57 protein-coding genes, 1 tRNA gene and 4 pseudogenes (1 of these 62 running past the window's edge) are annotated in these 57,671 nt (G+C 42.4%); 58 read left to right on the top strand and 4 right to left on the bottom strand.

Annotated elements, in window-relative coordinates; genetic code table 11:
* From rlmD to DW904_RS07835, 8 genes are all read left to right on the top strand, one after another.
* Positions 1 to 471: the final stretch of a 23S rRNA (uracil(1939)-C(5))-methyltransferase RlmD gene (rlmD, locus tag DW904_RS07870; RefSeq protein ID WP_118579264.1), read on the top strand. 687 nt of this gene lie to the left of the window's left edge; the window shows 471 of its 1,158 coding nt (coding positions 688-1,158); its start codon lies beyond the left edge, outside the window; it ends in the stop codon at positions 469 to 471.
* An 87-nt stretch (positions 472 to 558) separates the two neighbouring features.
* On the top strand, positions 559 to 903 hold the full coding sequence (locus DW904_RS07865) for a DUF1622 domain-containing protein (RefSeq protein ID WP_195409451.1): 345 nt from the start codon (positions 559 to 561) through the stop codon (positions 901 to 903).
* Between the two features lie 80 nt (positions 904 to 983).
* On the top strand, positions 984 to 1,664 hold the full coding sequence (gene tsaA, locus DW904_RS07860) for a tRNA (N6-threonylcarbamoyladenosine(37)-N6)-methyltransferase TrmO (RefSeq protein ID WP_118579258.1): 681 nt from the start codon (positions 984 to 986) through the stop codon (positions 1,662 to 1,664).
* A 73-nt stretch (positions 1,665 to 1,737) separates the two neighbouring features.
* Complete coding sequence (locus DW904_RS07855; RefSeq protein WP_118579127.1) at positions 1,738 to 3,057, top strand: aspartate kinase; 1,320 nt, start codon at positions 1,738 to 1,740, stop codon at positions 3,055 to 3,057.
* Positions 3,058 to 3,403: 346 nt separating this feature from the next.
* Entirely contained in the window at positions 3,404 to 4,753 is a 1,350-nt protein-coding gene (locus DW904_RS07850) for a putative DNA modification/repair radical SAM protein (protein WP_118579124.1), read from the top strand.
* On the top strand, positions 4,750 to 5,529 hold the full coding sequence (locus tag DW904_RS07845; protein WP_118579121.1) for a TIGR03915 family putative DNA repair protein: 780 nt from the start codon (positions 4,750 to 4,752) through the stop codon (positions 5,527 to 5,529). The genes DW904_RS07850 and DW904_RS07845 overlap by 4 nt, the downstream gene beginning before the upstream one ends.
* An 89-nt stretch (positions 5,530 to 5,618) precedes the next feature.
* Entirely contained in the window at positions 5,619 to 7,988 is a 2,370-nt protein-coding gene (locus DW904_RS07840) for an ATP-dependent DNA helicase (protein WP_118579118.1), read from the top strand.
* Between the two features lie 123 nt (positions 7,989 to 8,111).
* Positions 8,112 to 9,614: a serine hydrolase gene (locus DW904_RS07835; RefSeq protein WP_118579115.1), complete on the top strand. Its 1,503-nt coding sequence runs from the start codon at positions 8,112 to 8,114 to the stop codon at positions 9,612 to 9,614.
* A 40-nt stretch (positions 9,615 to 9,654) separates the two neighbouring features.
* Here DW904_RS07835 and DW904_RS25215 read toward each other — a convergent pair.
* Positions 9,655 to 9,705 (bottom strand): annotated as a pseudogene (locus tag DW904_RS25215) (DUF6783 domain-containing protein); the annotation flags it as partial.
* Here DW904_RS25215 and DW904_RS25210 point away from each other — a divergent pair.
* The 17 genes and pseudogenes from DW904_RS25210 to DW904_RS07755 form a co-directional block, all read left to right on the top strand.
* Positions 9,682 to 9,765, top strand: a pseudogene (locus tag DW904_RS25210) (DUF6783 domain-containing protein); the annotation flags it as partial. The pseudogenes DW904_RS25215 and DW904_RS25210 sit on opposite strands and share 24 nt — an antisense overlap.
* Positions 9,766 to 9,929: 164 nt before the next feature.
* Complete coding sequence (locus DW904_RS07825; RefSeq protein WP_118579109.1) at positions 9,930 to 10,301, top strand: RidA family protein; 372 nt, start codon at positions 9,930 to 9,932, stop codon at positions 10,299 to 10,301.
* Positions 10,302 to 10,606: 305 nt separating this feature from the next.
* Positions 10,607 to 11,080 carry a 2-C-methyl-D-erythritol 2,4-cyclodiphosphate synthase gene (ispF, locus tag DW904_RS07820; protein WP_118579255.1) on the top strand — a complete coding sequence of 158 codons (474 nt, stop codon included), beginning with the start codon at positions 10,607 to 10,609 and terminating at the stop codon, positions 11,078 to 11,080.
* Between the two features lie 94 nt (positions 11,081 to 11,174).
* A complete protein-coding gene (cysS, locus tag DW904_RS07815) occupies positions 11,175 to 12,584 on the top strand; it encodes a cysteine--tRNA ligase (protein WP_118579106.1) in 1,410 nt (469 codons plus the stop codon).
* Positions 12,569 to 12,994 carry a ribonuclease III domain-containing protein gene (locus DW904_RS07810; protein ID WP_118579103.1) on the top strand — a complete coding sequence of 142 codons (426 nt, stop codon included), beginning with the start codon at positions 12,569 to 12,571 and terminating at the stop codon, positions 12,992 to 12,994. Before cysS ends, DW904_RS07810 begins: the two co-directional genes overlap by 16 nt.
* A gap of 50 nt (positions 12,995 to 13,044) precedes the next feature.
* Positions 13,045 to 13,776 (top strand): 23S rRNA (guanosine(2251)-2'-O)-methyltransferase RlmB, encoded by a 732-nt coding sequence (rlmB, locus tag DW904_RS07805; RefSeq protein WP_118579100.1) that lies wholly within the window; start codon positions 13,045 to 13,047, stop codon positions 13,774 to 13,776.
* 14 nt (positions 13,777 to 13,790) lie between these two features.
* Positions 13,791 to 14,372, top strand: coding sequence for an RNA polymerase sporulation sigma factor SigH (sigH, locus tag DW904_RS07800; protein ID WP_118579097.1), 582 nt, complete (start codon positions 13,791 to 13,793; stop codon positions 14,370 to 14,372).
* A gap of 464 nt (positions 14,373 to 14,836) precedes the next feature.
* Positions 14,837 to 15,340 (top strand): hypothetical protein, encoded by a 504-nt coding sequence (locus DW904_RS07795; protein WP_118579094.1) that lies wholly within the window; start codon positions 14,837 to 14,839, stop codon positions 15,338 to 15,340.
* A 10-nt stretch (positions 15,341 to 15,350) separates the two neighbouring features.
* Positions 15,351 to 16,037 (top strand): hypothetical protein, encoded by a 687-nt coding sequence (locus tag DW904_RS07790; RefSeq protein WP_118579091.1) that lies wholly within the window; start codon positions 15,351 to 15,353, stop codon positions 16,035 to 16,037.
* 21 nt (positions 16,038 to 16,058) lie between these two features.
* Positions 16,059 to 16,835 (top strand): SipW-dependent-type signal peptide-containing protein, encoded by a 777-nt coding sequence (locus DW904_RS07785; RefSeq protein WP_118579088.1) that lies wholly within the window; start codon positions 16,059 to 16,061, stop codon positions 16,833 to 16,835.
* A gap of 19 nt (positions 16,836 to 16,854) precedes the next feature.
* Entirely contained in the window at positions 16,855 to 18,234 is a 1,380-nt protein-coding gene (locus tag DW904_RS07780; protein WP_147422303.1) for a hypothetical protein, read from the top strand.
* The gene (locus tag DW904_RS22815) at positions 18,231 to 18,395 is read left to right on the top strand and encodes a hypothetical protein (RefSeq protein ID WP_202187689.1); all 165 of its coding nucleotides are present in this window, start codon (positions 18,231 to 18,233) and stop codon (positions 18,393 to 18,395) included. The genes DW904_RS07780 and DW904_RS22815 overlap by 4 nt, the downstream gene beginning before the upstream one ends.
* The gene (locus DW904_RS07775; protein ID WP_202187688.1) at positions 18,392 to 18,724 is read left to right on the top strand and encodes a signal peptidase I; all 333 of its coding nucleotides are present in this window, start codon (positions 18,392 to 18,394) and stop codon (positions 18,722 to 18,724) included. Before DW904_RS22815 ends, DW904_RS07775 begins: the two co-directional genes overlap by 4 nt.
* Position 18,725: 1 nt before the next feature.
* Positions 18,726 to 19,361, top strand: a complete 636-nt coding sequence (locus DW904_RS07770) for a hypothetical protein (RefSeq protein WP_118579079.1) — start codon at positions 18,726 to 18,728, stop codon at positions 19,359 to 19,361.
* Positions 19,358 to 23,455 (top strand): isopeptide-forming domain-containing fimbrial protein, encoded by a 4,098-nt coding sequence (locus DW904_RS07765; RefSeq protein ID WP_118579076.1) that lies wholly within the window; start codon positions 19,358 to 19,360, stop codon positions 23,453 to 23,455. The genes DW904_RS07770 and DW904_RS07765 overlap by 4 nt, the downstream gene beginning before the upstream one ends.
* 166 nt (positions 23,456 to 23,621) lie before the next feature.
* Positions 23,622 to 23,694: transfer RNA gene (locus tag DW904_RS07760), tRNA-Thr, on the top strand.
* A 255-nt stretch (positions 23,695 to 23,949) separates the two neighbouring features.
* The gene (locus tag DW904_RS07755; RefSeq protein ID WP_118579073.1) at positions 23,950 to 25,617 is read left to right on the top strand and encodes a glutamine--tRNA ligase/YqeY domain fusion protein; all 1,668 of its coding nucleotides are present in this window, start codon (positions 23,950 to 23,952) and stop codon (positions 25,615 to 25,617) included.
* 168 nt (positions 25,618 to 25,785) lie between these two features.
* On the opposite strand, the gene DW904_RS07750 is transcribed toward DW904_RS07755, so the two are convergent.
* Positions 25,786 to 26,217, bottom strand: coding sequence for a hypothetical protein (locus tag DW904_RS07750; RefSeq protein ID WP_118579070.1), 432 nt, complete (start codon positions 26,215 to 26,217; stop codon positions 25,786 to 25,788).
* Positions 26,218 to 26,369: 152 nt separating this feature from the next.
* On the opposite strand from DW904_RS07750, the gene DW904_RS07745 reads away from it, so the two are divergent.
* The 6 genes from DW904_RS07745 to DW904_RS07710 all read left to right on the top strand — a co-directional run bounded on the left by DW904_RS07745 (position 26,370) and on the right by DW904_RS07710 (position 34,012).
* Complete coding sequence (locus tag DW904_RS07745; protein WP_118579067.1) at positions 26,370 to 26,972, top strand: Maf family protein; 603 nt, start codon at positions 26,370 to 26,372, stop codon at positions 26,970 to 26,972.
* The gene (locus DW904_RS07740) at positions 26,969 to 27,637 is read left to right on the top strand and encodes an HAD family hydrolase (RefSeq protein ID WP_118579064.1); all 669 of its coding nucleotides are present in this window, start codon (positions 26,969 to 26,971) and stop codon (positions 27,635 to 27,637) included. The genes DW904_RS07745 and DW904_RS07740 overlap by 4 nt, the downstream gene beginning before the upstream one ends.
* Before the next feature lie 68 nt (positions 27,638 to 27,705).
* Complete coding sequence (locus DW904_RS07735; RefSeq protein ID WP_118579061.1) at positions 27,706 to 27,963, top strand: glyoxalase; 258 nt, start codon at positions 27,706 to 27,708, stop codon at positions 27,961 to 27,963.
* 504 nt (positions 27,964 to 28,467) lie between these two features.
* Entirely contained in the window at positions 28,468 to 30,945 is a 2,478-nt protein-coding gene (locus tag DW904_RS23745; RefSeq protein ID WP_243110340.1) for a hypothetical protein, read from the top strand.
* A gap of 343 nt (positions 30,946 to 31,288) precedes the next feature.
* On the top strand, positions 31,289 to 33,355 hold the full coding sequence (htpG, locus tag DW904_RS07715) for a molecular chaperone HtpG (protein ID WP_118579055.1): 2,067 nt from the start codon (positions 31,289 to 31,291) through the stop codon (positions 33,353 to 33,355).
* 267 nt (positions 33,356 to 33,622) lie between these two features.
* The gene (locus DW904_RS07710) at positions 33,623 to 34,012 is read left to right on the top strand and encodes a sporulation initiation factor Spo0A C-terminal domain-containing protein (protein WP_118579052.1); all 390 of its coding nucleotides are present in this window, start codon (positions 33,623 to 33,625) and stop codon (positions 34,010 to 34,012) included.
* Positions 34,013 to 34,017: 5 nt separating this feature from the next.
* Here the strand turns inward: DW904_RS07710 and DW904_RS07705 are convergent, their stop codons facing one another.
* Positions 34,018 to 34,521, bottom strand: coding sequence for a DUF5721 family protein (locus DW904_RS07705; RefSeq protein WP_118579049.1), 504 nt, complete (start codon positions 34,519 to 34,521; stop codon positions 34,018 to 34,020).
* A 208-nt stretch (positions 34,522 to 34,729) separates the two neighbouring features.
* Here DW904_RS07705 and DW904_RS25205 point away from each other — a divergent pair, with 208 nt between their 5' ends.
* The 4 genes from DW904_RS25205 to DW904_RS07695 all read left to right on the top strand — a co-directional run bounded on the left by DW904_RS25205 (position 34,730) and on the right by DW904_RS07695 (position 36,106).
* The gene (locus DW904_RS25205) at positions 34,730 to 35,221 is read left to right on the top strand and encodes a DegV family protein (RefSeq protein WP_347562063.1); all 492 of its coding nucleotides are present in this window, start codon (positions 34,730 to 34,732) and stop codon (positions 35,219 to 35,221) included.
* On the top strand, positions 35,193 to 35,336 hold the full coding sequence (locus tag DW904_RS25200; RefSeq protein ID WP_347562062.1) for a hypothetical protein: 144 nt from the start codon (positions 35,193 to 35,195) through the stop codon (positions 35,334 to 35,336). The genes DW904_RS25205 and DW904_RS25200 overlap by 29 nt, the downstream gene beginning before the upstream one ends.
* Positions 35,282 to 35,554 carry a DegV family protein gene (locus tag DW904_RS25195; protein ID WP_347562067.1) on the top strand — a complete coding sequence of 91 codons (273 nt, stop codon included), beginning with the start codon at positions 35,282 to 35,284 and terminating at the stop codon, positions 35,552 to 35,554. Before DW904_RS25200 ends, DW904_RS25195 begins: the two co-directional genes overlap by 55 nt.
* 294 nt (positions 35,555 to 35,848) lie before the next feature.
* The gene (locus tag DW904_RS07695) at positions 35,849 to 36,106 is read left to right on the top strand and encodes a hypothetical protein (protein WP_118579046.1); all 258 of its coding nucleotides are present in this window, start codon (positions 35,849 to 35,851) and stop codon (positions 36,104 to 36,106) included.
* 293 nt (positions 36,107 to 36,399) lie between these two features.
* Here the strand turns inward: DW904_RS07695 and DW904_RS07690 are convergent, their stop codons facing one another.
* Complete coding sequence (locus DW904_RS07690; protein ID WP_008705499.1) at positions 36,400 to 36,600, bottom strand: cold shock domain-containing protein; 201 nt, start codon at positions 36,598 to 36,600, stop codon at positions 36,400 to 36,402.
* Between the two features lie 320 nt (positions 36,601 to 36,920).
* On the opposite strand from DW904_RS07690, the gene DW904_RS25190 reads away from it, so the two are divergent.
* The 23 genes and pseudogenes from DW904_RS25190 to radA all read left to right on the top strand — a co-directional run bounded on the left by DW904_RS25190 (position 36,921) and on the right by radA (position 57,194).
* The gene (locus tag DW904_RS25190) at positions 36,921 to 37,397 is read left to right on the top strand and encodes an amidohydrolase family protein (protein WP_347562057.1); all 477 of its coding nucleotides are present in this window, start codon (positions 36,921 to 36,923) and stop codon (positions 37,395 to 37,397) included.
* Positions 37,394 to 37,723: a hypothetical protein gene (locus tag DW904_RS25185; protein ID WP_347562056.1), complete on the top strand. Its 330-nt coding sequence runs from the start codon at positions 37,394 to 37,396 to the stop codon at positions 37,721 to 37,723. Before DW904_RS25190 ends, DW904_RS25185 begins: the two co-directional genes overlap by 4 nt.
* 31 nt (positions 37,724 to 37,754) lie before the next feature.
* Complete coding sequence (locus DW904_RS25180; protein ID WP_347562055.1) at positions 37,755 to 38,213, top strand: amidohydrolase family protein; 459 nt, start codon at positions 37,755 to 37,757, stop codon at positions 38,211 to 38,213.
* A 46-nt stretch (positions 38,214 to 38,259) separates the two neighbouring features.
* A pseudogene (gene pyrF / locus DW904_RS07680) lies at positions 38,260 to 39,185 on the top strand (orotidine-5'-phosphate decarboxylase).
* A 10-nt stretch (positions 39,186 to 39,195) separates the two neighbouring features.
* Entirely contained in the window at positions 39,196 to 39,978 is a 783-nt protein-coding gene (locus tag DW904_RS07675; protein ID WP_118579043.1) for a dihydroorotate dehydrogenase electron transfer subunit, read from the top strand.
* A complete protein-coding gene (locus tag DW904_RS07670; protein ID WP_118579040.1) occupies positions 39,975 to 40,880 on the top strand; it encodes a dihydroorotate dehydrogenase in 906 nt (301 codons plus the stop codon). Before DW904_RS07675 ends, DW904_RS07670 begins: the two co-directional genes overlap by 4 nt.
* Positions 40,881 to 41,241: 361 nt before the next feature.
* Entirely contained in the window at positions 41,242 to 41,916 is a 675-nt protein-coding gene (gene pyrE / locus DW904_RS07665; protein WP_118579037.1) for an orotate phosphoribosyltransferase, read from the top strand.
* Positions 41,917 to 41,995: 79 nt separating this feature from the next.
* Positions 41,996 to 42,148, top strand: coding sequence for a hypothetical protein (locus DW904_RS22805; protein WP_187566586.1), 153 nt, complete (start codon positions 41,996 to 41,998; stop codon positions 42,146 to 42,148).
* A 10-nt stretch (positions 42,149 to 42,158) separates the two neighbouring features.
* Positions 42,159 to 42,620: a VanZ family protein gene (locus DW904_RS07660; protein ID WP_243110339.1), complete on the top strand. Its 462-nt coding sequence runs from the start codon at positions 42,159 to 42,161 to the stop codon at positions 42,618 to 42,620.
* Positions 42,621 to 42,893: 273 nt separating this feature from the next.
* On the top strand, positions 42,894 to 43,208 hold the full coding sequence (locus tag DW904_RS07655; RefSeq protein WP_118579034.1) for a DUF6142 family protein: 315 nt from the start codon (positions 42,894 to 42,896) through the stop codon (positions 43,206 to 43,208).
* A 73-nt stretch (positions 43,209 to 43,281) separates the two neighbouring features.
* A complete protein-coding gene (locus DW904_RS07650; RefSeq protein ID WP_118579031.1) occupies positions 43,282 to 43,887 on the top strand; it encodes an HD domain-containing protein in 606 nt (201 codons plus the stop codon).
* 95 nt (positions 43,888 to 43,982) lie between these two features.
* Positions 43,983 to 46,034 (top strand): aminopeptidase, encoded by a 2,052-nt coding sequence (locus tag DW904_RS07645; protein ID WP_347562054.1) that lies wholly within the window; start codon positions 43,983 to 43,985, stop codon positions 46,032 to 46,034.
* 160 nt (positions 46,035 to 46,194) lie between these two features.
* Positions 46,195 to 46,701, top strand: coding sequence for a 5-(carboxyamino)imidazole ribonucleotide mutase (purE, locus tag DW904_RS07640; RefSeq protein ID WP_118579028.1), 507 nt, complete (start codon positions 46,195 to 46,197; stop codon positions 46,699 to 46,701).
* A 129-nt stretch (positions 46,702 to 46,830) separates the two neighbouring features.
* Positions 46,831 to 47,856 carry a phosphoribosylformylglycinamidine cyclo-ligase gene (gene purM / locus DW904_RS07635; RefSeq protein ID WP_118579246.1) on the top strand — a complete coding sequence of 342 codons (1,026 nt, stop codon included), beginning with the start codon at positions 46,831 to 46,833 and terminating at the stop codon, positions 47,854 to 47,856.
* Positions 47,850 to 48,476 (top strand): phosphoribosylglycinamide formyltransferase, encoded by a 627-nt coding sequence (gene purN, locus DW904_RS07630; RefSeq protein WP_118579026.1) that lies wholly within the window; start codon positions 47,850 to 47,852, stop codon positions 48,474 to 48,476. Before purM ends, purN begins: the two co-directional genes overlap by 7 nt.
* Positions 48,477 to 48,486: 10 nt before the next feature.
* Positions 48,487 to 49,760: pseudogene (gene purD / locus DW904_RS07625) on the top strand (phosphoribosylamine--glycine ligase).
* Positions 49,761 to 49,901: 141 nt separating this feature from the next.
* Positions 49,902 to 51,095, top strand: coding sequence for an FprA family A-type flavoprotein (locus DW904_RS07620; RefSeq protein WP_118579023.1), 1,194 nt, complete (start codon positions 49,902 to 49,904; stop codon positions 51,093 to 51,095).
* A gap of 208 nt (positions 51,096 to 51,303) precedes the next feature.
* Positions 51,304 to 52,032 (top strand): SseB family protein, encoded by a 729-nt coding sequence (locus DW904_RS07615; protein ID WP_243110338.1) that lies wholly within the window; start codon positions 51,304 to 51,306, stop codon positions 52,030 to 52,032.
* Positions 52,017 to 52,196: a hypothetical protein gene (locus DW904_RS23740; protein WP_243110337.1), complete on the top strand. Its 180-nt coding sequence runs from the start codon at positions 52,017 to 52,019 to the stop codon at positions 52,194 to 52,196. The genes DW904_RS07615 and DW904_RS23740 overlap by 16 nt, the downstream gene beginning before the upstream one ends.
* Before the next feature lie 140 nt (positions 52,197 to 52,336).
* Positions 52,337 to 52,708 carry a GntR family transcriptional regulator gene (locus DW904_RS07610; RefSeq protein ID WP_118579020.1) on the top strand — a complete coding sequence of 124 codons (372 nt, stop codon included), beginning with the start codon at positions 52,337 to 52,339 and terminating at the stop codon, positions 52,706 to 52,708.
* 62 nt (positions 52,709 to 52,770) lie between these two features.
* Positions 52,771 to 55,230: an ATP-dependent Clp protease ATP-binding subunit gene (locus tag DW904_RS07605; RefSeq protein WP_118579017.1), complete on the top strand. Its 2,460-nt coding sequence runs from the start codon at positions 52,771 to 52,773 to the stop codon at positions 55,228 to 55,230.
* A gap of 180 nt (positions 55,231 to 55,410) precedes the next feature.
* Positions 55,411 to 55,824 carry an endosialidase gene (locus tag DW904_RS07600; protein ID WP_118579014.1) on the top strand — a complete coding sequence of 138 codons (414 nt, stop codon included), beginning with the start codon at positions 55,411 to 55,413 and terminating at the stop codon, positions 55,822 to 55,824.
* On the top strand, positions 55,818 to 57,194 hold the full coding sequence (radA, locus tag DW904_RS07595; RefSeq protein ID WP_118579011.1) for a DNA repair protein RadA: 1,377 nt from the start codon (positions 55,818 to 55,820) through the stop codon (positions 57,192 to 57,194). The genes DW904_RS07600 and radA overlap by 7 nt, the downstream gene beginning before the upstream one ends.
* The last annotated feature ends 477 nt before the right edge of the window (positions 57,195 to 57,671 follow it).

Here is a 57,671-nt window from a genome sequence, read left to right as displayed (position 1 = left end):
GCTGTGGAATTTGCAGGGCTGACAGGGAAAGAAAAAGTCATTGATGCATATTGTGGAATTGGCACTATCGGTCTGGTAGCTTCTGGTAAGGCAAGAGAAGTGGTCGGAGTGGAACTGAATAAAGATGCAGTCAGGGATGCAAGGATCAATGCAAGAGAGAATAAGGTGGTAAACATATCTTTCCGCCAGGGTGATGCCGGTGAATTTATGGAGGCAATGGCAGAAGCTGGTGAAAAGGCAGATGTGGTATTTATGGATCCTCCCCGCTCAGGCAGCAGCGAGAAATTCCTGAATTCCGTAATAAAACTCTCTCCGAAGAAAATTGTTTACATTTCCTGTAACCCGGAAACACTTGCAAGAGACCTTAATTTCCTTACGAGAAAAAACTATATAGTTAAAGAAATCCAGCCTGTGGAAATGTTTTGTTTTACAGATCACACAGAAGTGGTGACCTGGCTGGAGCAAAAATAAGAAACTGTTGCTGTTTACAGGCTGTGCAGCAATGAAAATATATTCTGTAAGAAAAGGTATCCTGTCAGCAGGAAAAAGGAGGTACCTATGATGACGACCATAACTGGAATTATGGAGTGGGTTCTGGAGAATATTGCTGGTTTCGCCATTGTAATTTTTGAGTTTATTGGAGTTGCCATTATTATCTGGAGTGGAATTACCGGATTTATCAAGTGGCTGAAACATGCCGGAGATACTGGTGTCTATCTGGCGAGGGGACTTGCTATGGGACTGGAATTTAAAATGGGAAGTGAGATTCTTCGTACTGTAGTGGTACGTGAGTGGAAAGAAATCGGAATTGTAGCCGGAATTATTGCTCTTCGAGCAGCCCTTACGTTCCTGCTTCACTGGGAAATCAAGGAGGAAGAAAAAAGTGGCGGACATAAGGAATAAAGATTCGCTGTTTATAGATGATATCTGTGGGTTTAGAAGTGCACATATAAAGGTTGATAAAGGTACAACAAACAATGGAAATGAAAGTAATTGCTCATATCAGAAGTGATTTTCCAACGAAATTTGGAATTCCCCATCAGAGCGGCAGAATACAGGAACTAAAGGCGGATATTATTTTTGAACCGGAATATCGGAACCATGAGGCATTTCGAGGGCTGGAAGAGTATACCCATATCTGGCTGATCTGGGAATTTTCACAGGCTGTCCGCAAGGAGTGGTCTCCTACAGTGCGTCCTCCAAGACTTGGGGGAAACGTCAGAATGGGCGTTTTTGCTACAAGGTCTCCTTTTCGTCCAAATCCCATAGGACTTTCCAGTGTAAGGCTGGAGAGCGTAGAGTTTTCTGAAAAGTATGGACCGGTGCTTCATGTATCAGGAGCGGATCTTATGGACGGAACACCTATTTATGATATAAAGCCCTATCTGGCTTACGTGGACAGCCATCCGGAAGCAGCAGGCGGATTTACCGACCAGATTCAGGATCATAAGCTGAAAGTAGAGTTTCCGGAAGAGCTTTTGAAGAAGATTCCAGTGGAAAAAAGAGAAGCGCTTCTTGCTGTCCTTGCAAACGATCCAAGACCTGGGTATCAGAAGGACCCTGAAAGAAAATACGGAATGTCTTTTGGATCCTGGGATATTCAGTTTAAAGTGGATGGAGAACAACTGTGGGTATTGAATGTATTTAACACTTTCACGAATTAAATCGAAAAAACCCTTGCAAAAAGTCGAATTTTTTCATAAAATGGAGAAAAAGTTTTTGAGGAGCATAAGGATTATGAGAAAAGTAGTAAAATTTGGTGGAAGCTCCCTTGCAAATGCGGAGCAGTTTGAAAAAGTCGGAGATATTATCAGAAGTGAAGAGAGCAGACGTTTTGTTGTTCCTTCTGCACCAGGTAAGAGATTTGACGGGGACACGAAGGTAACAGATCTTCTTTACAGCTGTTATGACGCAGCTGCAAATGGCGGTGATTTTGAAAAGGTTTTAGAAGAAATCAAATCTCGTTATTATGAGATTATTAAAGGGCTTGGCCTAGCTCTTTCCATGGAAGAGGATTTCCAGTTGATCAAAGAGAATTTTAAAGCACAGATTGGCAGGGATTACGCCGCTTCCCGTGGAGAATATCTGAACGGCAAAGTGATGGCTGCTTATCTTGGTTATGAATTTGTGGATGCAGCAGAGGTGATCCGTTTTGATAAAAACGGAAATCTGGATTCGGAGAAAACAGACAAACTTCTGAACAAGCGTCTTTCAAAATGTGAGAATGCAGTTGTGCCGGGCTTCTATGGTGCAAAGGACGATGGAACTGTGACCACTTTTTCCAGAGGTGGTTCTGATGTGACAGGTTCTCTGGTTGCCAAGGCAATTAAGGCTGATATGTATGAAAACTGGACTGATGTATCCGGTTTCCTTGTAACAGACCCGAGAATTGTAAAGAATCCGGCTGTGATTGAGACCATCACATACCGTGAACTTCGTGAGCTTTCCTATATGGGAGCTACTGTTCTTCATGAAGATGCTATTTTCCCTGTAAGAAAAGAGGGAATTCCGATTAATATCCGCAACACCAACCGTCCGGAGGATAAGGGAACTTTTATTGTGGAGAGTACCTGCCGCAAGCCGAAATATACCATAACCGGTATTGCAGGAAAGAAGGGATTCTGTTCTATCAACATTGAGAAGTCCATGATGAACAGTGAAATTGGATTTGGCAGAAAAGTGCTTCAGGTATTTGAAGACCAGGGAATTAGTTTTGAGCATGTTCCATCTGGTATCGATACCATGACAGTATATGTTCACCAGGATGAGTTTGAAGAAAAGGAGCAGCAGGTAATTGCGGGAATCCATCGCCTGGTTCAGCCGGATTTTGTGGAAATGGAATCTGACCTTGCCCTGATCGCAGTTGTAGGACGTGGAATGAAATCCACCCGCGGTACAGCCGGAAGAATTTTCTCTGCCCTCGCACATGCAAATGTAAACGTCAAGATGATTGACCAGGGTTCCAGTGAGCTGAATATTATTATCGGTGTGGAAAACCGTGATTTTGAAAATGCAGTGAAAGCAATTTATGATATTTTTGTGCTGACACAGATTTGAAATTGAGTGGATAGGTCACCTGTCAGCAGCATTCACATATATGAAAATCTGCTCATACGTTCAGAACGTCTGGTATTCATGAATTCGCTGATGTAAGCATGTACCATTTCTGGCTGTCGTCCGGGAGTTTTAATAGTAAAAGAATGAGATAAGAGCGTAAATCAAAGGTAGTGTTAGAATTAATCTTTGATTTATGGCTCTTTTTGTATAGAAAAAATTTCGTGCCGTTTTATGATATTGACAAAACAGAACATATGTTCTAAAATGAAACAAGAACAAACGTTCTGAAATTGAGAATAATAAAGAATGCGAAACACAGATTACATAAAAGGAGCTTTGTTACGGGATGATTATTCAGGAATCAATGACATTGAAGCGGAAGCTGGAGATTTTATCGGATGCCGCGAAATATGATGTGGCTTGCACATCCAGTGGTGTGGATCGAAAGGGAGATGGAAAGGGCATGGGAAACAGCATTGCTGCCGGAATCTGTCATAGTTTTGCTCAGGATGGCAGATGTATCAGTCTTTTGAAGATCCTTTATACAAATGAATGTGTATTTGACTGTAAATACTGTATAAACAGAACCTCCAATGATGTGGTGCGTACCAGTTTTACCCCAGAAGAAGTGTGTCGTCTGACTATGGAATTTTACAGGAGGAACTATATTGAAGGACTGTTTTTAAGTTCCGGAGTAAAGGAAAGTCCAGACAGGACTATGGAAGAACTGCTTTGTACAGTAAATCTTCTTCGTAATAAATATCATTTTCAGGGATATATTCATTTGAAAGCCATTCCAGGTGCTGCTCCTGAACTGATCGCCAGGGCGGGGTATCTGGCAGATCGCATGAGCGTGAACCTGGAACTTCCTACTGCAGACGGGCTTAGGAAACTGGCACCGCATAAGAGCAGGCAAACCATTCTTCGCCCCATGAAGCAGATTCAGCAGCAGCGAGATCAGAATAAGGAGGAATTGGTTCTGTACCGTCATGCCCCTAAGTTTGTACCAGCCGGTCAAAGTACCCAGATGATTATTGGAGCTATGGGGGAGAGCGATTATCAGATCGTGTCAGTAGCAGAATCTTTGTATAAGAACTTTGCATTAAAAAGAGTTTTTTATTCGGCTTTTGTCGCCGTAAATGAAGATAAGGATCTGCTCATGTCCTTATCAGGTCCGCCTCTTTTGCGGGAACACCGGCTTTATCAGGCAGACTGGCTTATGCGGTTTTATGGTTTTCGGGCTTCAGAACTGCTTTCAGAGAAGCATCCGGATTTTAACCTTCTTCTGGATCCCAAGGCAGACTGGGCAGTGTCACATCTGGAGTTTTTTCCGGTAGAGATCAACCAGGCAGATTATTATGAACTTCTTCGTGTACCGGGAATCGGTTATACCTCTGCCAGAAGAATCATTGGGGCCAGGAGAACCCATTCCCTGGAATTTGCAGATTTGAAGAGGATTGGTGTGGTTCTGAAGCGTGCCTTATATTTTATCACCTGTAATGGCCGCATGATGTACAATACCAGGTTGGAGGAATCTTATATTACCCGTAATCTTCTGGATGAAGAGAACTGCCGGAAGCATGGGAATGAAGCTGCATTTCAGCAATTATCCCTCTTTGGAGATGAGATGGGGAGCAGAAGACTGTATACAGAAAATACAAAGAATCATGTGGACAGAAAGGTGGGAGCTATATGAATCAAGAGAAAAGAATCCTGGTATGTGAGGACTCTATGGAGGGAATTTTTTCTGCTGTCTATGATGGATGGAAAGAGTGTGCAGGCGGCTGTAAAGTGAACATTCAGACCAGTTTTCCTGTAAGCATGGAATTGTTCACTTCTTATCGGGAGATTGCTACAGATCAGAGTAAGGCTGGTAAGGTTATGAGGACGATTCTTATGAGACTGGGAAGCGAGGTTTACGAACAGATTTGTCTGGCGGCAGCTTCAGCAGATGAAGACAGGGGAACTGCCATTTATTATGTGCTGCACCGGGCTTTGGGGGGAGGCAGATGCGAAAAACGTGTAATGGAGGCACTGGCAGATCCATATGTATCCAGGGTTGCGAAAATGGCACTCTGCGTGAAGCGGGAATATCACCATTATTTTGGGTTTGTCCGTTTCAGGGAGATTGGCGGAAGGTTTCTGTTGGCAAAGATCCAGCCGGGGAATGATATCCTGTCTCTTATGGCTCTTCATTTTTCCAATCGCTTTCCCAATGAGAACTGGGTAATCTATGATGAGAAGAGGCAGAAGGCGTTGTGCCATGAGAAAGGGAAGGAGTGCGTCATGAGAAAAGAAGTGCGTATACAGGTGCCAGGGAGCGCCGTAGGGGATATGGGAGAGTACGAGGAACTGTGGCAGACATTTTGTGATAGCATATCCATTGAAGCAAGGAGGAATGAGAAACTTCAGAAGCAGATGCTTGCTTTGCATTTTCGGAGTAATATGCCGGAGTTTTCTGTGAAAGGATAGGCCGATAAGTAAAATTCGTGTTATAATGCTTACGGATAAGGTATCTTTGTTTGGAAGGCAGCAGACCAGTAAAAGGCGGTAAATTGGAAATGGACAATCCGGTAACACGAATATCAGTAAGAAATCTTGTGGAGTTTATATTGCAAAGCGGTGATCTTGATAACCGAAGAGGTACTATAGACAAAGATGCTATGTTAAAGGGCAGCAGACTGCATCGGAAGCTTCAGAAACAAATGGGCGGAGACTACAGAGCAGAGGTTGCTTTGCGGATGAATTGCAGCTATGAGGATCTGGACATTCGGTTAGAAGGTCGTGCAGATGGAATTTTTACAGAAGATGAAGTTGTCTGGATCGATGAGATTAAAGGAATATATGGAAATGTGGAACAGATGGAAGAGCCTGTGAAGGTTCATAAGGCTCAGGCTATGTGTTATGGCTATATTTACGGTGTTCAGGAAGGCTTGTCGAAGATTGGAATCCAGATGACATATGCCAATCTGGAGACAGAAGTGGTGAAAAGGTTCCGGGAGGTGATCTCCATAGAGGAACTGAAAGAATGGTACCAGAAACTTCTGGATGAATATCATAAATGGCTCAGTTATCAGAAAAAATGGAAGGAAGAGAGAAATCATTCTCTTCAGAGCCTGGAATTTCCATTTTCCTACAGAGAGGGTCAGAGAAAGATGGTGAGCAGTGTTTACCATGCAATTGGAGCCAGTCGTCAGATTTTTATTCAGGCACCTACCGGTGTAGGAAAAACTATGTCTACCATATTTCCGGCAGTTCGTGCTGTTGGCGAAGGGAAAGGGGAGACGATCTTTTATCTTACAGCCAAGACTATTACAAGAACAGTGGCTCAGGAAGCTTTTGAGGTGCTTCGGGAAAAGGGAATGAAATACAAAGTGGTGACCATTACAGCCAAGGAGAAGCTGTGTTTTATGGACGAAACCAAATGTGATCCGGTACATTGTCCTTACGCCAGGGGACATTTCGACAGGGTCAATGACGCTGTCTATGAGCTGTGGACGACGAAGAGCAGATATGACAGGGAGACTATCCGGGAGCAGGCAGAGAAATGGCAGGTATGTCCTTTTGAAATGTGTCTGGATCTGTCTGTGTGGGTGGATGCTGTAATTTGTGATTATAATTATGTGTTTGACCCTACGGTTCATTTGAAACGTTTTTTCGGGGAAGGTGCAGGTGGAGATTATATCTTTCTCATTGATGAAGCTCATAATCTGGCAGAACGGGGAAGAGAGATGTACAGCGCTTCTATTTGCAGGGAAGATGCTGTTCGGGTTCGAAAAGTTATGAAAGAAAGAGCACCCCGGCTTTACCGCTCCCTTGGAAAGCTGGATAAACAGCTGAAAGAACTACAGGTGGACTGTGGAAATTACCTCGTTCTCCCAGGCACGGGTTCCATAATTATGACGATTTTAAAGGTTCAGGGAGAATTTGATGCTTTTCTGGAAGCACATAAGGATGTGGAACTGGAAGATGAAGCAATAAAGTTTTATTTTGATATTCGCAATTTTCTGAATATTGCAGAACTGATAGATGAGAACTATGTAGTTTATGCTGAGAATGGAGAAGATGGTCTGTTTCGCCTGAAACTGTTCTGTGTAAATCCGGCAGTGAACCTGGGGGAATATCTGAAGAAAGGCCGTAGTGCCGTATTCTTTTCTGCCACATTGCTGCCCATGAACTACTACAGGAAATTGCTCAGCAACAGGCAGGACGATTATGGAATCTACGTGGAATCACCGTTTTCACAGAAGAACCGCTGTATTTTAAATGCCGGCGATGTAAGTTCCTTATATAGTCGCAGGGGATATGAGGAATATCATAAAATTGCGGAATATATAGCAAAGACTGTATGGCAGCGCAAGGGAAATTATATGGTATTTTTTCCTTCTTACAAAATGTTGGAAGAGGTTTATGCAGTCTACGAAGAAGAATTTTCTGTAAACTGGGTGAAGTGTATCTGTCAGAACAACTCTATGAAGGAACAGGAAAGAGAAGAGTTTCTTCAGGAATTTGAACAGAATCAGGAATCACTGGTAGCTTTTTGCATTATGGGTGGTATTTTTTCTGAGGGAATTGATCTGCTGGGAGAAAAACTGATTGGAGCCATTTTAGTGGGAACCGGATTGCCCCAGTTGGGAAATGAGAGGGAAATTCTTCGTTCTTTTTACACAGAAAATGGGGAAAATGGATTTGATTACGCCTATAGGTATCCTGGCATGAATAAGGTTCTGCAGGCTGCTGGAAGAGTAATCCGCACAAGGGAGGATCATGGTGTTATTCTCCTTTTGGATGAACGGTTCCGGCAGAGAGAATACAGCAATCTTTTTCCGGTGGAGTGGAATGACAGGAAAACGTGTACATTGTCAAATGTGGAAGCACAGCTGCAAAAATTTTGGGAGAGTATTCCGGACAAAATCTCTCACAAATTGTGACGTACATTTTGCAGAAAGCCTTCTTCAAACTCATTACAGAGTCTGTAAAAATATCATGGCAAACAAAGAGGTTGCATACAAAGCAGAAACAGGTTATACTGCCCTTATTAAAAGGAGAATAACATGAAAAAAGGCAAAAAAACCAGATGGCTGTATAAAGCAGCTGGAATGGCAGTCCTTTTGGGGGCAGCATTTTGGTGCAGCAACAGCGGGCTCCTGTTATGGAAGCCTGAAGTTCTGACTGTATTGGCGGAATCAGAAAGTGGCGGCAGCCTGTCATCTGTTACAGAGGAAGCTAAGATACTTCCTATTCCCAACAGTGATGGCAAATATATGTTGAAAAGTGACGGCTTTTACTGTCTGAATGAAGATGGTTCAGGAGACTGCGTTCAGGCTATACATTATTTCGACCATTTTGTTGTAGATGGAACAGTGTTTAATGGATATTATTATCACGACGAGACAGGAAAATTTAAAGCTTCTGAAGCACATCTTACAGCCATTTCACAGGAAGCACTCCCGAAAGCAGAAGATGGAACTGTGGAAGCAGGATGGACTTCGGGGATTTATGTGGTAAATAACCTTGGAAGGCTTTCCGGTACCGGAAGAGTTTGTATTCTAAAAGAAGAGATTGGACAGATAAAACTAGATGGCGGGTATTACGTTGACAGAAATGGAAGAGTGTGTCAGGAAGGTGGCATTTATTATATCCAGGAAATGAATGTGGGAGAAAAGAGATTTTCCGGGTATTATTATTTTGATGAATCAAGCGGCGTATTAGTGGAAGAAGCTGGTACTACACCAGAGGGCTTGACAATCCAAAAAGATGGCAGTATCAAGGAATTGACGGATCCGGGGATCAAAAATCTGAAGAAAGCTGTGAAGGAATTTACGGAAAATTTGGAAGGGGACTGGAGCGTCTATGTGAAAGATCTGAAGAGCGGAGAGAAGTTCTCCATCAATGATAAAGCCATATCTTCTGCAAGTCTGATAAAAGCATTTACAATGGCTGCAAGTTATGAAAATATGGAAAAAATCAGGATAGCTGAGGGGATACTTCTGAAAGCAGATCCAGCTAGTCAGACTGTGACAGACAAGCTGTTTCGGCTTATGGAGAATATGGTAACCTACAGTGACAATGAGTCTTTTAATGAAATGGTAAGGCTTCAGACTGCTTCCAATCAATTCAATGCAGGTGCACGTGTAATTAACAGGTATCTTAGGGAACAGGGCTATAAAGAGACCGCTGTGCTTCATACGCTTGCGCCTTCGAATACAGATTCGGAAGGGATTGGCAGCAGTAATATGACCTCTGTGGAGGATTGTGGCACTCTGCTGGAGAAGATTTACCGAAGAGAATGTGTAAGTCCGGAGGATTCTGACCAGATGCTGTCTTTGCTTCTGAATCAGGATACCAGAACAAAGATTCCTGGCGGGCTTAAGGAATCTGTTCAGGTAGCGAATAAAACTGGTGAAAATGATAAAAGCCAGCACGATATTGGAATTGTCTATGGAGCTAGAACGGATTATATTCTGTGTGTAATGTCTGAGAATGTAGGAAAGGAAGCAGATGCTGTTTCCAATATTCAAAGGATTTCTGCGATGGTTTATTATTATTTGAATTAGAGCATGTTTGAAAAAGGCTTTCTGCAAGATGTGCGTCACAATTTGTGGGAGATTTCGCCCGGATGAGGGTGCCGTAGCGGGCTACTGCAACCGAATTCGGGTGAAATCTCCCGCAAAGTGGGGCGTGCAGATTGCGGGAATGATTTTTTAAACACGCCCTAAGACTGTGCAGCAAACGTTATTTATGTAATAGGAAAATCCTGCAAGGCAGAATAAAATTACTTTCCAGATTCGTACAAAAAAATTGCTTGACACTAATAAAATTTTGCGATAGCATGAAGACAATAAAAGAAAAATTGAAAGGAGATTTACACCATGAAAGTAGTTTATACAGAGAAGGCACCAGCAGCAATCGGACCATACTCCCAGGCAATGATCTTAAATGGAGTATTATTCACATCTGGACAGATTCCGGTAAATCCTGCAACAGGCGAGATCAACGGAGATACCATTGAGACTCAGGCAGAGCAGGTTATGAAGAATCTTGGCGAAGTACTGAAAGAAGCAGGAAGTAGCTTTGAGAAGGCAGTTAAGACAACATGCTTCCTTGCTGATATGGGAGATTTTGCCAAGTTTAATGAAGTATATGCGAAATACTTTGTAAACAAACCAGCACGTTCCTGTGTTGCTGTGAAAACTCTTCCGAAGAATGTTCTTTGCGAAGTTGAGGTAATCGCAGAAGTTTAATAGCACTGCCCACAGGAAAATATGTCAAATGTTTTTGTATTTAAAGATATGCAAATATTTAGAATATATATTGTCAGGCCTTCTGGGGTTCACCCGGGAGGCCTTTGTCATAAATAAAAATTGTGCAGAATTCTGTTGCAACGCAGTCTGGAATGTCAGACAGAAATCCCTGGCATATTAAACTGTTGACGGATTGCTTTTTAGTTGGAAATCATGTATAATAGCGAACGATAGCATGGGGATTTTTTGCTATGCAGGAAAATCCCTTTCAAGAAGAAAGGCAGGGACGAAATGTGGATAATCTTATGAAAGTGGGAATGGGATATGATGTACACAGACTGACAGAGAACCGGAATCTGATCCTTGGCGGTGTGAAGATACCGTGGGAGAAAGGCCTGCTGGGACATTCAGATGCAGATGTACTGATTCATGCGATTATGGATGCTCTTTTGGGAGCTGCAGCTCTTGGAGATATTGGACAGCATTTTCCAGATACAGATCCGGCATACGAGGGGATTTCCAGCGTAAAGCTGTTGGAACATGTAGCCTCTCTTCTGGAAAAAAAAGGATATGGTGTAGGAAATATTGACGCTGTGATCATTGCCCAGAAGCCGAAGATGGCACCTCATATTCCACAGATGAAGGAAAACATTGCGAAAGCGCTGCATATGGAGCCTGACTGTCTGAATATCAAGGCTACCACAGAGGAGAAGCTGGGTTTTACCGGAAGAGAAGAGGGAATTGCTTCCCAGGCAGTCTGCCTTTTATACAAGAAATAATGTTGTTGTGCGCACAAGTACAAAATGCTGCAGAAGTCTGGAATTGGTAGCTGCGAAATAACATTTAGAGAAATTGACCGGAGGGAGAAATAAAATGAAGATTTTTAATACGCTGACCCGTCAGAAAGAGGAATTTGTACCCCTTGAAGAGGGAAAGGTAAAAATGTATGTCTGCGGACCTACTGTATACAACCTGATCCATATTGGTAATGCACGTCCAATGATCATTTTTGATACAGTCCGCCGTTATCTGGAATATAAAGGATACGAAGTAAACTATGTATCCAACTTTACAGATGTAGATGACAAAATTATCAAGAAAGCAATCGAAGAGGGAGTTTCCGCAGAAGAAATTTCCCAGAGATATATTGAAGAGTGCAAAAAGGATATGGCAGGAATGAACGTGAAGCCTGCTACTACACATCCTCAGGCAACTCAGGAAATTGACGGCATGATCAGCATGATCCAGACTCTTATGGATAAAGGATATGCTTATGCAGTGGCAGACGGAACTGTATATTTCCGTGTAAAGAAATTTAAAGAATATGGAAAGCTTTCCCACAAAAACCTGGATGACCTGCAGTCTGGATTCCGTGCACTTCAGGTATCAGGAGAGGACCAGAAAGAAGATCCGCTGGATTTCGTACTCTGGAAACCGAAGAAAGAAGGGGAACCATACTGGACTTCTCCGTGGTGCGATGGCCGTCCGGGCTGGCACATTGAGTGCTCTGTTATGTCTAAGAAATATCTTGGAGACGAGATTGATATCCATGCCGGTGGTGAGGATCTTATTTTCCCGCATCACGAGAATGAAATCGCACAGAGCGAATGCTGCAATGACAAAATTTTTGCAAGATACTGGATGCACAATGCATTCTTGAATATTGATAACCGTAAAATGTCCAAGTCCCTTGGAAACTTCCGTACTGTGCGTGAGATCAGCGAGCAGTATGACCTGCAGGTGCTTCGTTTCTTCATGCTGAATGCACACTACAGAAGTCCGCTGAACTTTAGTGCTGATCTTATGGAGTCTTCCAAGAATGCCCTTGAGAGAATTACAGAGGCAGCAGGACGCCTGAAAGACCGTAAGGAGAAGGCATCTGCTGTTGAACTTACTGAGGCTGAGAAGAAACTTCTTGCAGAGGCAGAAGGATATGTAAAGAAATTTGAAGAAGCAATGGAAGACGATTTCAACACAGCTGATGCGCTTGCAGCTGTATTTGAACTGGTCAAATTTGCCAATACAAATGTAACAGAAGAAAGCAGCGCCGCTTTTGCAGAAGGAATTCTTGAAATTCTTGTGAAGCTTTGTGATGTGCTTGGACTTGCTGCTGTGAAGAAAGAAGAAATTCTGGATAAAGAAATCGAAGATCTGATTGCAGAGCGCCAGGAGGCAAGAAAGGCAAAGAATTTTGCAAGAGCAGATGAGATTCGTGATGAACTCCTTGTAAAGGGAATCATTCTTAAAGATACACGTGAAGGAGTAAAATGGAAACGGGCTTAAGTGAATTAAAAGAACTGTTTGAACTGAAAGACAGGGATCTGCGAACCTATTCCCCGCTGACACTGGCTTATATTGGAGATGGTGTTTATGAACTGGTGATCCGGACAATCCTTGTTAAAAAAGGCAACTGTCCGGTGAATCAGCTTCATAAAAAGGCCAGCAGCCTGGTAAAGGCAGGAGCGCAGTCAAAGATGATGGAACTTCTGGAACCTGATCTTACAGAAGAAGAACTGGCTGTCTATAAAAGAGGCAGAAATGCACATTCCCCTACAATGGCCAAGCATGCTACAATGGCAGATTACCGCAGGGCTACAGGCTTTGAGGCACTGATGGGATATTTGTACCTGAAAGAAGATTATTCCAGAATTGTGGAACTGGTGAGAAAAGGAATTCCGGAAGAGAATTTATAAAGAACAACAGCAATGATTTTACAAAGGCAATAAGAGACAGGAGGCTGCAAATGAGCGAGCAGATTGAAGGAAGAAATGCGGTATTAGAGGCATTTCGCTCAGGAAAATGCGTGGACAAGCTTTTTGTTCTGGACAGATGCCAGGATGGACCAGTACGCACCATTATCCGTGAGGCAAGAAAAAAAGATACGATCATTAATTTTGTACAGAAAGAGCGTCTGGATCAGTTAAGCGAGACAGGCGCCCATCAGGGCGTGATCGCGCAGGTGGCTGCATATGAATATTCCACAATTGAGGATATTTTAAATAAAGCAAAGGAAAAAGGAGAAGCACCTTTCATTTTTCTTCTTGATGATATCGAAGATCCCCATAATCTGGGAGCTATTATCCGTACTGCCAACCTTGCAGGCGCACATGGTGTTATCATTCCGAAAAGACATGCGGCAGGGCTTACATCAACAGTTGCAAAAACTTCTGCAGGGGCTTTGAACTACACACCAGTTGCCAAGGTATCTAATCTTGGACAGACCATCGAAGAGCTGAAAAAAGAGGGTATGTGGTTCGTATGCGCAGATATGGGCGGAGATCTGATGTACAATCTGAATCTTACCGGTCCTATGGGTGTGGTAATCGGAAATGAGGGAGAGGGCGTGAGCCGTCTTGTAAAGGAAAAATGTGACTTTGTGGCAGCTATTCCTATGAAGGGAGATATTGATTCTCTGAATGCGTCTGTTGCAGCAGGAATCCTTGCCTATGAGGTGGTTCGCCAGAGAATGAAATAAAATCCGGAGGAAATATGGGAAAGTTCGATGGTGTAAGTGATGAAGAACTGATTGCCCGTCTGCGGGCTGGAGAGACAGCCATAGAAGATTATCTGATGGAGAAATATAAGGGGCTGGTGCGTCAGAAAGCCCGGGCCATGTTCCTCATCGGAGGAGATACAGATGACCTGATTCAGGAAGGAATGATCGGTTTGTTTAAAGCAGTCCGGGATTTTCAGACAGATAAGGAGGCATCTTTTGCAACTTTTGCCAGAGTGTGTATTGACAGGCAGATATACAGTGCCATTCAGAATTCTAACCGCCAGAAGCACCAGCCTCTGAATTCCTATGTATCGTTGAATCAGGAGGATGAAAGCAGTCCAATCTGGGAACTGAGCGTGGAGAATCCGGAATCTATCATTATTGATCAGGAGACTACAGAGGATCTTCGGAAAAGAATTTCAGATTATTTAAGTCCTATGGAAAATAAAGTGCTGGATTTGTATCTGAAGGGAAAAGGATATGTGGAAATTGGAGGAATCCTGAATAAATCTCCAAAATCTGTTGATAATGCTCTGCAGAGAATCCGCTCCAAAATCCGCGAGGTAATAAGCTAGAGCCTTTTCTAGTCCAGGAGCTGGTACAGGAAATAGAAAAATTCTATTTCCTGTATTGACTTTTTCAAAAAACATGTTATCATATCAATTAATCAATGCGTCACAGAAGACGCGTCAATTTAATCTTTAATTCAAATTTGTTAATTCAGTTATTAAAATCCATTTAATTAATTATTGTATCTTAGAAATTGTTAAAATATTAATAATTATAGTTTCTGTTTATTTCACTGATCTCAGATGTATTTATAAATCAAATCTTTTATTCTTTTTACTATTTAATTTTCGAAAAATCCCTAATGACAGATATGACCGTTCTGGTTCTTTGTAAAGGAGGTGGTACCCATGTGCTGATTTTATGGTTACTGGTCTTTTTGAGCAGTAGCTGTTTTGCAGCAGGTCTGCAAAATAACAGAAATTCCAGGAGGAAAGGAGTAAGCAGGAACGGTTCCTGCCGTGATTGATCCATGAGAAAGAAATGGATGCTGTTTGTACTAGCGTTCTGCCTTTTGGCGGGAGCAGCAGGTTCTATGGTGTATGCCTATTTAATTGACCGCCAGGAAACTGTTAACAGGATAAAGATAGTGGAGAATAAGACACACATTGAAGAAGAGTTTGATCCTCCGGCCGATCCTGGACCAGGATCGGTCATAAAGAAAAAGCCATGTATTGTAAATGATTCTGTGATTCCGGTATATGTCCGGGTCAGGGTAGTATTCAGCAATCTGGATGCACAGGCGCAGTGTGAGCCTCTTAAGATAAAAGACAGTTGGAAAACAGGAGAAGACGGATACTATTATTATCAGAAACAGCTTCAGCCAGGACAGCGAACAGATACGGTTTTTGATAATATTGTTATAAAAAACACAGTAAAAAAAGAAGATTTAGTTCCATTTGATATTCTTGTGTATGAAGAGTCGGTTCAGAGCGAAGGATTTTCTTCTCCGGAAGAAGCCTTTGCAAGACTGTAAGGAGGTGCACATGAAAAAAATGAAAAAGGCAGCACTGATCTTTGGAACCGGGTTATGTCTGGCTGTGGGAACTGGCGGCACACTTGCTTATCTTGGTGACACAGGACAAGTTGCAAACAGGCTGACATTTGCCGGGGAAAAAGGCCTGGATGCAGTTCTTACAGAGCCGTCCTGGAATCCACAGAAAGGATTACTTACTGTTCCAGGTTCTTCTGTTGCAAAAGATCCTCAGATAACCAATACATCAGAACTGAATATGAATGAGCTTGCAGCATTGAAATGTGAGTTCGTTTACAGTCAGAATTGCCCGGATAAGAGCAAAAGAGGAAAAGTCTTAAGCGTTCAGGATATGGAAAAAGTAGTCCAGGTTTATACCATTGATTATAACAGTGATGATGCCGCTAAAGGAGAATGGGTGCGATTTGCTGATCAGAAAAAGACAGACCCTGTACAGTATTTTTACTACTCGAAAGTTTTGAAAAGGAACCTGAATGGTACAGGAGAAACAACTGTTCCTTTATTTACAAAGGTCTGGGTGGATAAAAAGGTAAATAATCGCAGGCAGACCTGGATTCAGGAAATGGGCGGGGTGGAAATTAAGATTTCCGGACAGATTCTTCAGCAGATGACAGGAGAAGAATATTTTGGTCTTAACAATCCAAAAAGTGCGTATGAAGCAGGATTGTTTCATTTTTAATGAGAGAAAGGAAGAGAAAATATGAAAATGAGCAGAGGAAAAAGAAATGTATTATTTGCGGGAGCACTTTCATGTGCCATGTTATTTGGAATTGGAAACACAATGGCTTATTTCACGGAAAATTCTGTGCAGACCAATGTTTTTACCACAGGGGACCTTGATATTGGTCTGAAAGAACCGGACTGGGATCCAAATGAAAACGATGGAAAGAATATGTATCCGGGATACACGGTATACAAAAATCCAACTGTAAAGAACATCACCTCCGACAAAAACGGGGACGAGCCCTGTTATGTGAGAATGAGTGTGGACATTCTGAATAGTCAGGGGACACCGATCACAGACGATCAGGCGTTGAATCTGATTTATAAAACCATTTATTTTGATAAGACTTTTACCGGTGGATATGACAAAAAAGAAGGTAAGGCTACCGGACTGATTCAGGATAGGATTCCTGGCTACAACCTTGCACAGCTGGCAGCCTATCCAATGGTAAATCCATTGTGGACAAAGGACACGGCACGCTCCACTGCTTCAAAACTTGTTTTCAATTATATGGGAGCAAAAGGGGATGGAATTTTAAATATTGGAGAGGAGTCTACCCTGTTTACCAATATTGCGATTCCTACAGACTGGAACCAGACACAGATGCAGAAAGTTGGAAATTATCAGCTGAAAGTAACAGCACAGGCAATTCAGAGCAAAGGATTTGCTACCCAGTCAGAAGCTTACCGCATGTTGGATGAAGAAATTAAAGGAGGAACCTTGCAGGAAATAAACCGCGGCAGTGAGAACTGATCAGAAAGGAAGAGATACCATGAAGAAGCATAAGTGCACAAGTATCTGCATAACTGTGGTGGCAGTACTGCTGCTTGCATGCGGTACTGCGCTGGCTGCCTGGAATGTATCTGAATATGCAGTAAATCTGCTGTCTATGTCCTCTTACAAAAATTCCATACAGGAAAATTATGTAAGGCCAGATCATGTAGATCCGGGACAGAAAGTGGTGAAAGAGGTAAATATAAAAAATGAAGGAACTGTGGATTCCTTTGTCCGGATAAAAATTGGAAGAGTGTTTGGGAGTATCAGTGAAACCGGTCAGTTTCTGGAAAATCGGGAACTGGATCCTGAGATGATCGAAATTCATTACAACACCGATCTCTGGAAGCTGTGTGAGGACGGCTACTGGTACTATAAGGATGTATTGCCGGCAGGAAAAACCACGAAAAAGCCTCTGATGGACAGCTACTATCTCTCTGAAAAAGCAGACAACCGTTATAAGAACAAAGAGGCAAGAATTATTGTAAATCTGGAGAGTATACAGGCAGAGAGCGGCGAAATGAAAGCAATATGGGGAAAAAATGAGAAGGATCTTGGAATTACCTATCAGCCATGTACTTGCGAAGTTGTTACCAGTGTGATTTTTGACAAAAATCATAAGCTGATCATTGGCGGCGAGAAAACAGATCTGTTTGCAAATTTTAAGAACCTGCAGCCTGGATGTACAAGAAGCCAGACAATAAGGCTTGCTAATAACTCGGATTTAAACATTAAGATGAGCCTTCGGGCGGAAGCTGCCAAACAGAACAAGTACAGCAAAAAGAATCTGGAGCTGATACGGAAGCTTCTTACCAGTTATGCAAAGATTGAAATTCTGGAGAACAATAAAGTTCTTTATCATGGAACTGTAGATGGAAATCTGACGAAAAAAGGCTGGAGCATGAAAAAAGACATTTCCCTTGGTGAGTTTAAACCAGGAGCAGGAAAAAATCTGATTGTAAAATTGTCTTTAAGTGAAGAGATGGATAATGAATATCAGGAACTGTTGGGAAAAGTGAAATGGGTATTTTCTGCGAGTCAGGCCTCTTCGGATTCATCTTCCGGTCAAAATGGAAATGGTGACCGGGGGCACAATGACGATGAGAACAATGGAGATGACGGAAATAACGGCGGAAGTGGAAATAAAAGCGGAAATGGAAAGTATGGCGAAAACGGAAACAGTGGTGGAAGTGGATACAATGGTGGAGGGGAAAGCTTAAATGGAGCAGCAGGAGAAAAAGTGTATGCAACTGCGTCTGCAAGCCCTAAAACCGGAGATAACACAAATCTGCTGGCAAGATGGTTTGCGCTATTTGCAGCTGCGGTGGTTCTTGCAGTAACTGCAAGAAAACTGTACAGAAAGGAAAAAGACAGATGAGATTAAAAATCTGGGGAAAAGGTCTGTTGAAAATCATATGGGCGATTTTTGTCATTTTGTTAGTCGGACTTTCGTTTCCCCAGATATATGGCATGAAATGTTACAGCGTAATGTCTGGAAGCATGAGCCTGATTTGCCAGTTGGAAGTGCCATATATGTGAAGGAAAAGGAGCCGGAAAAAGTAGAAAAAGGGGAGATCATTACATTTACCACAGAACAAGGGAGAACAATGATTACACACCGGGTAGCAGAAAACAATAAGGAAAAGCATTTTTTTGTAACAAAAGGGGATTCCAATCAATATCAAGATACAAAACCGGTAAAGTGGGAAAATCTGCAGGGCACGGTTGTATTTTGCATCCCTTTTGCCGGATATGTGCTGAACTTTACAGGAAGCAGAACGGGTAAAATTGCGGCAGTCTTTTTCCTGTTTGCAATTTATCTGGCAACAGAAATTTTTGAAGGGCAGATAAAAAGGAGAGTGAGATAAGTTGAGGAAAAATAGAAGCTTTTTGGCAGTTGTGGGGCTGCTTGTCGGAACTATGTCTTTTGCCGGGGGAACAGCTGCGTATTTAAGCAAATCCGCTGGCGAAGTAAAGAATGTTTTTACGGCAGGATCTGTAAAGGCGCAGCTTACAGAAGCCCACTGGGATACGCAAAAAGCGTCAAAGGTTTATCCCGGTCAGAGCCTGGAGAAAGATCCGGTTGTGAAAAATATAGGGGAAAACAGTGCAAATGTTTTTCTGGAGGTAAATGTTCCTATGAGAAGTATAGCTGTTCTGGATGGCAGTACAGGCAGAAAAACAATAAGAGAAAACAGAGAATTGTTTACATTTCAGGCAGACGAGACGAAGTGGGCTCTTCTTTATCAGGAGAAAACCTCGGGAAACAAAAAATATATTTACGGCTATAAAAGTGTTTTGAACCCAGGAGAATCCACTACACCGCTATTTCGAAAAATAGCTGCTGTTTCCTATTTAGAGGGGGAACTGGATGCAAGCGTAAGCTATGATGTACCTGTGATTGCCAGCGTTATTCAGGAACAGGATGGAAGCAAAACCATGAAAGAAATCTATCAGGAATATTTGAAACAGGCTGATATTGACCAGAAGGAGGCGAGGGAATGAGAAAAAGAAATCTGAAAAAAACTATATTGGCCGCGGCTCTGGCTGTGCCTGTAGCGTTCTCCTATCCTGGCTGGGCAGTAAGGGCACAGGAAGATGAGATGGTGTCAACTGAAACGGAAGCGCAGAAAGTAATGCAAGACAATACAGCGCCTGAAGAAGCTGAATGTGAAGAAAATCCTGCTTATGATGAAATGGATGGGGCAGAAACAGATAGTACAGAAACAGACAGTACAGAAGCCAACAGGAATGCTTCAGAAGAGGAGAAATTTTTTCAGAGTGGACTGATTGCAAATGAGGATGGAGAATTTTTGTCTTCTTTGGAGGAATTGGAAACTCCAGAAGAGGATTCCATGTTTTTTCAAGATGGTTTAGAAGTGCTTGAAGATGGCAACACAGATGACTTGATTGATGCATATGTTGCTCCGGAAAATTATGCACAGGAAGGAACTCCTGTAAGAGAAGGAAAGGGCGGTTTTACAGCTGTTGCAAATGGAAGTACTCTTTTCAGCAGCAAATATACAAGACTTGGCTGGAATGCGGATAGCCAGGTTTATTCATGGAACAATGCGGGAAATGACGTTATTTCAGGAATGAAGCAGGGAGCAATGGTAGAGGGACCGTATTTTGTTCCACTTAATAACAATGCAAAAGGAAAATTTGGTTTTCGTGTTACACATGTAGGATACAATAAAGAAGCAAATACGAAGGTAGACCTTCTTCTTACCTGTAATAATTATCAGGATTATACCTACGATTACAAGGGAAATAAAATAACGGGAATTTATCCTATGTTTGGTGTCAGCAATTCAAATGAATTGTGGATCAGCTTTAAGGATGAGCTCTCTGCACAGGAAATCAAAATTGATATTGTAAAAAGCGGTACAGATATTCCGGTTGCAGGCAACTATCGTTTTCGATGGCTGGATATTGATTTGTACCAGAGATTTGGAATCAATCTTCAGAATGGTTCTATAGGACACCGGTATGCGACAACTGATTCTGTAGTAAATGTAGTGAAGAAAACTTTATTTTCCAAAAACTTTGAAGTTCTTACCGCACCGGCACCTGCCGTTGACGGAGAGATTCCGCAAAATACAGTTGTTTATGAGCTGGACAATTCATCCGGCTTCTATCTGGCAATTCTGCGGCCTGGTTGCGGAGCTTATTCTATTGAAACAGCAAGCAGGATCAAAAGTGTATTTGCTGATGTACAGACTGGAACCTGTAAAACGTCTGCCGGACTTAACTGGGATGCGAAAGGCTATGGTCCGGTAGAGTATCCTGGCCTTGTAAAAAAGACTGGAAATACACTGGCTTCCCAGGGAACGTCAAACACCTTGTCTGACAGTACCTCGGAATTTTATTATACCTTGCAGACAGATATCCCGGAAGAGCATTCAGCGTATTATTACAGCTCTTGCGAAGTCAGTGATACCCTGCCGGCAGGAGTCGATTTCGCTGGTTACGCAGCTGTAAAGATGCTGCCTTCAGAGAATGATGTAACCTCATGGTTTAGTATTTCTACAGATGGGGATGTGATAAATTTTCAGGCTACACAGGCAGCATTGTCACAGGCGGACTTTTATGGAAAAACATATGAGTTTCAGATAAAAGTGAGAATGGATCCTACTGAAATAACACCGGTTTACATTGGTGACAGTTACCGTTATGAGGTAAAAAATAAGGCTTCGATTACCTGTCAGCATATAAATGGGCTCGCAGGAACTTCCTGGTCAGATGAAGTGACTACAGATTGTACAAGATATAAAAACAAAGTAGTGAATGCCTCTGTAAAGAAGTATACTGCCAATTTGCAGGATGGGGTATGGAGAGAAGACCTTCTTCTTCCAGGTCCGGACAGTGAGTATAAATATAAACTGAATATAAATGTGCCGGATAATGAATTTGGCGGGTATATGACCAGAATGGAAATTGCAGATACATTGCCTGCGGGAGCAGAATTGACAGCTGCAACAGCGGAGGTTTATGAAAACGGGCAGAACAGAGTGGATGGACGGTTCCAGATATCTGTAAATGGAAAGAACATTACCTTAAAGGCAACAGAAGCTGCTCTTGGTGACAGAGGATTTTATGGGAAATCCTATGATGTGATTTTTAACGCCAGAATGGTACCAGGAGAGATTTCCTGTACTTATAACGGAACTGTAGCTTCTTATGTGACCAGCAATCATTTTACTGTTACGACACAGCATAAAGGAGACTCGCAGGCTGTAACAATTACCTCGAACAATGCTGCAGATAGGGCAAGCGTAAACAGAACCGAACCAAAGAATCCTCAAAAATGGATTCTAAGGGAAAATCAGAGAATAGTTACTGCAGAGTATAATGGCAGAGATTTTGAAAGTGTGTTTGAAATTGTTCAGGAAATTCCTTCCAATAAAAGAGAATGGAAAATTTCCAAATTTAAAATCCAGGATACTTTGGCAGACTGTTTTGAACTGAAAGGGGTTCAGATATATCTTGATCAGACAGTAGAAGCTTCATTTGGCGCTTCTGACAGTGTACGCGGAGATTGGAGTCTGAATGTTGCTGGAAATTCGATTACCTTGTCTTCTGTGGCAGAATTGCCAGAGCGCTGTTATGGAAAATCCGTGCGTCTTTTACTTACTGTTGGATTGAAGAGTAACAGTAACTTACAGCAGTACTATGTAGCAAATCAAAATCCGGATGTACTGGAAGCCCATATATACAATATTGCTACAAGTACTTTTAACTGGATCGGAGGAGAACCTTCTTCCACATCAAAAAATACAGAAAAGACCAGGGTGATTGTAAAGGAAAAAGTTCCAAAAGGTCATATTACTATAAGAAAAGTGGATGAGACAGGAAAGGCACTGCAGAATGGAAAATTTCAGATCACAGCTTTGGAGGACATCCGTTCTGCTTCTGGAAATATTTTGCTGAGAGCTGGGACTGTAGCAGATACTATAGTAACGGATAGAAATGGAACAGCCATTTCAAAAGATATTTATCTTGGAAAATATAAGGTAAGTGAGGTAAGACCACCGGAGGGATATGCAATCAGCCGGCAGGTATTTGAGGCGAATTTAAGCAAAACAGAGCCTGAAAAAGCGATCCTTGTCAGAAATCAGAAAATGCATCTGTACATCAAAAAAGTAACAGAAACGGAAGAAGCAGGAGGAAATCGTCCTCCTATTGAAGGCGTAAAATTCCGTTTATGGGAAAGCAGTGCAAATGCAGATTCGGCGGGAACAACATACACAACAAACAAAAACGGATTAATAAAATTGGAAGGGCTGTCACCTGCAACATATTGTATACAGGAGACAGCAGTACCTGCCGGATATGTTTTAGATAACACAGTTTATAAATTTACTGTGGATGCAAATGGATTGGTAAAGAATGAGCAAGGTTATACAATGGTAATTGAAAACCGTTATATAAAAGCGGAATTTTTAAAGACGGATAAGGTGACAGGTGAAGCTGTTGCAGGAGCTGTTATGCAGTTGACGGATAAAAGCGGAAAAGTGATCGACACCTGGACGTCCGGGAAAACTGCTCATAGGATTAATAAACTGCCAGCCGGAGAATATGTACTTACAGAAATAACAGCTCCTTCCGGTTACAAAAAAGGAAAACCGGTGATTTGTACGGTAAAAAGTACATCTGGAGTTCAGAAGTTCCAGATGACAGATGTGAAGATGGTGACTCTTACAATAAACAAAATTCTTCATGGAGATGAAATTGTCTGGGGACAGGGAAATCCGGCCTTTACATTCACGGTGAAAGGAACAGATCTGGATGGAGAAGAACGTATTTACTCTAAAACTGTGGAATTTACAAAAGAAAACACAGACACCCGGGCAGATGTAAGCAAAAGGGCTGTATTCGCACTTCCGGCAGGGAAATACCAGGTTCAGGAGAGTAAAGTTATGCGGTATAAACTGGAGAAAATTGACCAGGTAGTAAATGGAACTGTACAGGGAAATACTGTTCAGTTTGATCTGTCCGGAAATCAGAATGGGACCGCTTCCTTTACAAACAAGAAAAGCGGAGATGGCTTACTGACAGATACAGATTATGTGCGGAATATTGTTATTCCTGAAAAATGAAAAATGCAGTATAGCAGTACCTGCCAGGTTGCAGCGGCAGGTGCTGCAGCAAAAAATTTTAATTATTTTATATTTTTTGAAAAAATTTGAAAATAAGTGTTGACAACAAGATAACCTTCTGGTAATATAATCAACTGTGAGCGGCAGAAATGCCGGACATGAGAGTGCTGATGTGGCTCAGTCGGTAGAGCGTCGCCTTGGTAAGGCGGAGGTCACGGGTTCGATTCCCGTCATCAGCTCTTTTTAATCCCTGATTATATATCGGGGATTTTTTTGTGGCATAAATTAATATATTCTCATAGATAGGGAGAAAAATCAATATTTTTGTAAGAAAAACTTTTAAAATGCACCTATTTATGATAAGATAAATCATCAAAGAACAGAACATGTTTGAGAAACTATTCCCGATACACATATTAAAGAAAATTTTTTAACATGCTCTGACAGATATTGGAATTTATGCTATAAAAGAGTTGATATCAGGAGGGAGAACCATGGAGAACGAAAAGGTTTCCAAAAATTTTATTGAGAATATCATTGATAAAGACCTGGCAGAAGGAGTTTATGACACCGTTCATACACGTTTTCCGCCAGAGCCAAACGGTTATCTTCATATAGGACATGCCAAATCCATTCTTTTAAATGCCGGACTGGCGAAAGAGTACAATGGTAAATTCAACATGCGTTTTGATGATACCAATCCGACTAAGGAGAAATCTGAGTTTGTTGAGTCCATTAAAGCCGATATCAAATGGCTGGGAGCTGACTGGGAGGACAGACTGTTCTTCGCTTCCGATTATTTCGGACAGATGTATGAAGCCGCAGTAAAATTGATTAAAAAAGGTAAGGCATATGTCTGCGATTTAACTGCGGACCAGATCAGAGAATATCGTGGAACTTTAAAGGAGCCTGGCAAAGAGAGTCCGTATCGCAACAGAACTGTAGAAGAGAATCTTCAGCTTTTTGAAGAGATGAAAGAAGGCAAATATGCTGATGGTGAGAAAGTTCTGAGAGCAAAGATTGACATGGCTTCTCCAAACATGAACATGCGAGATCCGGTTATCTATCGTGTAGCTCATGTAAGCCATCACAGAACAGGAGATACCTGGTGTATTTACCCGATGTATGATTTTGCTCATCCTATTGAGGATGCAATTGAGGGAATTACACATTCCATTTGTACTCTGGAATTTGAAGATCACAGACCATTATATGACTGGGTTGTAAGAGAACTGGAATATCCACATCCTCCGAAGCAGATTGAGTTTGCAAAGCTGTATCTGACGAATGTAGTAACAGGTAAGCGTTATATTAAGAAGCTGGTAGAGAATGGAATTGTTGACGGATGGGATGATCCAAGACTGGTATCTATTTCCGGTTTACGTCGCCGTGGTTACACACCTGAATCTATTCAGAAGTTTGTGGAACTTTGTGGTGTATCCAAAGCTGACAGTTCAGTAGACTATGCAATGCTCGAGTACTGTATCCGTGAGGATCTGAAATTAAAGGCTCCTCGCTATATGGCAGTCCTTGATCCGATCAAACTGATCATTGACAATTATCCGGAAGGACAGGTGGAATATCTGGATGCTCCGAACAATATGGAAAATGAAGCCCTTGGTAGCAGAAAGGTTCCATTTGGAAAGGAACTTTATATTGAAAGAGAAGACTTTATGATCGATCCTCCAAAGAAATACAAACGACTTTTCCTTGGTACGGAAGTTCGTCTTATGAATGCATATTTTGTTACATGCACAGGTTTCGAGGCATTGGATGATGGAACAGTTACTGCTGTACATTGTACTTATGATCCGGAAACAAAGGGCGGAAATGCACCTGACGGACGTAAAGTAAAAGGAACCATTCACTGGGTTGAAGCGTCAAATGCAGGTAAGGTTCCGGTACGTCTTTATGAGAATATCGTAGATGAGGAAAAGGGTGTTTATGATAAAGAGACAGGAGAACTGAATCTGAACCCGAATTCTCTTATAGAGATGTCTGCTTATGTTGAACCAGAGCTTCTGAAAGCCAAAGGACTGGATAGTTACCAGTTTGTAAGAAATGGCTTTTATTGTGCAGACATTCATGATTCCAAAGAAGGAGCACCGGTATTTAACCGTATTGTTTCTCTTAAGAGTTCATTTAAACTTCCAAAAGCGTAAAAGAAACCCCCACGGAAAATTATATTCAAATTGCCGTGGGGGTTTTTGCAATAGAAAATTCTGTTGGAACTTCTTCTTGCAAAGTGAAATCTAAATACTGTCAACGAAAGTGGCAAGCCTGATTGTCACTATTTGTAAAATGTGGAATAATTATGAATTTACCTGCAATTAATCAATGTGGATAGAAGCTTCTTCTTCGTCCTGCTCTTTCTCAGCTTCAGCAAGTTCTTCCTCGAATTTATCTTCATCTTTCGCTGCTTTTTCAAGAGCATCGGCTATAGTATTATCCTGCTCTTCTGCATTTTCAGCAGAATCCTCTTCTGTATCCTCTGAACTTTCTTGTGAATCAGGCTCCTCAGAGCCTTCGGTTTCATCATCTTTTTCATCTTCGGAAGTAGCTTCCCAGGTTACGAAATCTTCGTGGACATCCTTTGCTTCAGGCTGCTCGTCATCTTCCTGCTCATCTTCAAAATCATCTTCAAGGTCAGCTGCCTCTTCCAAAGCATGTCTTTTGGCAAAAGCTGCTGCTACGGCACCGGCTACTGCTGCTGTTGCTGCTCCGAGTGCAACCATTCCCCAATATTTGTTAATCTTAGCCATATTGTCTGCTCCTTTCGGTATTTTCCATCTGTCTAAACAAAGCTTAATGGAGTTGTCTATATTGTAATACTTTTTACGCAAAAAGAAAAGAAAAAAATCGTTGCACCCATATAAATGGAGGGTTATACTGTTAAGACAGAAAAGGAGAGATTATGGAGAAAATTGTTTTAGCTTCGGGGTCCCCACGAAGAAAGGAACTGCTTGCAAGAATCGGTGTGGATTTTTCTGTGGTTGTAAGCAATGGGGAAGAGAACACCAACCTGACAGATCCAGCGGAAACGGTGGAAAAGCTTTCGCAGGATAAAGCAATATCGGTTGCAGACAGACTTGAAAATGAAAGTGAACCTTGTCTGATCATTGGTGCGGATACCGTAGTTGCATTTGAAGGAAAGATTCTTGGAAAGCCGTCAGATGAAGAAGATGCATTAGATACATTGTTAAAACTTCAGGGGAAATCCCATCAGGTCTATACCGGTGTAACTCTTCTTGTAAAAGAACAGGGTATCTGGAAGCCTTATACTTTCAGTGAAAGGACCGATGTTGAATTTTATCCTGTTTCAAGAGAAGAGCTTCTGGAATATATAAAAACAGGGGAGCCTATGGATAAAGCAGGAAGCTATGGAATCCAGGGGAAATTTGGAATTTACGTAAAAGGAATCTGCGGAGACTACAATAATGTGGTTGGGCTTCCTGTAGGAAGACTGATTTATGAACTTAAGAAAATGAAAATCAATATAAGGGGAATGAGAAAATGATAAAAGCATGTATTTTTGATCTGGACGGAACTTTAGCCTACACATTGGATTCCATGGCTGTTGTAGGAAATGAAGTTGTAAGAAAATACGGTTTGAAACCAATGCCTATAGAAAATTACAGATACTATTGCGGAAACGGTGCTGACATGCTGGTGAAAAGACTTCTGGTCGATGCAGGAGATCCGGAATTGCTGCACTATGAGGAAGCAAGAGCGTTATATAGAAAAGAATTTGATAAAGACCCATTTTACAAAATACAGCATTATCCGGGAATGCCGGAAACCTTAAAAGAGTTGAAAAAAAGAGGCGTGAAGCTGGGGGTGTGCTCAAATAAACCACATGAAGCAGCCGTGAAAGTGGTAGAAAGAATGTTTGGGTCTCAGATTTTTGATGCAGTTATGGGACAGAGTGATTCTGTAAGAAAGAAACCAGCACCGGATGGTCCGCTTAAAATCGCGGAGCAGTTTGGAATTAAGCCAGAAGAGTGTATGTATCTGGGAGACTCCGGAACAGACATGCAAACTGGAAAAGCAGCCGGGATGTACACGGTAGGTGTTCTGTGGGGATACAGGGAAAAAGAAGAACTGCTGAAAAATGGAGCGGACTATCTTGTGGATTCTCCAGAGGATATTCTTGATTTATATGAGGAAAAATGCGAAGAGTAAAATTTTGATAATTATTCAGCATGCTCTAAACAGTTATAACTTTTATTATAAAACAGGAGGTCGGAAAAATGTATACAGAGGAGTGTATTCAGACATTTTTGGAAAAACAGGAGCAGCTTTTTGATGAACCGGTTGCAGAAACTTACGAAGAAGCAGAGGAATTCCTGGAGGATTGCATGGCTGTAGTTGCAGATTCTATTGACGAAGTGCGAAAATATCTGTCTGGAATGGGTGCAGATGTGGATGGCATGAGTAATGAAGAATTAGAAGAAGCAAGTGAAGTATTTGCCCTTCCAGATGGAAAATATCTGATTGTGGAGGGATGATCTTTTGAAGCAGAGGTTTGCAGCTGCAGAGTAACTGACTTTCACATAAGGTGATGAAACTGGCGAAAAGGCAGTATGTCCGGTTGGAATTCCGAACAGTTATCGGATAAATTCATATTACATAAGTATAAAATCAGGTTGCTATAATGACACTAAACAAGAGAACATAATGTGTTACTGTTCAGAAGAGAAGATACATCCCATAAGATGTTTTCCGGAGAAAGAAGTGACCAGCAACTATCGCGTTATGGTTCACTGGCAATGTTCCGCGAGGTGTTTTTTGTAAACAAATTTCACAGAAAACCCGAGAATCTGGGCGCGGAATCATGCGGATGCATGATTCCTGTGCAGCGCGAAGTGGTTGCGGTGCGCGGAGCGAACAGTAGCACTGTCACATGCACTGTAAGAATTACAATAAAATAAAAGTGCTTGTGAAAATGTTTAAAATATGTTACAATAATGTTACAGGTCAGCCTAAAAGGGGAATGTAAAGGAGGATGGCATATGAGACCTAGGAAAATTATAGCAATGATTATGACTTTTCTTATGATGCTTTCATTGCTTCCGTCTCTGGTATTTGCGGCAGCAGCACCAGAGGGAGAACTTGGAGGTCAGCTTAAGATTAAGGGAACTGCAGCTGTAGGCTCTGAGCTTAGCGCAGATTATGAAAAGGTTACACCGGAAGGACTTACAGACGATTATGTAACGTTCAGCTGGTCAAGAAAAGTTGGAGATCAGCTTACTGAAGTAGGCACTGAGAAGACCTATAAGCTTGTTGATGAAGATCTTGGAAATAAGATCGAGCTGAAAATTACCGGAAAGGCCGAAATGGGCATAACCGGAGAACTGAAAGTAAATACAGTTGAAATTGTGGCTACACCGGAAGAAGCTCCGGAAGAGACAACAGAGCTTCCAGAGGGAGAGCAGGAGGCTGCACCGGCAGAGGAAACCCCTACTCAGGAGATCGCAGCAGAGGATACACCTGCGGAAGGTTCCCAGACAGATGAGAACACACAGCCGGCTCAGGATGTAGCAGAAGATACACAAACCGAGGAAGTAATTGACATTGGTGCTGATGAACCAACTGATTCTTCCGCTGATGTTATGCAGCCGGCAGATGGACAGGACACAGAGAATTCTGCTGACAATTCCCAGTCTGAGATCACTACAGATGACAGTGTGATTAACATTGGAACAGAAGGCTATCTGGAAGTTCCTGAGAATGGACAGGCTGAGGATGCAAATCAGGGAGCTTCAGCTGAATCCCCTGCCCAGCAGGAACCTGTGTATACAGCAGAAATTGTTGCAGAAAATACTGCAGAAGATGGTACTGCAGTACTTGATTTTGGAACCGTAAATGCAGGCTTCACACAGGAAAATGCAAACTCTTCCATGACTAAGAATGTAACTGTTAAGAATACTGGCAACAGCACTCTTAATTTCAAAGAAATCAGTCCGGAACATTTTATGGTAAAGGATCTGGGTTCTCTTGCGGCTGGAGAATCAGTTGATGCATGGGTTATGCCAAGAGAAGGTACAGCTGTTGGAGAATACAGTGATACGATCACTTATGAAACAGAGGAAGGTGTAAAGGTTTCCTTCATTGCAAAGCTTACAATAGCTGAGCAGAAGCAGGATGATACGAATACAGATCAGCAGCCAGCAGAGAAACCAGCTACACCGGAAACCACCCCGGAAGTGACACCAGAGATAACTCCGGAAGTGACACCGGAAGTAACCCCAGAGGTAACTCCAGAAGTGACACCGGAAGTAACCCCAGAGGTAACTCCGGAAACAACACCGGAAGTAACCCCAGAGGTAACTCCGGAAGTAACACCAGAAGTCACCCCGGAAGTGACTCCGGAGATTACTCCAGCTCCTTCATTTACTACCGACATTTCCGAAGTGAAATTCGACAGTAAAGAAGCTGGTTACAAAGAAGCACCAGCTGCAGTTACAATCAATGTATCCAATACTGGAAATGTGAAATTAACTGGTATTGCTGTAAGTGTAAGCGGAAACGAGTTTACAGTAAGTGCTCCGTCTGCTTCAGAATTAGAGGCAAATGCAAACCAGTCTGTATCCTTTACTGTTGCACCGGCAGTTGGATTGGCAGCAGGAACCTATACACAGACTGTTTCCATTAAGACAGATCAGACAGATTACCTGAATATTCCAGTAAGCTTTACAGTAACAGAAGCTGCTGCCAAGCTTACAGCTGTAGGCAAAGTATCTGATATCAGTCTGGCAAACGGGGTTGAGAAGTCAGCAGCTGGACTGCAGCTTCCATCTACTGTTAAGATTACTACAAACAAGGGCGATATGAATGCCTCTGTAAAATGGGATGTAAAGGGCAGTGCATATAATCAGAACAGTACAGAAGCACAGAAGTTCTCTGTGAAAGGTACTGCTGCTCTTCCAGACGGTGTTACCAATCCGGATAACCTGAGCCTTGTAGTATCTGTTAATGTCACTGTAAGCCGTGGACCGATTGTATCTGATGCAGGGAATAACAGTATCACAGGAATCAGCTCCGATGGAAACTATACTACAGAGACCAAGATTACTTTCACTGCAGTTGGCGCAGGTATGGATATTGAAAATCCGATTAAGGGAGATGTAAGATATCAGCCGCTGAACTGGGAGGTTCTTGAGGCAAGAAGCTGGGACGGCGCACCATATTCTGCAACTTTCCGCATGGGCAAGAATGGAAATTATACTTTGACTGTCACATATAATCAGCAGCAGTTTGATGGAAGCAACTGGGTAAACACTGGAACACAGGATACCAAGCAGGTTAATTTCACTGTAAATGCTGCACCGAATCAGACTCTGACACCGGCTGCAGACAAAACAGATGCAAATCAGAAGAATGCAGTAAAGACCGGGGATAATACTCCAATCCTCCCATTTGTAATTATTCTGATTGTTGCGATTGTCTTAATTGCAGGAATTCTTGTTTACCGCAATAAGAAAAAATAATAGTGGATTCTCAGATAAACAGTAATTGTGAATGAGAGCAGAACGAATGAGGGAGACCAGAAATGGTCTCCCTTCTTTAATAATAATTACTAGGTTACTGTTCACTCCGTGACCAGTAACACGCTTCGCGATGCACAGAAATCATGCATTCGCATGATTTCGCGCTGAGATTCTCGGGTTTTCTGTGAACTTTGTTCACAAAAAAACACCTCGCGGAATGTTACCAGTGAACAGCAATATTACTAGCACTCAATTAAAATGAGTGCTAAATTTTCCTTGACTTTTAGTCAGTTTGGTATTACTATAGTTTGTATAATTAAGAAGACAAAGGAGAGTGAGCTGCATGGCTGAGAAGCATGGTAGTTTATCAATTAACAGTGAAAATATTTTTCCAATTATAAAGAAATGGTTATATTCTGATCACGACATTTTTGCAAGAGAGTTAATCTCCAATGGTTGTGATGCAATTACGAAGCTTAAGAAACTTGATGTTATGGGTGAATACACACTTCCGGATGATTACAAAGCTGAAGTACAAGTTATTGTGAATCCGGAAGAGAAGACTTTGAAGTTTATTGATACAGGTCTTGGTATGACGGCCGATGAAGTTGAAGAGTATATTACACAGATTGCTTTTTCAGGAGCTACTGAGTTTCTTTCCAAATATAAAGATAAGACCACGGATGATCAGATCATCGGTCATTTTGGACTTGGCTTTTATTCAGCATTTATGGTAGCAGATGAAGTTCATATTGATACTCTTTCTTATAAAGAGGGCGCTGCTCCAGTACATTGGACCTGTGATGGTGGTACAGAGTATGATATGCAGGAAGGCAATAAGACTACAGTTGGTACTGAAATTACTCTGTTTTTAAATGATGAGAGTACAGAGTTTTCCAACGAATATCGTATGAGAGAGATTATTGAGAAATATTGTTCTTTCATGCCGGTAAATATCTATCTGTCTAAGGAGAATGCACCGCAGGAGTATGAGACCATTGATGAGGCTGAGCTTCGTGATGATGATGTAATTGTAGAGCGTATCCACGAGGATGCTAAGACTGAGGAGAAAGAGAATGACAAAGGTGAGAAAGAAGTCGTAGAAGTATCTCCTGCGAAAGATAAAGTAAAAATCAACAAACGTCCGGTATCTTTAAGTGATCCGGAGCCATTGTGGATGAAACATCCAAACAGTTGTACAGATGAGGAATATAAAGAGTTTTACCGTAAAGTCTTTATGGATTATAAGGAGCCTTTGTTCTGGATTCATTTGAACATGGACTATCCGTTTAACCTGAAAGGTATTCTGTACTTCCCGAAGATCAATACAGAATATGATTCCATTGAAGGTACGATCAAACTGTACAATAACCAGGTATTTATCGCAGATAACATCAAGGAAGTAATTCCAGAATTTCTGCTTCTTCTGAAAGGTGTAATTGATTGTCCGGATCTTCCACTGAATGTATCCAGATCCGCACTGCAGAACGATGGCTTCGTGAAGAAGATTTCCGAGTATATTACAAAGAAAGTAGCGGACAAGCTTACCGGAATGTGTAAAACAGACCGTGAGTCCTACGAGAAATACTGGGATGATATCAGTCCATTTATCAAATATGGCTGCATTAAGGACAGTAAGTTCTCAGATAAGATGAATGATTATATCCTCTTCAAGAACATTGATGGCAAATATCTGACTCTGAAAGATTGCATCGAAGAGAACAGGAAACCAGAAGCTGAGACTAAGACAGAAGAGACTGTTGAATCCACAGAAGAGAAGAAAGAGGACGGCGCGAAAGACGAGAAAGAGCCTGAGAAGACTACTATCTTCTATGTAACAGATGAGGTTCAGCAGAGTCAGTATATTAACATGTTCCGTGAGGCAAAGAAGGATGCTGTTATTCTGAAACACAATATTGACAGCGCTTTTATTTCCCATCTGGAGCAGAAGGATCAGACTATCCAGTTTAAGAGAATTGATGCAGATCTTACAGAAGAACTGCGTGGAGAGGAAGCTGCTGACGAGGAAACTTCCAAGACTCTTACAGAAGTATTCAGAGGAGCATTGAAGAATGACAAACTGGAAGTGAAGGTTGAGAATCTGAAAAATGAAAAAGTTGCTGCTATGATGACCCTTTCTGAAGAAAGCCGCCGTATGCAGGATATGATGAAGATGTACAATATGTACGGCATGGATCCATCTATGTTTGGCGGTCAGGAAACTCTGGTTCTGAATGCGAAACATCCGCTGGTTCAGTTTGTAGCAGATAACAAGGATTCTGAGAAGACCCCGGTTATTTGCGAGGAACTGTATGATCTTGCTATGCTGAGCCATAAACAGCTTTCACCGGAAGAGATGACCAGATTTGTTCAGAGAAGCAATGAAATTCTGCTTATGCTGACAAAATAAGTTATGACAAAAAGGGACAGACGTTTAAATGAGTATTGCATTTAGGACGCCTGTCCTTTTTATATGAAAAAATTGGAAAAGTTTATCCTGTTATTCGGTTTTTTATAGATTTTATCTCGAAATTCCTAAAAAATATTACAATTCTCTTAATTTTTGTCTCGAAATGCTAAAAAAGGCAAATTTAACTCGTATTATATGTAGAGGCAAATCAAGGGCTGACTGCAGATGCAGAATCAGAAGTATAACTTATTGTGGGAGGGACAAAAAATGAGAGAGGTATACGGCACGATACGCAAACTTGGTGCGACATCGAAATATAAAGGATACTATTTTGTGGCGGAAGCCATACGCATGACAATGGAATTTCAGGAAAGACCAATGAAGATCACAAAAGATATTTATCCAAAGCTTGCAAAGAAATTTAAATCCAAGCCATCTAATATTGAGCATGATATTCGTACAATTGTAAATGTATGTTGGGAAAATCATCGGGAAAGATTGGAAGAGATTGCCGGATATCCTCTGGAATACAGACCTACCAACAGTGAATTTGTAGATATGATCGCCTTTTATCTGGGAGATGAAAAAGAAAGCAAGGTTCCAGACGTGGAATGCCAGAATGGCTCTGTTGGAAAAATAATGGAGAACCTATTCTGACAGGATTAAACTTCTTCTACGGATAATCCGCTGCGATGAAAAAAATCCATCACATATTGCTCCCAAAGGTGGTCCAGTTCTTTACCGGGAAGAAAGGTTTTCATAGATGTTCCGGTAATACAAAGCAAGGTCTTATTCTTATATTGGAGATTCAGATAAAGACCTGTTATCATTTCGGGAGAAATTGAAAATGCAGAACTCTGCAATAATGCAGCGGTCTTATTCGGAGAAAACTGAAGCACGATTTTGAAAGAAAGAGGCGCTTTTTTTCCACGGATAACAGAATAACAAAATGGTTTTACTTCTTTCCAGAGAGAGAATGTACGGTGGCTGGAAGCTAAAAATTCCTGCTCATCATTATCGAAAAAATCAGTTTGGAGTTTGCCGTCAATGGAAAAAACATTGCTGGTAATGATCTCTGCCTGGTTTAGCCAGAAGAGATCGAAGGTATCTCCAAGAAAAAGCTTATTGGTAAAATTCTTCTGGTCAGTGATTTTTAAAGCGAGCATAGGGACCTCCTTTCTAAAGGGCATGTCGCCTGTCGACGACATCAATATATGAAAATCAGTTGCTGATGAACAATAACCATTATAAAGCAATTTGGGGGAAAATGGAAGAAAAAACTCTTTTCAAACACATAGTAATGTGTTAATATAGATGTGGTATTTAAAACTACATATTACGGAAAAGAGGACGATATAATTGAGTTATAAAATTGTGATAGATAGCTGTGGAGAACTTCTGGAGCAGTGGAAACAGGATGAAAGATTTGCTTCCGTACCGCTTACACTGACTGTTGGAAGTGAGAATATAATAGATGATGAGACATTTAACCAGGCAGATTTTTTACAGAAAGTTGCCGCCTGCCCGGAATGTCCGAAATCAGCCTGCCCGTCGCCAGAGAGCTACAGAAAGGCATTTGACTGCGAAGCTGAACATATATATTGCGTTACTCTTTCCTCTGAACTCAGTGGTTCCTATAACAGTGCAGTGCTTGGAGCAAGTCTTCTTCATGAGGAGAAGAAAGGCGTTCAGATTCATGTTTTCAATTCCTGTTCTGCTTCTATAGGGCAGACTTTGATTGCAATGAAAATTGCACAGTGCGAAGATGCCGGCCTTCCGTTTGAGGATGTTGTCAGCGTTGTGAATAAATATATTGAAGAACAGCACACTTTTTTTTGTGCTGGAGAATCTGGAAACCTTACGTAAAAATGGCCGCCTCAGCCGTGTGAAAGCGCTTGTGGCAACAGCCTTAAGATCAAACCGATCATGGGATCTACTCCGGAGGGGACGATCTGCCAGCTGGATCAGGCACGAGGCATGAATAAGGCGCTTGTGAAAATGGTGGATAAAATTGTGGAAGTGACAGAAAACAGTGAGAACAAAATTCTTGCCATTTCCCACTGCAACAGCCCGAAGAAAGCAAATATGCTTAAAGAAGCCATCCAGGAGAAAATGAAGCTGTCTGACATTGTGGTTCTTGACACAGCTGGTGTCAGCAGTATGTATGCAAATGATGGTGGAATTATTGTAGCTGTCTGATGCTAGTACATCGAATATTAAGTAACTGCCATATTGACTTGTCTGATTTTTCATCTGCTGCGTTGTCGTCAGTCGCCGTAGCCACCGCTACGCCTTCTTCCTCCGCCTTGCATATGAAGAAATCATCCTGCGTCAATATAGCAGAAACTTAATTTTCGATGTACTAGATTCTGTTCACTGATAACATTTCGCGAGGCGTTTTTTGTGAACTGTAAGTGAACATACTTCCATTTTGTTGGGAAATATGATATACTCATCTAAGTTGATATTTTATCCCAAAGGAGACGTGCGGCTATGAGTCAGAAGAAAGTAGATGCCTATAAAGCAGAAAAAGCAAACCGTGAGAAAATTATGAAAAAGGAGAAGCTGATCCTTACTATTGAGAAGCTGGCAGCGCTTGTTGCGTGTATGGTTGCTGTATGCTGGATTGGTTATTCTGTTTACGGAAAGGTTACAGAAGGTCAGGAGACTGTGACGACAGAGACTGTTATGGATACTTCTGCACTGGATTCTTATCTGAATGGACTTAGTGCAGATTCAGAGGCGGAATAAGTATGAAATATAAGAAAATATAAGAAAAAACTGCCTGAGGTAGCTTAAAAAGATGGGGATGGATTTCGGATCTGTCCCCATTTTGTTTATATAATAACAATAAAAAGAATCCTGTCTACAGGACTCTCCGCCTGCGGTGGGGCGTCTTGGGCGATATTTACCCTTCCGCTGCAGTGTAATCCTGCCAGGTAGGGATTTTTTTATAATAGGAAATTCTGAGGAGATTTCTTATTACATAAAAAATTCCCCCCGGATATGATTCCGAGGGGAAATTTCTGCTTCAGTTGCTTCAATTATAACTTAGTAACGTTAGCAGCCTGCATTCCGCGAGCGCCTTCTGTTAAGTCATATGTTACAGCCTGGCCTTCTTCAAGAGATTTGAAGCCTTCACCATTGATTGCAGAAAAATGTACGAATACATCAGCTCCGTCTTCTCCTGTGATGAAACCATAACCTTTTTCAGCGTTGAACCATTTTACAGTGCCCTTGTTCATTTTGAGTTACCTCCATAAAAAATAAAAAATTAAAAAGATGTTCTGGCGAAAAAAAATCACCAGATTTTACAGACTATATCATGTAAATATATAATCTCTAAAAACTAGTGATTTTACATTAATAATCTTCGACATGGATTGATTATATAACCTGAACTAAAAAAAGTCAAGGATAATTAAAATTGTGCAACAAAAAATATAATTGGATGGAAGATATAAGGAAAAATGCCGGAAGGGAAAAAAACTCTTTATTAAATGAAAAAATTCGTGTATGATAGGTTGTGATAAAGTTTACGTTATACCAGAAGGGAGAGAACCAAATGGGTATTCTGATTCGAGGCGGACGTGTTGTGGATGCGGCTGCTCAGATTGATAAAATTGCGGATGTTTATCTGGACGACGGCGTAATCCAAAAAGTGGGAGAGAAGCTGGAAGCAAAGGATAAAGATGACAAGATTATAGACGCTAAGGGACTGGTAGTAATGCCAGGCCTTGTGGATCTTCACGTACATTTTCGTGATCCTGGACAGACGGAGAAGGAAGACATTGAAACCGGTTCCCATGCAGCTGCAAGAGGCGGTGTGACTACTGTAGTGGCGATGCCGAACACCACACCGGTTATTGACAGCCCTGACCGTGCAAACTATGTGAAAAATAAAGCTGCGCAGGTTTCCGCTATTCATGTGCTCCAGGCAGGAGCCATGACAAAGGGAGAACTTGGGGAAGAGCTTTCTGATATTGCAGGCATGGCAGCAGCGGGAGTACCTGTCTTTCCGAAGATGGCAAATCTGTTATGAAAGCAAGCCTTTGCAAGCAGGCGATGGAAGAAGCCGTGAAAGCCGGACTTCCTATTTTTGATCACTGTGAGGATATGTCTCTTCGTGGAAACGGCTGCATGAATGAGGATGAGAACGCCAAACGCCTTGGGCTTCCGGGAATCTGCAATTCTACAGAAGATACCATTGCGGCAAGAGATTCTTTGCTTGCCATTGAGACAGGCGCTAAGCTGCACCTTTGCCACTGTTCTACAAAAGGTGTTGCAATTATGATGAAAATGTTAAAGGCAGAAGGCATTGAGAATGTAACAGCAGAAGTTTGCCCCATCATTTATACTCACATCTGATGATATTGAAAGAGATGATCCAAACTATAAAATGAATCCGCCTCTCCGTACCAGGAAAGATGTGGATGCGCTGATTGAAGGTCTGAAAGAGGGCTACATTCAGGTAATCAGCACGGATCATGCCCCACACACCCAGAAAGACAAAACCGGTTCCATGAGAACCGCAGCTTTCGGAATTGTGGGAATCGAGACCAGCTTTGCACTTAGTTACACCGCTCTTGTAGAGACTGGAATCCTCACTCTTTCCCAGCTTGTAGAGAAGATGAGCTACAATCCGGCTCAGATTCTGAACCTGCCATGTGGAACCTTACAGAAAGGACATCCGGCAGATGTGATAATCGCGGACATTAAGAATCCATATACCATTCACAAAGCAGACTTTGTTTCCAAAGGCAAAAACACCCCATTTGAGGGCAAAGAGGTGAAAGGAAAGATTCTATACACTATTTGCGATGGTAAGATTGTGTACAAGGATTCTGCTGCTAAATAAGAAAAAAATGAAATTTCCAGGAAAACATATTAAGGAGGAAACACCCATGATCAACAAACTTATTGCCAATATCAAGAAAACAGGAGCCCCTATTGTAGTAGGCCTTGACCCAATGCTGAATTATATTCCGAAGCAGATCCAGGAGCTGCATTCAAGGAATTCGGAGAGACGCTGGAAGGTGCTGCAGAAGCAATCTGGCAGTACAATAAAGGAATTGTGGATGCCACATATGATCTGATTCCTGCTGTGAAGCCGCAGATCGCTATGTATGAACAGTTTGGAATTCCGGGACTTATGGCTTACAAGCGTACTGTAGATTATTGCAAGGAAAAAGACCTTGTAGTAATTGGAGATATTAAACGTGGTGATATCGGTTCCACATCTGCAGCTTATGCCGTCGGACATCTTGGAAAGGTTCAGGTAGGAAGCAAGACTTATGTTCCATTTAATGAGGATTTTGCAACTGTAAACCCATATCTTGGAACAGACGGAGTGAAGCCTTTCATGGATGTTTGTAAAGAAGAGAAAAAAGGAATTTTTGTTCTGGTTAAGACCTCCAATCCGTCCAGCGGTGAGTTCCAGGACAGAGTAATTGAAAAACGTCCTCTCTATGAGTGGGTAGGCGAGAAAGTTGCCAAATGGGGAGATGAGCTTATGGGAGACGGTTACAGCTATGTAGGCGCAGTTGTAGGTGCTACCTATCCGGAAATGGGAAAAGTATTAAGAAAACTTATGCCAAAAACCTTTATTCTGGTACCAGGATATGGCGCACAGGGTGGTAAGGGTGCAGATCTTGTACATTTCTTTAACAAAGATGGCCTTGGTGCTATCGTAAACTCCTCCAGAGGAATTATTGCAGCTTACAAGCAGGAAAAATACGCAAAGTTTGGTGAAGCGAACTATGCAGATGCTTCCCGTCAGGCAGTGAAAGACATGATTCTTGATATCAGCACTGCACTTGAGAACCGCTAGGAGGAAGAAAATGGGTACAAAGGTAAAAGAAACCTGTACAGTCCTCAGCCAGGAATGTATTGGAAAAGACATTTACAGCATGTGGATTCAGACAAAGACCATTGCAGGGAATGCGAGGCCGGGACAGTTCGTTTCCGTTTATACACAGGATGGAAGCAAACTGCTGCCACGTCCTATCAGTCTTTGTGAGATTGATAAAGAAAAAGGTGCACTTCGCCTTGTCTATCGTGTAACAGGTCCGAAAACAGGTACAGAAAGCTTTTCCAGACTGCATGCAGGTGCACAGCTTGAACTTCTTGGACCTCTTGGAAATGGATTTCCGCTGGAAGAGGCTGCTGGCAGGAGGGTATTCCTTATGGGCGGAGGAATCGGTGTTCCGCCTATGCTGGAGACCATGAAGCAGCTGGATGCTAAGAAGATTGCAGTTCTTGGCTATCGTGATGAGCTGTTTTTAAATGAGGAATTTGAAAAAAATGGTGAGGTATACATTGCAACAGAAGACGGCTCTGCCGGAACCAAAGGAAATGTAATGGATGCGATCCGGGAGAATGATCTGAAAGCAGACGTGATTTTTGCCTGTGGTCCTAAGCCTATGCTTCGCGCCATCAAGGCCTATGCACTGGAGAAGGGAATCCCCTGCTGGGTTTCCATGGAAGAGCGCATGGCTTGTGGAATCGGTGCCTGCCTTGGCTGTGTATGCCAGTCCACAGAAACGGATGCCCATTCGCATGTACACAATAAGCGCGTATGTAAAGACGGCCCGGTGTTCAGAAGTACGGAGGTGGAGTTATGAGCAAAATGAGCGTAAATCTTGCAGGAGTGACTCTGAAAAATCCAGTAATGACTGCATCTGGAACATTTGGTTCCGGTGCAGAATACAGTGAATTTGTAGACCTGAATAATCTTGGTGCAGTCGTGACAAAAGGCGTGGCAAATGTGCCGTGGCCTGGAAATCCTACACCCCGTGTGGCAGAGACCACAGGAGGAATGCTGAATGCTATCGGTCTTCAGAATCCCGGAATCGATGTTTTCTGTGAGAGAGATATTCCATTTCTGAAGAAATTCGATACGAAGATCATTGTAAATGTATGCGGAAAGACCACAGAGGACTACTGTGAGGTTGTGGAACGTCTTGGAAATGAGCCAGTAGATATGCTGGAGATCAATGTATCCTGCCCGAATGTAAAGGAAGGTGGCATTGCCTTTGGACAGAATCCCAAGGCTCTGGAGGCCATTACAAGAGAAGTAAAAAAATATGCCAGACAGCCGGTGATTATGAAACTGAGTCCTAATGTAACAGATATTACAGAGATGGCAAGGGCAGCAGAAGCAGGCGGTGCAGATGTGGTTTCCCTTATTAACACCATTACCGGAATGAAGATTGATATTAACCGCAGAACGTTTGCACTGGCAAATAAAACAGGTGGTATGTCCGGTCCGGCTGTGAAGCCTGTGGCAGTACGCATGGTTTATCAGGTGGCAAATGCAGTGAAGATCCCAATTATCGGAATGGGTGGAATTGCAAGTGCTGAAGACGCTCTGGAATTCATTATGGCGGGTGCCACTGCAGTATCTGTAGGAACTGCAAATTTCATTAATCCATACACTACTCAGGAGGTTGTGGATGGTATGGCTGCATTCCTTGAGAGACAGAAAGTGGAAGATATTAATGAGCTGATTGGATGTGTGAAATAGGTTACTATTCACTGGTGACATTCCGCGAGGTGTTTTTCGTGAACGTAGTTCACAGAAAAACCGAGAAGTGTGGTGCGAAATCATGCGAATGCATGATTTCTGTGCATCGCGAAGCGTGTTACTGTGAACGGAGTGAACAGTGACACTGAAATAGGTTTTACTTCGCGGTTTAAAAGAGATTTTGACCACGCCCATATTTTGTGCTACTATAAAGAGAGCGCGAAGCGGTTACATTACAGATCATGGAGTGAACAATAATGTAACTGGGCTTTGCTTTGAAACCGGCGTATGCAAGAGTTTTTTCAAATATGATTTAAGAAAGACCAATAACAGATACAGTCCATATACGAGGAGGATAAAAATGGAACAGTATAAACAGGAATTTATTGAGTTTATGATTGATTGCAATGTATTGAAATTTGGAGATTTCGTAACCAAATCCGGAAGAAAGACTCCGTTTTTTGTAAACACAGGATTTTATCGTACAGGAGCTCAGTTAAGAAAATTAGGCCAGTATTATGCAAAAGCAATTGAGAGCAAATTCGGTCTGGATTTTGATGTGCTTTTTGGACCTGCATACAAGGGAATTCCGCTGACTGTTGCAGCGACAATGGCAATCAGCGAGGAGTATGGCAAGGATATCCGCTATTGCTCCAATCGTAAAGAGGTAAAGGATCATGGGGATAAGGGAATTCTTCTTGGAAGCCCGATTGAGGACGGAGATAAGGTTGTGATCATCGAGGATGTTACGACAGCCGGAACTTCTATTCAGGAGACTCTGCCGATCATCAAAGCCCAGGGTGATGTTTCTCCAATCGGTCTTGTGGTTTCTGTAGACCGTATGGAGCGCGGACAGGGTACTAAGAGCGCTTTAAAGGAGATTGAGGAGAAATATGGCCTTAAGACAACTGCTATTGTAACTATGGCAGAGGTAGTAGAGCATCTTTACAACAAAGAGTATAAAGGGAAAGTCATCATTGATGACACATTAAAAGCTGCTATTGATGCATACTATGAGCAGTACGGCGCAGAATAAGAGAATTCTATGCAGCATTAAAAATTCTGAAAGTGTGCTGCGGCAACTGGCGGCATAATGATAAAAGGAGGAAATGCTGATGAGTGAAAAGCTTTATAAAATCGTATCTGGCGTAGGGGCCGGAAGTATTGCACTTGGGATCATCACACTGGTGACAGGTGTGACCACTGGTATTCTCATGATCGTGAATGGTGCCAGACTTCTGAAGGGCAAATCCGATATGATGATTTAAGGGGATTTTTTTGAAAAAGGAAACGAAGAATTTAATTCGCCGTATGGGAATCCTGCTGTTCGCCATCTATATAATCTTTCTTGTCTATTTTCTGTTCTTTTCAGAGGAATATGGCAGGGCGGCAGAGGCGCAACGGGTATACAGGTATAATCTGATTCCCTTTGTGGAAATCAGAAGGTTCTGGATATACCGGGAGCAGCTTGGCACATTTGCAGTATTTTCCAACATATTCGGAAATGTGATAGGCTTCCTGCCTTTCGGGTTTATCCTTCCTGTTATTTTCCGAAGAATGAACAGCGGTTTTCTCATCTGTGTATCAGGATTTATATTAAGTCTGACTGTAGAAGTGATCCAGCTGGTCACGAAGGTTGGCTGTTTTGATGTGGATGATATGATTTTGAACACCCTGGGGGCAACCTTGGGGTATGTTCTTTTTTTCGTCTGTAATCATATTGTTACTGTTCACTGGTAACATTCCGCGAGGTGTTTTTTGTGAACAAAGTTCACAGAAAACCCGAGAGTTGCGGCGCGAAATTATGCAAAGCATGATTTCTGTGCATCGCGAAGCGTGTTACTGTGAACGAAGTGAACAGTAACATCATATTCGAAGGAAAGTCCTGGATAGCAGCCATGAATGAGCCATGCTTACCTAAGCGGATTTATGGATATTGTATGGCAGCAGCTGACTTTCATATTTTGACATGCTTGCGTGGGCAGACATGTCCATTTAGGAGAAAGTTCCATTATGGCAAGAAGATATAGATATTCATTTACAAAGAAAAAAGAAGCGAAAAAAGGGAAGCTGTCTGCCGGTCTGGCGGCAGCGTCCTTTTTGTTGTTTATAACGGCTGTTGTCCTGGCGTATCTTTTGGATGACAGCTTTGGGTTTCTGGTAGGAGGAGTGGGCTTATTTGCCACCCTTCTTTCCGTATACGGATTTATTATGGGACTGCTCAGCTTTTCTGAGGAGGGCAGAAGCCATAAAACCAGTATTATCGGTTCGATCAGCAATGGACTGTTTCTGATCGTGTGGATCGGAGTGTACCTGACCGGATTGTAGAGCACGGCGTATGTATTGTGGAAATCCGTTTGAAAGCAATAATAATTGATCAGACAGGGGAAGGGGGATATATATGGATGAACGTTTAAAAAAGCAATTGGACTTTATTCTGGAAGCAGATAAAGTGAAAAATATTATGCGTCAGACCTATCTGGCGGATGGAAAACGCAAGGAAAACGATGCAGAACATTCCTGGCACCTGGCGCTTATGGCAGTACTTTTGAAAGAATATGCACCAGAGGAAGTTGATCTTTCCAAAGTCATTCCTATGGTACTGATTCACGATCTGGTAGAGATCGATGCAGGAGATACCTATGCTTATGATGCTGTTGGGGGAGCTACCCAGCATACAAGAGAAGAAGCTGCAGCACAGCGCATTTACGGCATTCTTCCGGAAGACCAGGGAAAATGGCTTTATGATCTTTGGGAAGAGTTCGAAGCTTATGAAACACCAGAGGCCAAATATGCGCACATGCTGGACAACAGTCAGCCACTTTTTCTGAACAATGCTACAGATGGAATCAGCTGGGTAGAGCATGGCGTGAAGAAAAGTCAGATTTACACACGAAACCGCCGTACTGGTGAGGGAGCACCAAAAATCTGGGAATATATGCAGGAATTGATTGACCAGCATGTAGAAAAAGGACATGTGATCGATGATATGTCCAAAAAAGAATAAGAAGTGTGCTGATCGCGGAAAAAATTATTCAAACAGGCGCTGTCGGTGCCGTGACGGATAGCTTCGTGTAAAAAAATGAAAAGTGAGGGAAACGTGTGGACGAATTACTGATGGAACGTTATGCTCTTGCAAAAGAAAGAGTATGTGAGATCAAAGAGGAGAAAGCAGTACAGATGCCATATCTGGACTTTTTCCAGAAAACAGCTGCTTTTCTTGAAAAAAATGTGGAAATTATGGATGGCGTTGTATTTTTGGGAGAAGCCAGGGAACCAAGGAAACTTGCAGATGCGGCTGATTTATCTATAGATGAATGGAAAGAACTGAATCGTGATCTGTATGCAGATATCCTTCCGGAAAATTATAGAAACAGCTACGGAAATCCGGTTTATGCCTGTGAAAAGCTTGGGGAATACGGAAAAGACTTTTCTTTCCTGTATGCAGAGCTGCGTGGTATTGTGGTCTATGCCTTTGAAAAGAGGCTGTGGGACATAACTGTGCTTCTGGAGCTGTTTCTGGAAGTTTATGGCGCTTTTGCTCAGGAAGAGGTTCCTACAGAGGAAGAATTGAGGGGGATTTTAAATTCCTATGCAAATGATTACTGCCAGGATATGATAGAGTACCGCACTAGAGAGTGCGTGGACCCGGAGCTGGATTTTGCGGCAAAAATTATCATGAATTCTGATTTTTCAGACCTTCGTTACCTGTATCTGTTTGGAGAATGCATTACAGAGAATGAACTTGGAGTGGCTGCATTTCTTAACGGTCTTTCCCAGGAAGAAATCGATTCCTGCGCAAGAACTTATACAGAGGGCTACCGTTTGGGATTTGTAAATGGACACAAAGACCTGAGCAAAAAGAAAACAGTCAATATCCGCTACAACCTTGGTTTTGAACGTATGGTAAAAGCGGCAGTTCTTCAGTTTGAGGAGATGGGGCTGAAGCCAGTCATATATCGCTATCCGACCCATGCGGTAAACAGGCGCGGCTCTTATAGAATTGGCTATACAGGCGCTGTTGCAAACCCGCAGTTTGACTATGATCATCGACAGGACGGGGCGCTTTTTCTGGATCAGGATTTTGTGCAGAAGCGCCTTCGTGCCCTGCAGACTTCCTATGAAAAATATAAGGAGCTGGCGTATGTTCACGCTGGTCCGGCCTGCATTGAGGTATTTGGAGAAGCTCCGTTTTCACCGGTGAGTGTAAAAGAGGCATGGCAGTTCAGTGATGCCCAGCAGAAGCTGGAAATTGAGATGCAAAATGAAGCTGGACAGATTACAAACCGCTACATTAAAGGTGATGAGAGAAGTTTTACCATTATTGCATATCCGGTTCCTGAGATCGGCGGTGATTATGAGGAGATTTTCCGCCAGATCGTGAAAATCAACACCCTGGATTACCAGCTTTACCAGAAAATCCAGCAGACCCTTATCGATACTCTGGATACTGCAGAATGGGTATCTGTAAAGGGAAAAGGAGCAAATGAAACAGATCTCAGGATACATCTGCACACTCTTACCGACCCGACGAAGCAGTCCAATTTCGAGAACTGTGTAGCGGATGTAAATATTCCCGTTGGTGAAGTGTTTACTTCCCCTGTTCTTTCCGGAACAGACGGTCTTCTTCATGTAAGCCAGGTATATCTGGAAGGCCTTCAGTTCCGTGATCTGAAACTTGAATTTAAAGATGGAAAAATTGCATCCTATTCCTGCGGAAATTTTGAAAATGAAGAAGAGAATAAAAAATATATTGAGGATAATATCCTGTTCCATCATCCAACACTTCCAATGGGTGAATTTGCAATCGGAACGAATACTACGGCTTATGTAGCTGCGAAGAAATACAACATTGCAGATAAGCTGCCTATTCTGATTGCAGAAATGGGACCCCATTTTGCAGTAGGTGATACCTGTTACAGCTGGTCTGAGGATACTGCCATGTACAATCCGGATGGAAAAGAAATCATTGCAAGAGATAATGAAATCTCCATTCTAAGAAAAGAAGATATAGCAAGGCGTACTTTGGCTGTCATACGGATATTACCATTCCCTATGATGAATTGGGAAGCATCTGTGTTCCTGGAAAGAATGGGGAGAAAATTTCGATTATTGAGGATGGCAGATTTGTGCTGGCCGGAACGGAAGAATTGAATAAACCTTTTGAGGAATAAAGGAAAGTTTAAAATCTAACAGCAAAATTAATTAGCCCTATAAAATTTTTCTTTGCCTCAATCGTATTGACAGAAAATGTTATTCTTAGTAGAATTTACGCGAATGGTAGTTCTAAATATAACTAAAAGAGGAGAATATTATGCCAAAAGTAGGAATTGTAATGGGCAGTGATTCAGATATGCCGGTAATGAGCAAGGCAGCAGACATTCTGGAGAAACTTGGGATTGATTACGAAATGCGTATCATCTCCGCACACAGAGAGCCGGACGTGTTCTTTGATTATGCGAAGACAGCTGAGGAAAAAGGATTTAAGGTCATCATTGCAGGTGCCGGTATGGCAGCACATTTACCAGGAATGTGCGCAGCGATTTTCCCGATGCCGGTTATCGGAATTCCTATGCACACTACATCACTTGGGGGAAGAGATTCCCTGTATTCCATCGTACAGATGCCATCCGGCATTCCGGTAGCAACTGTTGCAATTAACGGAGGGGCAAATGCTGGTCTTCTTGCAGCGAAGATTCTTGCAACATCCGATCCGGAGCTTCTTGCACGTCTGAAAGCCTACAGCCAGGAGCTGAAAGAGCAGGTCGAAGCCAAGGATGCGAAATTACAGGAAGTAGGACATAAGGCTTATACAAAATAGAGTTATACAGCAGGGACAGAATAACCCTTTCTGCTGATGCAGGTGAAGAATTCTGCAAGGCAGGATCTTTCTATGAAAACCATAATAAACACCATAATAGAAACCATAAAATTCTGGGAGGAAAAAGGCATGGATTACAAGAACGCGGGCGTTGATATTGAGGCAGGATATAAATCAGTAGAATTAATGAAACAGCATATTGCAAAGACTATGAGACCAGAGGTACTTGGAGGAATCGGCGGATTCTCAGGTGCTTTTTCCATGAACAGCTTCAAGGATATGGAAGAGCCTACACTGGTTTCCGGAACTGACGGAGTTGGAACCAAGCTGAAACTGGCATTTATTATGGACAAACATGACACTGTTGGAATCGATTGTGTGGCAATGTGTGTAAACGATATTGCATGTGCAGGCGGAGAACCTCTTTTCTTCCTGGACTACATTGCCTGTGGAAAGAACTATCCGGAGAAGATTGCTGAGATCGTAAAAGGTGTTGCAGAAGGCTGCAGCCAGTCAAGCGCAGCCCTCATCGGCGGCGAAACTGCTGAGATGCCAGGATTTTATCCGGTAGACGAGTATGACCTGGCTGGATTTGCAGTTGGTGTTGTTGATAAAAAAGACCTGATTACAGGAGAGAATTTAAATACCGGAGATGTTCTGATCGGAATGGCTTCCTCAGGCGTACACAGCAATGGTTTCTCTCTTGTCCGCAAAGTGTTTGAGATGACAAAAGAGTCTCTGGACACATATTATGATGAACTTGGAACTACCCTTGGTGAGGCGCTGATCGCACCAACCAAGATTTATGTAAAAGCTCTTAAGAGCATTAAAGATGCAGGGGTTAAGATCCACGCATGCAGCCATATCACAGGCGGCGGTTTCTATGAGAATGTACCTCGTATGCTCAAAGAGGGCACAAGAGCCGTGATCGAGAAAGACAGTTATCCGGTACTTCCGATCTTTAAGCTTCTTGCAAAGACCGGAGACATTGAAGAAAAGATGATGTACAACACCTACAACATGGGACTTGGTATGGTTCTGGCAGTTGATCCGGCTGATGTAGATAAGACTATGGAAGCAATCAAGGCAGCAGGTGAGACACCATACGTAGTAGGACGTATTGAAGCAGGAGAAAAGGGAGTGACATTATGCTAAAGGTTGCTGTCCTGGTATCAGGAGGCGGTACCAATCTCCAGGCAATCCTGGATGCCATTGATTCCGGCAGGATCACCAACGCGGAAGTTTCTCTTGTGATCAGCAATAATCCAAATGCTTACGCACTGGAAAGAGCGAAGAACCATGGTATAGAGGCTGTCTGTATTTCCCCTAAAGAATTTGAAAACCGTGAAGAATTTCATAAGGCACTGTTAAAGAAATTGCAGGAAAGCGGTGCAGAACTGATTGTTCTTGCTGGCTATCTGGTTGCAATTCCACCTATGATCGTGGAGGCATTTCCAAATAAGATTATCAACATCCACCCATCCCTGATCCCATCCTTTTGCGGTGTAGGATACTATGGACTTCATGTTCATGAAGCTGCCTTAAAAAGAGGCGTGAAAGTAACAGGTGCTACTGTTCATTTCGTGGATACAGGTACAGATACCGGCCCTATTATTTTGCAGAAAGCAGTAAAAATCGAGTCGGATGATACCCCACAGTCTCTTCAGAGAAGTGTAATGGAAAAGGCAGAGTGGAAGATCCTTCCGAAAGCAATTAATCTCATTGCCAATGGAAAGATTTCAGTAGAAGATCATATTGTGACTATCAGCGATTAAGGAGGAGATTATGAAAGTACTGATCGTAGGAAGCGGCGGAAGAGAGCATGCAATCGCATGGAGTGTATCCAGAAGCCTAAGGCAGATAAGATTTACTGTGCACCGGGAAATGCAGGAATTGCAGAGTATGCAGAGTGCGTGAACATTGGTGCTATGGAATTTGAAAAACTTGCTGATTTTGCTCAGGAAAATCAGATAGACCTTACCATCATCGGTATGGATGATCCGTTGGTAGGCGGTATAGTAGACGAGTTTGAATCCCGTGGTTTACGGGTATTCGGACCTCGTAAAAATGCAGCAATCCTGGAAGGCTCTAAGGCATTTTCCAAGGATCTGATGAAGAAATACAACATTCCAACAGCCGCATACGAGAATTTTGATGACCCGGAAAAGGCACTGGTTTATCTTCGCACCGAAGCAAAATTCCCTATCGTCCTCAAAGCAGACGGACTTGCTCTTGGAAAAGGTGTTCTGATCTGTCAGAATCTTCAGGAGGCAGAAGCTGGTGTGAAAGAGATCATGGAAGATAAGAAGTTTGGAAGCGCCGGAAATACCATGGTTATTGAGGAGTTTATGACTGGTCGTGAAGTTTCCGTTCTTTCTTTTGTAGATGGAAAAACAATTAAAACCATGACCTCCGCACAGGATCATAAGCGTGCAAAGGACGGTGACCAGGGCTTAAATACAGGCGGAATGGGAACCTTTTCTCCCAGTCCTTTCTACACAAAAGAGGTGGATGAGTTCTGTAAGAAATATGTATATCAGCCAACTGTGGATGCAATGGCTGCTGAAGGAAGAGAATTTAAAGGAATCATTTTCTTTGGTCTGATGCTGACTGCAGATGGTCCGAAGGTACTGGAATACAATGCCCGTTTCGGAGATCCGGAAGCACAGGTTGTTCTTCCACGTATGAAGAACGACATTGTAGAAGTTATGGAAGCCTGCATTGATGGAACTCTGGATCAGATCAATCTTCAGTTTGAGGACAATGCCGCTGTTTGTGTAGTTCTCGCAAGTGACGGATATCCGGTGAAATATGAGAAAGAAATCCCGATGTATGGATTTGAGAATTTCAAGGATAAAGAGGGATATTACTGTTTCCATGCCGGAACCAAGTTTAAGGATGGACAGATCGTTACAAATGGTGGACGTGTTGTAGGAATCACAGCCACAGGCAGCAATCTAAAAGAGGCCAGAAAAAATGCCTATGCGGCAACAGAGTGGATCACTTTTGCAAATAAATATATGCGCCATGATATTGGAAAAGCAATTGACGAAGCATAATTAAATGGTATAAAATAGGCAGGAGACAAGAGTGTTTCCTGTCTGTTTTTGGTTATGGAAGTCCTGACAGGATGAAAATACAAAAGTCAGAGAATTCTGTGTTGCAGAATTTGTTTAGCAAAAGCATTAGGAGGAACCATTATGTACAATGTGAAGAAAGTAAACGAAGATTTATACTGGATCGGTGCAAGTGACAGAAGACTTGCCCTTTTTGAAAATATTTACCCGATTCCAAGAGGAGTTTCCTACAACTCTTATGTGATCCTGGATGAGCAGACCGTGCTTCTGGATACAGTTGACAAGTCTGTAAGCGGACAGTTTTTTGAAAATCTGGAGCATGTTCTTGGAAACAGACCTTTGGATTATATGATCGTAAACCATATGGAACCAGATCATTGTGCAATTGTGGAAGAGGTGGTAAGAAGATTCCCGGAAGTGAAGGTTGTGGGAAATGCCAAGACCTTTAACATGATGAAACAGTTCTTTACCTTTGACGTGGATGCCCATGCAGTTGTGATCAAAGAGGGAGATACCATTAGTACAGGTAAACATACCCTTGCGTTTGCCATGATCCCCATGGTTCACTGGCCAGAGGCAATGGTTACATACGATGCATATGACAAAGTGCTTTTTAGCGCAGATGCTTTTGGTACTTTTGGAGCGCTGAATGGAAATGTGTTTGCAGATGAAGTAAACTTTAAAGAAGAGTGGCTGGATGACGCCAGAAGATATCTGGTAAATATTGTTGGAAAATACGGCGGACCGGTTCAGAGTGCCCTGAAAAAGGCCCTTACACTTGATATCGCCATGATCTGCCCACTTCATGGTCCTATCTGGAGAGAGGATCTTGGATGGTTTATTGACAAATATCAGAAATGGAGCACTTATACACCTGAAGATCATAATGTTGTGGTTATGTATGCCTCCATTTATGGAAATACGGAGAATGCAGCTGATGTTCTGGCAGGCAGACTGGCAGATGCAGGGGAGAAGAATGTGAAGGTTTATGATGTTTCTGTAACAGATCCTTCCTATCTGGTAGCGGAAGCATTCCGCTGTGACAGAATCGTATTTGCCTGCCCGACTTATAATGCAGGACTTTTCCCGAAGATGGAAACCTTGCTTCATGAACTTGCTGCCCACAATCTGCAGAAGAGAAAAGTGGCAGTTCTGGAAAACGGTACCTGGGCTCCTACTGCAGGTAAGCAGATGAAAGAGATCCTTTCCGGTATGAAAGATATGGAAATCTATGAAGAGACGGTAACGGTAAAGTCTGCCCTGAAAGAAGACCAGCTGGCACAGCTTGATAAGATTGTAGAATTTATGACAAAATAAGAGAAAGTTTGTCGGATCAGTGGATGCCAGGAATGCGGTAAAATTGCATAAAAACACTGACGGTTAGACTTTACTTTTTTGCAATTTTGTTATAAAATAAAACCTATATTAGGTTTTTGTCGATATGTTTTGAAATCTGCCAGACAGGACAAGGTTCATAGAATTTTCGTATACGACAGCAGGAAACCAGGACTGAGAGGATAATGACATGGGAATCACTGAACAGGAAGCAATTAAGGAATTACAGACAAGAGACGAAATCTTTGTAGCGTATTCACAGGCTACGAAGCTTCCATATGTAATTTGCGATCAGGAGAGCTTTAATGATCAGGTGTGGGTATTTGCCACAGAAGAGGAGATTAAAGCATTTGGCAAGAAGAAATTAGAGGATAAGATTCTTCTTATGGGAATGAAATATGAGAAGAAAGACTACCCAAGATTCTACGGCACACTTTATGCAATCGGTGTAAACAGTGTAGTATGGGTTGATGGAGAGAATCAGATTGAGGTTGAACTTACCAGAATTGCCAGACAGGCAGATTTCAGCCAGCTTGAGCCGAAGAAGCAGCCACTTTTTAATTCCACTCTTCAGCTTTCCGGTATCTATTTTATGCAGGAGCTCCGTCGCCCGATTAAGAAAGAGGAGCGCACTGTGAACCTTCGTGAAATGGAAGAAGAGCTGATCGTGAACCTTAAGAAATCTGAATTCCTGGTAGCTATGGCTACTGATCCGGAAGACCCGACCAAGGTTAACATTCCATATCTTAAGAACAAACAGGGGGATATTCTTCAGCCGGCTTTTACAGATGTTATGGAATTTGATAAATTTGCAAGAGGCAAGAAGCTTCGGGCAGCCAAGGTTCCATTTGCCAAACTGCCAGGTCTCATTATCAACCAGGCGAAAGCATTTGTGATCAACCGATGGGATTCAATTTGATCCTTGACAGAGTACAGCTTGGAAAGATTCTGGGTGTTGAGATCCCTCCGGCTGCAGCACCGGCTGAGAGTGCGCCTGCTGAGGCAGCAGCTCAGGAGACTAAGGCATCAGAGGGTGAAGTAAAGGCAGAAGAAGCACCGGCAGCTGAGACACCGGTTCAGTAGGAATAGGGAGCGCTGCCAGCTTTGCAGATGGCTTATATTTAGACGAAGTGATTATTACGAAAGACAGGAAGAGACCGGGGCAGTATGACTCCGGTCCCTTTGTTTTGTAATATTCACTGTTTTTTACAGGGAGGGATAAAATGGTAATAGAGATAGATTTCCAGAGTGACGAGGCACTTTATACCCAGCTGATGAATCAGATCATTATGGGAATTGCCACATCCCGGCTGCAGGAAGGAGATCCTCTTCCATCTGTCAGACAGCTTGCGGATACCATTGGAATTAATATGCATACAGTAAACAAGGCCTATTCCTTGTTACGCCAGGAAGGATTTGTCTCCATTGACAGAAGAAAAGGCGCGGTAATCTGCCTGGATGTGGATAAATTAAGGGCTATGGAGGAACTGAAGCAGAATTTGCGTGTTGCGCTGGCAAGAGGCTGCTGCAATAATGTGACCAGGGAAGAAGTGCATAGTCTTATAGATGAGATCCTGGATGAATATGAGAAATAAAAGCGAGATTGTTCGAGAAATCAACTTGTTTGTACACTAGCGTAAGGAGGAACAATTGATCAATGCGAAATAAATTTACGAAACAGGCTCAGACAGCCCTGACACTGGCAAAGGCAGCAGCCATTGACTTTGAACTGGGCTATATTGGTACAGAACATCTTTTGCTGGGACTTTTAAGTGAGACAGAAGGCGCTGCCGGAAGAGTCCTGGAGGAATTTCAGGTAGATGGCAAGAAGCTGGTGGAACTGATCGACAAGCTGGTGACTCCGGCAGAAGTGGGAAATGTAACTGAGATTGAAATGAAGCCGGCATACAGTCCGAGAACAGAGAAGGTTCTGGAAAGTGCTGTGGCAGAGGCACAGAATTCTGGCTGTGAGAAGGCCGGAACGGAGCATTTGCTCCTTGCCATGCTCCGCGAGACGGACTGTGTTGGAACCAGGCTTTTATATACGATGGGAGTGAATATCCAGAAGCTTTATGCAGCAGTCCTTGGAGCCATGGGCTATGACAATGAGTCTATTCAGGAAGAGTTCCAGGCTGCCAAGGCCATGCAAAATCCCGGAGGCAGCCTGACACCGGCACTTGACCAGTACAGCCGTGATCTGACCCAGATGGCAGCAGAGGGCAAACTGGATCCTGTTGTGGGAAGGGAAAAGGAAATCAGCAGACTGATCCAGATCTTAAGCCGTAGAACCAAGAACAATCCATGTCTGGTAGGAGAACCTGGGGTAGGCAAGACTGCTATTGCAGAGGGGCTTGCCCAGAGGATTCTTGCAGGTAGTGTTCCGGAGACGATTAAAGACAAGCGACTGGTAGTGTTGGATCTGTCTGGAATGGTGGCTGGAAGCAAGTACAGAGGTGAATTTGAGGAGCGTATCCGTAAGGTCGTGGATGAAGTACGTGAGAATCAGGGGATTCTTCTGTTTATTGATGAGCTTCATACAATTATTGGAGCTGGCGGAGCAGAAGGAGCCCTTGACGCTTCCAATATTCTGAAGCCATCTCTTTCCCGTGGAGAATTGCAGATCATAGGTGCGACCACTCTGGAAGAGTACCGCAAATATATAGAGAAGGATGCTGCTCTGGAGCGACGCTTCCAGCCGGTCACCGTGGAAGAGCCTTCTGAAGAGGAGGCTTACGAGATCCTGAAAGGACTTCGCCCATACTATGAAAGACATCATAAAGTAGAAATATCAGATGAAGCTTTGGAAGCAGCAGTTAAAATGTCAGTACGTTATATTAACGACAGATTTCTTCCGGATAAAGCAATCGACCTGATTGATGAAGCTGCTTCTAAGGTACAGCTTTCCGGATATCAGGCTTCTTCCGAGATTGAGGATTTAAGCCGTGAGATTCAGGAAATCCTTCAGGAGAAAGAGCGTGCCATCAAAACTGGTTATTTAAGTCTTGCCAAAGAATGTCAGGAGAAACAGAAGGAAGCAGAAGCCAGACTTGAGCAGCTTCAAGTAAAAGAAGAAAAGAAGAATCAGAGAAAATCCGGAAAAGTGGACGAAAAAGCCGTAGCTTCCATTGTATCCGACTGGACCAAAATTCCGGTACAAAGATTGACAGAAGGAGAAACCAGACGCCTTGCTCAATTGGAAAAAGAACTTCACAAACGCGTGATTGGTCAGGAGGAAGCGGTTCGTGCTGTTTCTCAGGCTGTAAAACGTGGTCGTGTAGGATTGAAGGATCCGAACCGTCCAATTGGTTCTTTCCTGTTTCTGGGACCAACAGGCGTTGGAAAAACAGAACTTTCCAAGGCGCTGGCTCAGGCTGTATTTGGCAGCGAACAGGCTATGATTCGTGTAGACATGTCTGAATATATGGAGAAACATAGTGTTTCCAAGCTGATCGGTTCTCCGCCAGGATATGTGGGATATGATGAGGGCGGACAGCTCAGTGAAAAAGTACGCAGAAATCCATACAGTGTTATTCTTTTTGATGAGATCGAGAAAGCACATCCGGATGTGTTTAATATTTTGCTTCAGGTGCTGGATGACGGACATATTACAGATGCCCACGGAAGAAAAGTGGATTTTAAACAGACAATCATTATCATGACTTCCAATGCGGGCGCACAGGCAATCGTAGAACCGAAGCAGCTTGGGTTTATTTCCCAGAAAGATGAGAAAAAGGATTATGAAAAAATGAAATCCGGCGTTATGGAAGAAGTGCGCCGTCTTTTCAAACCAGAATTCCTGAATCGAATTGACGAGATTATGGTATTCCACACCCTGAATAAGGAGGAAATCCGTAAAATTGTACTTCTACTCTTGAAATCACTGGAAAAACGTTGTGAGGAACAGATGGATATTCATCTGAATGTGACGAATTCTGCAGTAGATTATATTGCAGAAGCCGGATTTGATGCTAAATACGGTGCAAGACCTCTTCGCCGGGCCATTCAGTCCAAGATAGAAGACCGGCTGGCAAATGAGCTCCTGGAGGGCAAAATCAAGCGGGGAGACATCGTGCAGGTACAGTATAGAAATAAAGAAATTCGTTTTATAGTGAAGTAAGATTCTGTTTGAACAGTAACGTAATCTTCTAAAATTACTATAAATTTTATATAAGGTACTGGCAAAGAAAAAAGTTTTATTATATAATATGTACAACATCGGGGAAACCGGTGAAAAGGATCTGGCGAGGAGAAATCCGCCGGAGAACATAACGAAAGAGTCTTAGGGAGGACAAGCATCATGGCAGTAGTAAAGGAACTGATCCGTACAGAGGAAAATGGTACCATCAGCTTTGGAGATTATGAGAAGAACCAGAAATCAAAGGTTTCTGATTACCCACATCAGGGAGATATGTATAAAGTAAAAACATTCAAGGAGATCACCAAGCTGGAACGCAACGGTATGTTTGTATATGAGTCCGTACCAGGTACCGCTGTATTCAATCTTGCACAGGACGGAAACCAGATGAGTTTTCGCGTAGAGGGACCGGAGGATGCACAGATTACTGTAGAACTTGAAGCAGAAGCACAGTATGAGGTATATCTTGACGGAGCAAGTACAGGTAAAATGGAGACTAACCTTGGCGGAAAGCTTTCTTTCAGCGTAGAGCTTGGAAATGGCTCAGCTGTTGATGTAAAAATTGTAAAATGCTAAAAAACAAAAAAATGGTATATTTTTGCCAGGAGTGCGGTTACGAATCCTCGAAATGGATGGGACAGTGCCCTGGATGTAAGGCCTGGAATTCTTTTGCGGAAGAACCTGTATCTACAGGGAAAAAGGCATCAGGAGGCGGTAAGTCCGTTTCCAGGCAGCAGTCTGAACCAGTGATTCTGAAGGAGATCAGTCTGAAAGAGGATGAACGTCAGACAACGAAAATAGGGGAACTTGACAGAGTACTCGGGGGCGGCATTGTCCCCGGGTCTTTGGTTCTTGTGGGGGGAGATCCAGGTATCGGAAAATCCACCCTTCTTTTACAGGTGTGCCGGAATCTGGCTGAGAATGGAAATTCTGTCCTCTATATTTCCGGTGAGGAGTCTTTGCGTCAGATCAAACTTCGTGCTAACCGTATCGGCACTTTCAACGAAAACCTTCAGCTTTTATGTGAGACCAATCTGGATACTGTACGAGAAGTAATGGAACGAAAGAAACCAGATGTAGCTATTGTGGACTCTATTCAGACTATGTTTGATGAGGAGATTGGTTCTGCACCGGGGAGCGTTTCCCAGGTAAGAGAGTCTACGAATGTACTGATGCAGATTGCAAAAGGTCTTGGAATAACGATTTTCATTGTTGGTCATGTGACCAAGGAGGGCAATGTGGCAGGTCCGAGAGTGCTGGAACATATGGTTGACACAGTGCTTTATTTTGAGGGAGACAGACACGCTTCCTATCGGATTCTGCGTGCGGTGAAGAATCGATTTGGTTCTACCAATGAAATTGGCGTTTTTGAAATGCAGGGGACTGGTCTTGAAGAAGTTTCAAACCCTTCGGAGTATCTTTTAGAGGGACGTCCTGAGAACGCGTCAGGGTGTGTTGTGGCATGTTCTATGGAGGGAACACGCCCGATCCTTGTGGAAATTCAGGCATTGGTTTGTGAGAGTAATTTTGGTATTCCAAGAAGGACTGCTGTGGGAACGGATTTTAACAGGGTCAATCTTCTCATGGCTGTATTGGAGAAGAAAGTTGGGCTTCATCTTGCTTCTTCTGACGCCTATGTAAATATTGCCGGAGGGATGAAGATGACAGAACCGGCGATTGATCTTGGAATCTGCCTGGCAATTGCATCCAGCATGAAGGATATTGTAATTCCAGACAAATTGATGGCTTTTGGTGAAATTGGACTTAGTGGAGAAGTACGTGCCGTAAGTATGGCGGGGCAGAGAGTGCAGGAGGCGAAAAAGCTGGGATTTGACACCGTGATCCTGCCGGAAGTGTGCAGAAGCTCGGTGGAAAAAGCTGATGGGATTAAGCTGGTGTATGTGAGACAGATTCAGGAGGCGATTCGGTATATTATGAGTAAATAGGTTTTATGTTTACATTTGTAAAAATATATAGAAAAATAATACTTGAAAAAGTAAGCAATGATAACCTGTAAAAAAATATGGATTTTTTTGTAAAAAGTGCTTGACGATTCCTTGCGGCAGTGGTATAGTAAACAAGCTGTCGCAAGGAATTGCTTCTGAAATGCTGAAAAATAAAATAGTTTTCAGAAAATTCGAATTAACTGTTGACAAATGACTGAACTTATGATAAAGTAACCAAGTCGCTTGAACAGAACGACAGAAAACAACAACTTTAGACAGAATCTTGAAAATCTCAAAAACTTTTGAAAAAAGTGCTTGACAAGATTTGGAAGATATGGTAAAGTAAACAAGCTGTCGCAAAGAGATGACAGACAAACAACCTTGATAACTAAACAGTGAAACACATACGATTCTCGAAAATTCTTAACGAATCATCATTCAAATGAATGAACTTTTTATAACAGTAATGACGAGAGA

This window comes from Ruminococcus sp. AM42-11, from assembly GCF_003480145.1.
In the GTDB taxonomy this organism is placed as follows: domain Bacteria; phylum Bacillota; class Clostridia; order Lachnospirales; family Lachnospiraceae; genus Blautia_A; species Blautia_A faecis.
The sequence above is the reverse complement of the archived record's forward strand: the minus strand, read 5'-3'. Positions and strand labels throughout refer to the sequence as shown.

Coding starts and splice junctions, on each gene's coding strand:
- purM (WP_118579246.1), top strand. CDS start 46,831: ATGGATTACAAGAACGCGGGCGTTGATATTGAGGCAGGATATAAATCA.
- DW904_RS07690 (WP_008705499.1), bottom strand. CDS start 36,600: ATGAACAAGGGCACTGTAAAATGGTTCAACGCTGAAAAAGGTTATGGT.
- DW904_RS07765 (WP_118579076.1), top strand. CDS start 19,358: ATGAGAAAAAGAAATCTGAAAAAAACTATATTGGCCGCGGCTCTGGCT.
- DW904_RS07835 (WP_118579115.1), top strand. CDS start 8,112: ATGAAAAAAGGCAAAAAAACCAGATGGCTGTATAAAGCAGCTGGAATG.
- pyrE (WP_118579037.1), top strand. CDS start 41,242: ATGGAACAGTATAAACAGGAATTTATTGAGTTTATGATTGATTGCAAT.
- DW904_RS07785 (WP_118579088.1), top strand. CDS start 16,059: ATGAAAATGAGCAGAGGAAAAAGAAATGTATTATTTGCGGGAGCACTT.
- DW904_RS07780 (WP_147422303.1), top strand. CDS start 16,855: ATGAAGAAGCATAAGTGCACAAGTATCTGCATAACTGTGGTGGCAGTA.
- DW904_RS25185 (WP_347562056.1), top strand. CDS start 37,394: ATGAAAGCAAGCCTTTGCAAGCAGGCGATGGAAGAAGCCGTGAAAGCC.
- DW904_RS07750 (WP_118579070.1), bottom strand. CDS start 26,217: ATGGCTAAGATTAACAAATATTGGGGAATGGTTGCACTCGGAGCAGCA.
- DW904_RS07620 (WP_118579023.1), top strand. CDS start 49,902: ATGTACAATGTGAAGAAAGTAAACGAAGATTTATACTGGATCGGTGCA.
- DW904_RS07735 (WP_118579061.1), top strand. CDS start 27,706: ATGTATACAGAGGAGTGTATTCAGACATTTTTGGAAAAACAGGAGCAG.
- DW904_RS07755 (WP_118579073.1), top strand. CDS start 23,950: ATGGAGAACGAAAAGGTTTCCAAAAATTTTATTGAGAATATCATTGAT.
- DW904_RS25195 (WP_347562067.1), top strand. CDS start 35,282: ATGGGATCTACTCCGGAGGGGACGATCTGCCAGCTGGATCAGGCACGA.
- DW904_RS07705 (WP_118579049.1), bottom strand. CDS start 34,521: ATGCTCGCTTTAAAAATCACTGACCAGAAGAATTTTACCAATAAGCTT.
- DW904_RS07840 (WP_118579118.1), top strand. CDS start 5,619: ATGGACAATCCGGTAACACGAATATCAGTAAGAAATCTTGTGGAGTTT.
- DW904_RS22815 (WP_202187689.1), top strand. CDS start 18,231: ATGAGATTAAAAATCTGGGGAAAAGGTCTGTTGAAAATCATATGGGCG.
- DW904_RS07790 (WP_118579091.1), top strand. CDS start 15,351: ATGAAAAAAATGAAAAAGGCAGCACTGATCTTTGGAACCGGGTTATGT.
- DW904_RS07865 (WP_195409451.1), top strand. CDS start 559: ATGATGACGACCATAACTGGAATTATGGAGTGGGTTCTGGAGAATATT.
- DW904_RS07605 (WP_118579017.1), top strand. CDS start 52,771: ATGCGAAATAAATTTACGAAACAGGCTCAGACAGCCCTGACACTGGCA.
- DW904_RS07795 (WP_118579094.1), top strand. CDS start 14,837: ATGAGAAAGAAATGGATGCTGTTTGTACTAGCGTTCTGCCTTTTGGCG.
- DW904_RS07850 (WP_118579124.1), top strand. CDS start 3,404: ATGATTATTCAGGAATCAATGACATTGAAGCGGAAGCTGGAGATTTTA.
- sigH (WP_118579097.1), top strand. CDS start 13,791: ATGGGAAAGTTCGATGGTGTAAGTGATGAAGAACTGATTGCCCGTCTG.
- purN (WP_118579026.1), top strand. CDS start 47,850: ATGCTAAAGGTTGCTGTCCTGGTATCAGGAGGCGGTACCAATCTCCAG.
- DW904_RS07845 (WP_118579121.1), top strand. CDS start 4,750: ATGAATCAAGAGAAAAGAATCCTGGTATGTGAGGACTCTATGGAGGGA.
- DW904_RS07615 (WP_243110338.1), top strand. CDS start 51,304: ATGGGAATCACTGAACAGGAAGCAATTAAGGAATTACAGACAAGAGAC.
- cysS (WP_118579106.1), top strand. CDS start 11,175: ATGAAGATTTTTAATACGCTGACCCGTCAGAAAGAGGAATTTGTACCC.
- DW904_RS22805 (WP_187566586.1), top strand. CDS start 41,996: ATGAGTGAAAAGCTTTATAAAATCGTATCTGGCGTAGGGGCCGGAAGT.
- DW904_RS23745 (WP_243110340.1), top strand. CDS start 28,468: ATGAGACCTAGGAAAATTATAGCAATGATTATGACTTTTCTTATGATG.
- DW904_RS07600 (WP_118579014.1), top strand. CDS start 55,411: ATGGCAGTAGTAAAGGAACTGATCCGTACAGAGGAAAATGGTACCATC.
- htpG (WP_118579055.1), top strand. CDS start 31,289: ATGGCTGAGAAGCATGGTAGTTTATCAATTAACAGTGAAAATATTTTT.
- DW904_RS07855 (WP_118579127.1), top strand. CDS start 1,738: ATGAGAAAAGTAGTAAAATTTGGTGGAAGCTCCCTTGCAAATGCGGAG.
- DW904_RS07650 (WP_118579031.1), top strand. CDS start 43,282: ATGGATGAACGTTTAAAAAAGCAATTGGACTTTATTCTGGAAGCAGAT.
- DW904_RS07710 (WP_118579052.1), top strand. CDS start 33,623: ATGAGAGAGGTATACGGCACGATACGCAAACTTGGTGCGACATCGAAA.
- DW904_RS23740 (WP_243110337.1), top strand. CDS start 52,017: ATGGGATTCAATTTGATCCTTGACAGAGTACAGCTTGGAAAGATTCTG.
- purE (WP_118579028.1), top strand. CDS start 46,195: ATGCCAAAAGTAGGAATTGTAATGGGCAGTGATTCAGATATGCCGGTA.
- rlmB (WP_118579100.1), top strand. CDS start 13,045: ATGAGCGAGCAGATTGAAGGAAGAAATGCGGTATTAGAGGCATTTCGC.
- DW904_RS07825 (WP_118579109.1), top strand. CDS start 9,930: ATGAAAGTAGTTTATACAGAGAAGGCACCAGCAGCAATCGGACCATAC.
- DW904_RS07655 (WP_118579034.1), top strand. CDS start 42,894: ATGGCAAGAAGATATAGATATTCATTTACAAAGAAAAAAGAAGCGAAA.
- DW904_RS07610 (WP_118579020.1), top strand. CDS start 52,337: ATGGTAATAGAGATAGATTTCCAGAGTGACGAGGCACTTTATACCCAG.
- DW904_RS07810 (WP_118579103.1), top strand. CDS start 12,569: ATGGAAACGGGCTTAAGTGAATTAAAAGAACTGTTTGAACTGAAAGAC.
- DW904_RS07745 (WP_118579067.1), top strand. CDS start 26,370: ATGGAGAAAATTGTTTTAGCTTCGGGGTCCCCACGAAGAAAGGAACTG.
- tsaA (WP_118579258.1), top strand. CDS start 984: ATGAAAGTAATTGCTCATATCAGAAGTGATTTTCCAACGAAATTTGGA.
- DW904_RS25190 (WP_347562057.1), top strand. CDS start 36,921: ATGGGTATTCTGATTCGAGGCGGACGTGTTGTGGATGCGGCTGCTCAG.
- ispF (WP_118579255.1), top strand. CDS start 10,607: ATGAAAGTGGGAATGGGATATGATGTACACAGACTGACAGAGAACCGG.
- DW904_RS25180 (WP_347562055.1), top strand. CDS start 37,755: ATGAATCCGCCTCTCCGTACCAGGAAAGATGTGGATGCGCTGATTGAA.
- DW904_RS07740 (WP_118579064.1), top strand. CDS start 26,969: ATGATAAAAGCATGTATTTTTGATCTGGACGGAACTTTAGCCTACACA.
- DW904_RS07695 (WP_118579046.1), top strand. CDS start 35,849: ATGAGTCAGAAGAAAGTAGATGCCTATAAAGCAGAAAAAGCAAACCGT.
- radA (WP_118579011.1), top strand. CDS start 55,818: ATGCTAAAAAACAAAAAAATGGTATATTTTTGCCAGGAGTGCGGTTAC.
- DW904_RS07675 (WP_118579043.1), top strand. CDS start 39,196: ATGGGTACAAAGGTAAAAGAAACCTGTACAGTCCTCAGCCAGGAATGT.
- DW904_RS07670 (WP_118579040.1), top strand. CDS start 39,975: ATGAGCAAAATGAGCGTAAATCTTGCAGGAGTGACTCTGAAAAATCCA.